Here is a 57,671-nt window from a genome sequence, read left to right on the forward strand (position 1 = left end):
GGCCAGGTCCTCGTCGACGGGCGCCCCCTGCGCCCCGGCAGCGTCCGCGCGGCGGTCCGCGCCGGCCTCGGCCTCGCCCCCGAGGAACGCAAGGCGCAGGCCCTGCTCATGCTGGAGTCCGTCACGCGCAACGTCTCCGTCTCCTCCCTGTCCCGCTTCTCGCGCGGCGGCTGGGTCGACCGGGGCGCCGAACGGGCGGCGGCGCGCGCGGCCACTCGGGAGCTGTCACTGCGGCCCGACGATCCCGCCGTCCCGGTGCGCACGCTCTCCGGCGGCAACCAGCAGAAGGCCGTCCTCGCGCGCTGGCTGCTGCGCGGCTGCCGGGTGCTGCTGCTGGACGAACCCACCCGCGGCGTCGACGTCGGCGCCCGCGCCGAGCTGTACGCGGTCGTCCGCCGGCTGGCGGACGAAGGCCTGGCGGTGCTCCTCGTCTCCAGCGAAGTGCCCGAGGTCCTCGGCCTCGCCGACCGCGTCCTGGTGCTCCGCGAGGGCCACGTCGTCCACACCGCGCCCGCCCACGCCCTCGACGAGCACCGCGTACTCGACCTCGTCATGGATGCACACCCCGTGGCCAGTGAAGGGAGCCCGGCGTCATGACACAGCACGTGTCCCCGCCCCGCGACGGCACCGGCAAGGCGGCGCCGCCCGTCCAAGTCCCCGCCTGGCGGGGATGGACGGTGCGCGCCGACATCCGCACCCTCTCCCTCCTCGGCGTGCTGGCCGCCCTGGTCGTCATCGGTGGCGTCACCAGGCCGGACGAGTTCCTCGACACCCGCAACCTCCAGCTCGTCCTCACCCAGGCCTCCGTGATCGGCGTCGTCACCGTCGGCATGACCTTCGTCATCACCTCCGGCGGCATCGACCTCTCCGTCGGCGCCATCGTCGCCCTCGCCTCGGTGTGGGCGACCACCCTCGCCACGCAGGACTACGGCTTCGGCGGCATCCTGCTCACCGCCCTCCTCGTCGGCCTCGGCTGCGGCCTGGTCAACGGACTGCTCGTCGCCTACGGCGGGATGGTCCCCTTCATCGCCACCCTCGCCATGCTGGCCTCCGCACGCGGGCTCGCCCTGCAGATCACCGACGGCAAGACCCAGATCGTCACCGTCGACGGCATCCTCGACCTCGGCGAACGCGACGCCTACCTGCTCGGGGTCCCGCCGCTGGTGCTGGTCTTCGCCCTCGTCACCGTCATCGGCTGGCTCGTGCTCAACCGGACCACCTTCGGCCGCCGCACCGTCGCCGTCGGCGGCAACGCGGAGGCCGCCCGCCTCGCCGGCATCGACGTCCGCCGCCAGCGGCTGTACCTGTACCTGCTGTCCGGACTGTGCTGCGGCATCGCCGCCTTCCTGCTGATCGTCCTGTCCGGCTCGGGCCAGAACACCAACGGCAACCTCTACGAACTGGACGCCATCGCCGCCGCGATCATCGGCGGCACCCTGCTCAGCGGCGGGCGCGGCACCATCACCGGCTCCGTGCTCGGCGTCCTGATCTTCACCACGATCACCAACATCTTCGCCCTGAACAACCTGCAGAGCGACGTCCAGGAGATCGCCAAGGGCGCGATCATCGTCGCCGCCGTCCTCGTCCAGCGCCGTACTGCACACACGACCTGAGGAAAGGGTTCACCGCCATGCCACAGCCGACACCTGTCACCAGTCGCAGAGGACTGATCTTCGGGACCGCGGCCGTCTCCGCCGGTGTCCTGCTCACGGGGTGCACGAGCAACGAGCCTAAGGACGCCGAGCCGGCCGCCGCCGACCGGCCCGCCGCCGACGACAAGCCCGGCAAGCACGTCACCATCGGCTTCGCCGGCCCGCGGGCCGACCACGGCTGGCTGAACGCGATCAACGACAACGCCAAGAGCCGCGCCGGGAAGTACTCCGACGTCACCCTGGAGATCACCGAGGGCTCCAACGACACCGCCGCGCAGATCGGCCAGATCGAGACCCTGATCAACAAGAAGGTCGACGTCCTCGTGGTCCTGCCCGCCGACGGCAAGGCCCTCACCCAGGTCGGCCTGAAGGCGATGCGCGCGGGCATCCCCGTCGTCAACCTCGACCGCATCTTCGACACCCCGCAGGCCTACCGCTGCTGGATCGGCGGCGACAACTACGGCATGGGCCTCAGCGCCGGCCACTACATCGGGGAGAAGCTCAAGGACAAGCCGAACGCCCGCGTCGTCGAACTCGCGGGCCTGGACAACCTGGAGCTGACCAAGCAGCGCACGCAAGGGTTCGACGACGCGCTCAAGAACTACCCCAACATCAAGAAGGTGGCCCGCCAGGCCGCCGAGTTCACCGTCGAGTCGGGCCAGGCCAAGATGGCCCAGCTCCTGCAGGCCCAGTCCGCCTTCGACGCCCTGTGGAACCATGACGACGACCAGGGCGTGGGCGCCCTGCGCGCCGTCCAGCAGGCCGGCCGGGACGACTTCCTCATGGTCGGCGGGGCCGGCGCCCTCTCCGCGTTCCAGGCCATCAAACGGGACGACGGCGTGCTCAAGGCGACCGTCCTGTACCCGCCCACCATGGCCGCCTCCGCGATCGACCTCGCCCGCGCCCTCGGCCAGGGCAAGGGCGTCGGCGGCCTCGCCGAGTACGAGATCCCGTCGTCGATCACCCTGTACTCGGCCGTCGTCGACAAGGACAACGTCGACCAGTACATGCCCACCGGCTTCCGGTGACACGCCGCCCGCACCCCCCGTACGGCTCACGCCGCCGACCCGGCACGACCAGGACGAGGAGGACATCCGCATGGGACAGCCCCAGCAGTCAGAGACAGCGGACGGCGGGACACGGCGGCACTCCGGGCGACCGGACACCCCCGGCGGCGACCGCACACCACCCCTGCGCGTCGGCATGGTCGGCTACGCCTTCATGGGCGCCGCCCACTCCCAGGGCTGGCGCACCGCGGGCCGCGTCTTCGACCTGCCCCGGCGTCCGGTGCTCACCGCGGTCTGCGGCCGGGACGCGGCGGCCGTGCGGGCGGCCGCCGACCGGCACGGCTGGGAGTCCACCGAGACGGACTGGCGCGCCCTGATCGCCCGGGACGACATCGACGTCGTCGACGTCTGCACTCCCGGAGACAGCCACGCCGAGATCTCGCTGGCCGCGCTCGCCGCCGGCAAGCACGTGCTGTGCGAGAAGCCGCTCGCCAACTCCGTCGCCGAGGCGGAGGCCATGACACGGGCCGCCGAAGAGGCCGCCGCACGCGGCCAGGTGGCGATGGTCGGCTTCAACTACCGCCGCGTACCCGCCACGGCGCTCGCCCGCCGGATGGTCGCCGAGGGCCGGATCGGCACCCTGCGCCACGTCCGCGTGACCTACCTCCAGGACTGGCTGGTGGACCCCTCCTTCCCGCTGACCTGGCGGCTGCGCCGCGAGTCCGCCGGGTCGGGCTCGCTCGGCGACCTCGGCGCGCACATCGTCGACCTCGCCCAGTACCTGGCGGGTGAACCGCTCGCCGGCGTCTCCGCGCTCACCGAGACCTTCGTACGGGAGCGGCCCCTGCCCAGCGGCGCGACCAGCGGACTGTCCGGCGTCGCCACCGCCGGCACCGGCCAGGTCACGGTCGACGACGCAGCCGTGTTCACCGGCCGCTTCGCCTCCGGCGCCCTCGCCTCCTTCGAGGCCACCCGCTACGCCACCGGCCGCAAGAACGCCCTGCGCATCGAACTCAACGGCGAGCGCGGCTCGCTGGCCTTCGACCTGGAGCGCCTGAACGAGCTGTCGTACCACGACGGCACCGAGGCGGGCGCCCACGCCGGCTTCCGCCGCATCCTCGTCACCGAACCCGACCACCCCTACCTCGACGCCTGGTGGCCGCCCGGCCACGGCCTCGGCTACGAGCACACCTTCGTGCACCAGGCCCGCGACCTCGTGCACGCGATCGCCGAGGGACGCGCGCCCGAACCCTCCTTCGCCGACGGGCTGCAGGTGCAGCGCGTGCTCGCGGCGGTGGAGGAGAGCGCCGAGAAGAACTCCGTCTACACCCCGATCGCGGTCTGAGGAGGCCCCGCCAGATGCCGCGCACCTTCACACTCTTCACCGGCCAGTGGGCCGACCTCCCGCTCGAGGAGGTCTGCCGCCTGGCCCGCGAGTTCGGCTACGACGGCCTCGAACTCGCCTGCTGGGGAGACCACTTCGAGGTCGACAAGGCCCTCGCCGACCCGTCCTACCTGACCTCCCGCCACCAGCTCCTCGACAAGTACGGCCTGAAGTGCTGGGCCATCTCCAACCACCTGGTCGGCCAGGCGGTGTGCGACGCCATCATCGACGAACGCCACCGCGCGATCCTGCCGGCCCGCATCTGGGGCGACGGCGACGCCGAGGGCGTCCGGCGGCGGGCGGCCGCCGAGATCGCCGACACCGCCCGCGCCGCGGCCGCCTTCGGCGTGGACACCGTCATCGGCTTCACCGGCTCCGCCATCTGGCACCTGGTCGCCATGTTCCCGCCCGCCCCCGAGTCGATGATCGAACGCGGCTACGAGGACTTCGCCGAGCGCTGGAACCCCGTCCTGGACGTCTTCGACGCCGAGGGCGTGCGGTTCGCGCACGAGGTCCACCCCAGCGAGATCGCCTACGACTACTGGACGACGCAGCGCGCACTGGACGCGGTGGGCCACCGGCCGGCCTTCGGCCTGAACTTCGACCCCTCGCACTTCGTGTGGCAGGACCTGGACCCGGTCGGCTTCCTGTGGGACTTCCGCGACCGGATCTACCACGTCGACTGCAAGGAGGCCCGCACCCGGCTCGACGGCCGCAACGGCCGGCTCGGCTCCCACCTGCCGTGGGGCGACCCGCGCCGCGGCTGGGACTTCGTGTCCGCCGGCCACGGTGACGTCCCCTGGGAGGACGTCTTCCGGATGCTGCGGTCCATCGACTACCAGGGCCCCGTCTCCGTGGAGTGGGAGGACGCCGGCATGGACCGGCTCCAGGGCGCCCCCGAGGCGCTGGCCCGGCTGAAGGCCTACGACTTCGAGCCGCCCAGCGCGTCCTTCGACGCCGCGTTCAACAGCTGAACCGCAGGTCCGACGGCAGGTCGGACCGGGGGCCGGAGCATCCGCCGGTCCCCGGTCCGGGCTGCCCGGACCCCGCTTTGTCCTGTGTGGGGGAAAAGTTCAACCAGTTTTGGCGCAAGGGGTGTTCGCCCCGGAAGAACGCGGTTACCGTCCCTGACGTGTCCAGGCCCCCCACGCCTCCGGGGTGACGGCGCACCCCGGCGCCCGCACGCACCACATGTCTTCGCACCTGTTCCGTACGGCCCCACCCCGTTCCCGGAGGGACTTCGTGCACAGAAGCAGACTCAAAACCACCAACGCCATGAGGCGTCGTCCCGGGCTCCGCACCGGTCTCGCCCTGTTCACCGGCCTGCTGCTGGCCGTGGGCACCCCGGCGACGGTCGCCGGCGCCCACCCCGGCCACCCGGAGCACGACGCACCGGCGGCCGCCCAGGGGCAGTTCCAGCAGGTGCCGCTCGCCAAGGGCGAACCCGAGATGGGCGAGCCGATGTCGCTCGCCGTGCTCCCCGACCGCAGCGTCCTGCACACCGCCCGCGACGGCACACTCCGCCTGACCGACCAGGGTGGCGTCACCAAGGTCGCCGGCAGGATCCCCGTCTACAACCACGACGAGGAGGGCCTGCAGGGCGTCGGCATCGACCCGGACTTCGCGCACAACCGGGCGGTCTACCTGTACTACGCCCCGCCGCTCGACACCCCCGCGGGCGACGCCCCGGAGAACGGCACCGCCGAGGACTTCAGGAAGTTCGACGGCGTCAACCGCCTCTCCCGCTTCGTCCTCAACCCCAACGGCACGCTGGACATGGCCAGCGAGAAGAAGGTCCTGGACGTCGCGGCCTCCCGCGGCATCTGCTGCCACGTCGGCGGCGACATCGCCTTCGACGCCGAGGGCAACCTCTACCTGTCGACCGGCGACGACACCAACCCCTTCGCCTCCGACGGCTACACGCCGATCGACGAGCGACCCGACCGCAACCCGGCCTTCGACGCCCGCCGCAGCGCCGCCAACACCAACGACCTGCGCGGCAAGATCCTGCGCATCAAGGTCGCCGAGGACGGCTCGTACACCATCCCGGAGGGCAACCTCTTCCCGCCCGGCACCGAGAAGACCCGCCCCGAGATCTACGCGATGGGCTTCCGCAACCCGTTCCGGATCAGCGTGGACAAGAAGACCGGCACGGTCTACGTCGGCGACTACGGCCCCGACGCCGGTGCCGCCGACCCGAAGCGGGGCCCGGCCGGGCAGGTCGAGTTCGCCAAGGTCACCAAGGCCGCCAACTTCGGCTGGCCCTTCTGCACCGGCGACAACGACCCGTACGTCGACTACGACTTCGCCACCGGCACCTCCGGCGAGACCTTCGACTGCGCCGCCCCGAAGAACACCTCCCGGCACAACACCGGCCTCGTCGACCTGCCGCCCGCCCAGGCCGCCTGGATCCCGTACGACGACGACTCCGTGCCCGAGTTCGGCAGCGGCTCCGAGTCCCCCATGGGCGGCCCGGTCTACCGCTACGACCCGGACCTCGACTCCAAGGTGAAGTTCCCCGCTGAGTACGACGGCGACTTCTTCGCCGGTGAGTTCGGCCGCCGCTGGATCAAGCGGATCGAGCAGAACGACGACGGCACGGTCGCGAAGATCAACGACTTCCCGTGGACCGGCACCCAGATCATGGACATGGAGTTCGGCCCCGACGGCGCGCTCTACGTCCTGGACTACGGTCTGTCCTGGTTCCAGGGCGACAAGGACTCCGCCCTGTACCGGATCGAGAACGCCGAGGACGGCTTCTCCCCGATCACCGAGGTCAGCGCGGACAGGACCTCCGGCGCGGCCGGCCTGAAGGTGAAGTTCACCGCCACCGCCAAGGACGCCGACTCCCCGGACCTCACCTACGGCTGGGACTTCGGCGACGGCACCAAGGGCGAGGGCCTCACCCCCACCCACACGTACAAGAAGGTCGGCACCTACACCGCGACCTTCACAGCGAAGGACCCCGAGGGCAACACCGGCAACGCCAGCGTCCGCATCGTGGTCGGCAACACCGAGCCCGAGGTGAGGATCGACGTTCCCGGCAACGGCACCCTGGCCGCGTTCGGCCGGCCCGTGCCCTTCAAAGTGACGGTCACCGACCCCGAAGAGACCGTCGACTGCTCCAGGGTCAAGGTCGTCTACAGCCTCGGCCACGACTCCCACGCCCACGAGCTGACCAGCGAGACGGGCTGTGAGGGCACCCTCGAGCCGCCCGCCGGGGACGGCGGACACGACCCCAACGCCAACATCTACGGCGTCGTGGGCGCCGACTACACCGACGGCGGGGCCAACGGCCAGGAGGCCCTGACCGGCACCGCGCGCACCGTGCTCCAGCCGCTGCACCGCCAGGCCGAGCACTTCGGCGCCCAGCAGGGCGTGTCGGTGATCGACAAGGCCGGCGCCAACGGCGGCAAGACCGTCGGCGACATCAACGACGGGGACTGGATCTCCTTCAGCCCCTACCGGTTCGACGGGCAGAAGAAGATGACCGTACGGGCCTCCTCCGGCGGCGCCGGCGGCTTCGTCGAGCTGCGCACCGGCTCGCCCACCGGCACGCTGCACGGCTCGGCGTACATCCCGCCGACCGGCAGCTGGGAGACGTTCCAGAACGTCGACGTGCCCCTGCGGTCGCTGCCGAAGAAGACCACCGACATCTACCTGGTCTTCAAGGGCGGCGCGGGCGCGCTGTTCGACGTGGACGACTTCGAGTTCTCCGACCAGCCCTTCAAGAGCGGCAAGAAGGTCCTGGTCTTCTCCAGGACCGCCGGCTTCCGCCACGACTCCATCCCGGCCGGCATCGCCGCGCTGAAGGAACTCGGCGGCCCGGCCGGCATCACGGTCGACGCCACCGAGGAGGCCGGGCAGTTCACCACGGCCAACCTCGCCAAGTACGACGCGGTGGTCTTCCTGTCCACCACCGGTGACGTCCTCGACGCGGACCAGCAGAAGGCGTTCGAGAACTACGTGAGGAACGGCGGCGGCTACATGGGTGTCCACGCCGCCGCCGACACCGAGTACGACTGGCCCTTCTACGGAGGCCTCGTCGGCGCCTGGTTCGACTCCCACCCGGCCATCCAGAAGGCCACCGTCCGCGTCGAGGACCACGACCACCCGGCCACCGCGCACCTGGGCGACGCCTGGGAGCGCACCGACGAGTGGTACAACTACCGCACCAACCCGCGCGAGCAGGCCAAGGTCCTCGCCACCCTCGACGAGACCACCTACCAGGGCGGCACCATGAAGGGCGACCACCCGATCGCCTGGTGCCAGAACTACGGCGGCGGCCGCTCCTTCTACACCGGCGGCGGCCACACCAAGGAGTCGTACGCCGACGAGGCCTTCCGCACCCATCTGCTCGGCGGCCTGCGGTACGCAACCGGCCAGGTGAAGGCGGACTGCAAGCCGGACAAGGGCTACCGGAAGATCTTCAACGGCCACACCCTGGACGGCTGGAAGCAGGCCGGCCCCGGAAAGTTCGACGTCAAGGACGGCACCCTGGAGTCCGAGGGCGGCATGGGGCTGCTCTGGTACCAGGCCAAGGAGCTGAAGTCGTACTCGCTCAAGCTCGACTGGAAGATGCGGGGCGACGACAACTCCGGTGTCTTCGTGGGCTTCCCGGCCTCCGACGACCCCTGGTCCGCGGTGAACAAGGGCTACGAGGTCCAGATCGACGCCACGGACGCCGTGGACCGCACCACGGGTGCGATCTACACGTTCAAGGCGGCGAACATCAAAGCCCGTGACCAGGTCCTGCGCCCGCCCGGCCAGTGGAACTCCTACGAGATCAAGGTCCAGGGCGAACGCCTTCAGGTGTTCCTCAACGGAGTCAAGATCAACGACTTCACCAACAAGGACCCCGAGCGGAGCCTGACCGACGGCTACATCGGCCTGCAGAACCACGGCGCCGGCGACCAGGTCTCCTTCCGCGACATCCAGCTGAAGGAACTGCCCTCCTGAGGCCTGTTCCGAGTTCCGCGTCATCCGCGCGGAGCACGGGCGCTGCGGCGTCCGGTGCGTGCGACCGGCGTGCGGTGCGGCAGATCATGCGGCGCAGCCACCGGCCCTGCGGCACCGTGCGGTGAGCGTGCGTGCCGGGCGTCGGGGCGCAGTCGCGGAACTCGAAACAGGCCGCACAGGCCGAACAGGCCGGCACAGGCCCTCAGGGCCACGGAACGGCGGCGGGCGGAGGACGCCGGACCTCCGCCCGCCGTCCCGCCGGGCCCGCGCCCGGCACCCCGCTCGTCCCCCCCGGCGCTCGCACCCGGTTCGCGTACGACAAGGAGGCTGCCCATGTCCGCCGAACCGTCCTTCCCCGCCCCTTCCCCGGCCCCCCGCTTCGGCGTCTGGCTGATCGGCGCGCGCGGATCCGTCGCCACGACCGCGATCGCGGGCTGCGCCGCCGTCGCCGCCGGGCTCCACCCGCCGACCGGCATGGTCACCGAGACCCTCGACTTCGCCTCCTGCGGTCTGCCCCCGCTGCCGTCCCTCGTCTTCGGCGGCCACGACACCCTCGACTGCCCGCTGCCCAAGCGCGCCGAGCACCTCGCCGCCGGCGGCGTCCTGCCGCACGGCCTGCCGTCCGCCGTGCACGCCGAACTCGTCGCCGCCGACCGGGAGATCAGGCCCGGCGGTCCGCCGCCCGGTGACACCGGGCGCACCCAGGACCAGTGGATCGACGTGTTCGCGGCCGACATCCGCGACTTCGTGCACCGCCAGGACCTCGCGGGCGCCGTCGTGATCAACGTGGCCTCCACCGAGCCGGCCCCCACCGACGGCACCCTGCCGCCCAGCTCCCTCTACGCGGCGGCCGCCCTGCGCGCCGGCTGCCCCTACGTCAACTTCACCCCGTCCACGGGCCTGCACCATCCCGCCCTGGCCCCGCTCGCCGCCTCCTCGGGCCTGCCGTACGCGGGCCGTGACGGCAAGACCGGGCAGACCCTGCTGCGCTCCGTGCTCGGCCCCATGTTCCTGCAGCGCGCCCTCACCGTACGGGCCTGGTCCGGCACCAACCTCCTGGGCGGCGGCGACGGCGCCGCCCTCGCCGACCCCGCGGCCGCCGCCGCCAAGAACGCCGGCAAGGAACGCGTCCTCGCCGACACCCTCGGCACCACCCCCGAGGGCCAGGTCCACATCGACGACGTGCCGGCCCTCGGCGACTGGAAGACGGCCTGGGACCACATCGCCTTCGACGGCTTCCTCGGCGCCCGCATGATCCTGCAGACCACCTGGCAGGGCTGCGACTCGGCCCTCGCCGCCCCCCTCGTCCTCGACCTGGCCCGGCTGACCGTCCGCGCCCGGGAGAAGGGCCTGACCGGCCCGCTGAGCGAACTGGGCTTCTACTTCAAGGACCCGGTCGGCGACGGCCCGTCGTCACTGGCCGAGCAGTACGCGGAGCTGAGGCGCCTGGCCGGGCGGCTGCGCGACGACGCCGAGGACCGCGGGACGCGGCGATGAGCCGCACGACCGTCACGGCGAAGGCCGGACCCGCTCCGACGGCGGCGGCAGCCGGCCCGGCCCGCGGGCACGGCGCGGCGCCCCGCGACCGCGGCCCGCGCCCGGACCGCGCTGGCGCCTGGGCCGAACTGCTGCGGCTGCCCGCGCTGCTCACCGTCCCCGGTGACGCCCTGGCCGGCGCGGCGGCCGCCGGCGCGCGTCCCGGGCCCCGGACCCTGCTCGCCATCGGCTCCTCCCTGTGCCTGTACCAGGCCGGCATGGCCCTGAACGACTGGGCGGACCGCGCCGAGGACGCCGTGGAACGTCCGCACCGCCCGCTGCCGTCCGGCCGTATCCGCCCGGCCGCCGCCCTCACCGCCGCCGCGGCCCTCACCGGCGCCGGGCTCGCGCTCGCCGCCGGCGCGGGGCGCCGCGCCCTCGCGGTGGCCGCGCCCCTGGCGGCCACCGTCTGGGCCTACGACCTCGCCCTGAAGCACACGCCCGCCGGTCCCGCGGCCATGGCGACCGCCCGAGCACTCGATCTGCTCCTGGGCGCCGCGGCCACCGGTGGCGGCACCCGGGCCGCACTGCCCTCCGCCGCGCTGCTCGGCAGCCACACCCTGGCGGTCACGGCCGTCTCCCGCCGGGAGACCACCGGCGGCTCGGCCCTGGCTCCGCTGGCGGCCCTCGCGACCACGGGGGCGCTGACCCACCTGGTCACCCACCGCCGCACCCGACCCCCGGCAGGCCGGCGGGCAGCAGCCGCCCCCGGCCTGCCGGGCTCCAGCCGGGCCGGGCGCCCGCCCGGGACCACCGGCGCCCTCGCCACCGTCCTGGCCACCGCCTACGCCGCCACGGCCGCCCGCCCCTACGCCCACGCCGCGCTGAACCCGTCACCCCCGCTCACCCAGCGCGCGGTCGCTGGTGGTATTCGCGCCACCGTCCCGCTCCAGGCCGCGCTGGCCGCCCGCTCCGGCGCGACCGTCACCTCCCTCCTGGTCGCGGCCCTCGCCCCGGCCGGCCGGATGTTCGCGAGGAGGGCCGACATGAGGAAGGTGAGCATCACGTGACCCCGACCCCGACCCCGAACCGGAGCGCGAGCCGGGACACCGTCGGAAACGGTCCTGCCCCGGCCCCGGCCCCGGCCCCGGAGGCGAGCCGGGACGCGGGCGGCCGCCCCGCCCGGGAGGTGCGCCGGGACGTGAACCGGTGCACACCCACCCCCCTCCGCTTCGGCTACGGCACCAACGGCCTCGCCGACCTCCGTCTCGACGACGCCCTCGCCCTCCTCGCCGACCTCGGCTACGACGGCGTCGGCCTGACCCTCGACCACATGCACCTCGACCCGCTCGCCCCGGACCTCGCCGCCCGCACCCGCCGGGTGGCGCACCGGCTGGAGGAGTTCGGGCTCGGCGTGACCGTGGAGACCGGTGCCCGCTACGTGCTCGACCCCCGCCGCAAGCACGGCCCCTCACTGCTGGACGCCGACCCGGAGGACCGCGCCCGCCGGGTCGACCTCCTCCTGCGGGCGGTCCGCGTCGCCGCCGACCTCGGCGCGCACGCCGTGCACTGCTTCAGCGGCATCGTGCCCGACGGCACCGACGAGGACACCGCCTGGAAGCGCCTCGCCGAGACCCTCACCCCGGTCCTGGACGCCGCCGCTGCCGCCGGCGTCCCGCTCGCCGTCGAACCGGAACCCGGCCACCTCCTCGCCACCCTCGCCGACTTCCACCACCTGCGCCGCACCCTCGGTGACCCCGAGCCCCTCGGCCTCACCCTGGACCTCGGCCACTGCCAGTGCCTCGAACCCCTCCCGCCCGCCGACTGCGTACGCGACGCCGCCCCCTGGCTGCGCCACGTCCAGATCGAGGACATGCGCCGGGGCGTCCACGAACACCTCCCCCTCGGAGACGGAGAGATCGACTTCCCGCCCGTCCTCGCCGCCCTCGCCGCCACCGGCTACGAGGGTCTGACCGTCGTCGAACTGCCCCGCCACTCCCACGCTGGCCCCCACTTCGCCGCCCACTCCCTGCCGTTCCTCCGCCGCGCCGCCCCTTCCGTCCCCGTCCCCCCGCACGGCGATCCCTCCGCCACCTTCGAAGGGAGCAGAACCCCATGACCCGCCCCCATGCCACATCGGCCACCCCGGAGGCAGACACCACCGGCGGACCGGCGGCCCCCGGTGACGGCACCACCCCCGCCGTCACCCCGCCCGCCGAACTGCGCCGCCGCCTCGACGAGCGGCTGGACGGAGCCGCCCGCGCCTGGCTCGACCAGGCCCTGGACGAGGCCGCCAACCACCCCGGCGCCCATGGGCCCATCTCCGTGTGGGAACTGCGCCTGGCCGAGGCCGGCCGCCGCTGCGGCCCCGCCCACGCCGACGCCGCCCGCGTCCTCGTCCTGCACGCGGCCCGCGCCGACGCCGACGCCCTGACCCGGGTCTACTCCCAGGGCACCGCCGACGAACGCCGCGCCGTCCTGCACGCCCTGCCGCACCTCGTGCCCGACGGCCCCGACGCCCTCCCGCTCGTCGAGGACGCCCTGCGCACCAACGACACCCGGCTGGTCGCCGCTGCCCTCGGCCCCTACGCCGCCCGGCACCTGGACGCCCACGCCTGGCGGCACGCCGTCCTGAAGTGCCTGTTCACCGGCGTCGCCCTCGACCACGTGGCGGACCTGGACCGGCGCGCCCGGGGCGACGGCGAACTCGCCCGCATGCTCGGCGACTACGCCGCGGAACGCACCGCCGCGGGGCGCCCCGTCCCCGCGGACCTGCACCGCGTCCTGGCCCTGACCGAGTCCGCGGCCCCGCCCGGCGGCCCGGTCGACCCCCACGGCAAGGAGTCCTGATGCGCATCTTCGACCCCCACATCCACATGACGTCGCGCACCACCGACGACTACGAGGCCATGTACGCCGCGGGCGTCCGCGCCGTCGTCGAACCCTCCTTCTGGCTGGGCCAGCCCCGCACCTCCCCGGCCTCCTTCCTCGACTACTTCGACTCGCTCCTCGGCTGGGAGCCCTTCCGCGCCGCCCAGTACGGCATCGCCCACCACTGCACCCTCGCCCTCAACCCCAAGGAGGCGGGCGACCCGCGCTGCACGCCCGTCCTCGACGCGCTGCCCCGGTACCTCGTGAAGGACCACGTGGTGGCCGTCGGCGAGATCGGCTACGACTCCATGACCCCCGCCGAGGACACCGCCCTCGCCGCCCAGCTCCAGCTCGCCGCCGACCACGGCCTGCCCGCCCTGGTCCACACCCCGCACCGCGACAAGCTCGCCGGGCTGCGCCGCACCCTGGACGTCGTCAGGGAGTCCGCGCTTCCCGTCGACCGGGTCCTGGTCGACCACCTCAACGAGACCACCGTCAAGGAGGCCAAGGACAGCGGCGCCTGGCTCGGCTTCTCCGTCTACCCGGACACCAAGATGGACGAGGAGCGGATGGTGGCGATCCTGCGCGCCTACGGCCCCGAGCAGGTCCTGGTGAACTCCGCCGCCGACTGGGGCAGGAGCGACCCCCTCAAGACCCGCAAGGTCGCCGACCTGATGCTCGCCGAGGGCTTCACCGAGGACGACGTCGACCGGGTGCTGTGGCGCAACCCCGTCGCCTTCTACGGGCTCAGCGGCCGCCTGAACCTCGACGTCGCCGCCCCCGGCGCCACCCACGAGGGCAACTCCGTCCTGCGCGGCGTACCCAAGGACGCCACCGGCCCGCGGGACGACGCCGCCTCTGAGGGCCCGCGCGGCGCACCCGAGGACGCCACCGGCCCGCAGGACGGCGCCGCCCCCGGGGACCCCGCCCGCCGCCACGACGGGCCCGGCTCCCCGGAGCCCGGCGCGGGCGCCCACCCCGCAGCCGCGGACGCCGGCGAGCCCGCGCGGAGGGCGTGACGCATGCGCTTCCGCCACCCCGACGGCTCCACCGTCCACCTCGCCTACTGCACCAACGTCCACCCCGCCGAGACCCTCGACGGCGTCCTCGCCCAGCTCCGCGACCACTGCGAGCCCGTCCGCCGCCGCCTCGGCCGCGACCGGCTGGGCATCGGCCTGTGGCTCGCCGCGGACGCCGCCCGCACCCTCGTCGGCGACCCCTCCGCGCTGCGCGGCCTGCGCACGGAACTCGACCGGCGCGGCCTGGAGGTCGTCACGCTCAACGGCTTCCCCTATCAGGGATTCGGCGCCGAGGAGGTCAAGTACCGCGTCTACACACCGGACTGGGCCGACCCCGAGCGCCTGGAACACACCACCTCCCTGGCCCGTGTCCTCGCCGGACTGCTCCCCGACGACGTCACCGACGGCAGCATCTCCACCCTGCCCCTCGCCTGGCGCACCGCCTACGACGAGCAGCGGGCGAAGACGGCCCGCACCGCCCTGCGCACCCTCGCCCTGCGCCTCGACGCCCTCCAGGAACTGACCGGCCGCTCCGTCCGCGTCGGCCTGGAACCGGAACCCGGCTGCGTCGTCGAGACCACTCGTGACGCCATCGCCCCGCTCACCGCGATCGCCCACGACCGCGTCGGCATCTGCGTCGACACCTGCCACCTCGCCACCTCCTTCGAAGACCCGCACACCGCCCTGGACGACCTCACCCGGGCCGGTGTGCCCATGGTCAAGGCCCAGCTCTCCGCCGCCCTGCACGCCGGACAACCCCACCTCCCCGAGGTCCGTGAGGCCCTGGCCGCCTTCGCCGAACCCCGCTTCCTGCACCAGACCCGCACCGCCACCCGCGCCGGCCTGCGCGGCACGGACGACCTGACCGAGGCCCTGACCGGTGACGCCCTGCCCGACGCGGCCCCCTGGCGCGCCCACTTCCACGTCCCCCTGCACGCGGCCCCCGCCGCGCCCCTCACCTCCACCCTCCCGGTCCTCAACGACGCCCTGGCCCGGCTCGTCGGCGGCCCGCACCCGCTGACCCGCCACCTCGAGATCGAGACCTACACCTGGCAGGCCCTGCCGCCCGAGCTGCGCCCGGCCACCCGGGGCCGGCTCGCCGACGGGATCGCCGCCGAACTCGCCCTCGCCCGCGACCTGCTCACCGACCTCGGACTGAAGGAGCTGCCGTGACCCAGCCACCGGCACCCGCGCCGTCCGCCGAACGCCCCACCCCGCTCCTGGTCCTGGACGTCGTCGGCCTCACCCCCCGCCTCCTCGCCCACATGCCCCGCCTGACGGCCCTCGCCCGCACCGGCAGCAGCGCGCCGCTCGGCACCGTCCTGCCCGCCGTCACCTGCGCCGCCCAGTCCACCTTCCTGACCGGCGCCACGCCGTCCGAGCACGGCATCGTCGGCAACGGCTGGTACTTCCGCGAACTCGGCGAGGTGCTGCTGTGGCGGCAGCACAACGGCCTCGTCGCCGGCGACAAGCTCTGGGACGCCGCCCGCCGCGCCCACCCCGGCTACACGGTCGCCAACATCTGCTGGTGGTACGCCATGGGCGCCGACACCGACATCACCGTCACCCCCCGCCCGGTCTACTACGCCGACGGCCGCAAGGAACCCGACTGCTACACCCGCCCGGCGGCCCTCCACGACGAACTCACCGACGCACTCGGCACGTTCCCCCTCTTCCACTTCTGGGGCCCCGGCGCCGACCTCGTCTCCAGCCGGTGGATCATCGACGCCACCCGCCACATCCTGCGCACCCGCCACCCCGATCTCGCCCTGTGCTACCTCCCTCACCTCGACTACGACCTGCAGCGCTTCGGCCCCGACGACCCGCGCTCCCTGAAGGCGGCCGCCGACCTCGACGCAGCCCTCACCCCGCTGCTGGACGACGCCCGCGCCGAGGGCCGCACCGTCGTCGCCCTGTCCGAGTACGGCATCACCCGCGCCGACCGGCCCGTGGACATCAACCGCGCCCTGCGCCGCGCCGGGCTGCTCGAGGTGCACACCCAGGACGGCATGGAGTACCTCGACCCGATGACCTCCCGCGCCTTCGCCGTCGCCGATCACCAGATCGCCCACGTCTACGTGCGCCGGCCCGAGGACCTCGCCGCCACCCGGGCCGCCCTCGACGGCCTGCCCGGCATCGAACGGCTCCTCGACGACGAGGGCAAGAAGGCCCACCACCTCGACCACCCGCGCTCCGGCGAACTCGTCGCCGTCGCCGAACCCGACGCCTGGTTCACGTACTACTACTGGCTCGACGACGCCCGCGCGCCCGACTTCGCGCAGCTCGTCGAGATCCACCGCAAACCCGGCTACGACCCGGTCGAGCTGTTCATGGACCCGCTCGACCCCTACGTCAGGGTCAAGGCGGCCACCGCCCTGGCCCGCAAGAAACTCGGCCTGCGCTACCGCATGGCGGTCGTGCCTCTGGACCCCTCACCCATCCGCGGCAGCCACGGCCGCCTCCCCGCGAGCGACGACGACGGTCCGCTCCTCATCTGCTCCACCCCCCACGTCGTCGGCGACCGCGTCGCGGCCACCGATGTCAAACAACTCCTGCTCCACCTGGCCGGACTCGGCTGACGCACCCCCGGTACGCCACCCGAGATCCGACTACTGAGAGTGAAACACACGACACTGACAACGGCCGGTCCCGGCGGACCGGAGCCGGCCACGACCGAGAAGGCAGGCCACTCGTGACCCCGCATTCCGACCGCTCCCGCACCGAGGCCGCCACCGCGTCCGCCGCCGACGCCCCGGACGAGGCACTGCGCCGCACCCTCGGTGTGGACCGGCGCCGCTTCCTCAGCACCTGCACCGCCGTGGCGGCCGGAGCCGTCGCCGCCCCCGTCTTCGGCGCCGCCCCCGCACTGGCCCACGACCGGGGTAGAGACCGCGAGCACGACCACGGACACGGACGCGGGCAGGTGCTCGTCCCGCCCCACAAGCGCGGCATCATCCTCTACACCGTCCGTGACGCCACCGCCCGCGACCCCCTCGCGAGCGACCTCCCCTCCGGCTTCCGCGAGGTGTTCGGGCAACTGGCCCGCCACGGCTACCGCCAGGTGGAGTTCGCCGGCTACAACCAGCACGCCAACGCCCCCGGCGGGGCCGGCCTGGAATCCGCGGCGGGCGCCAGGCTGCTGCGCTCCTGGCTCGACGAGTACGGGCTGCGCGCCCAGGGCAACCACGGCTTCATCCCGTCCTCCTGGCCGCTCACCACGGCCGACCTGGACACCTTCAAGAAGCACCTGGAGATCGCCAACATCCTCGGCATGGACCACATGGGCACCGGCGGCGACCCCACCGGCAGCTCCTACCGCGCCGACTGGGACGTGGCCGCCGACAAGTGGAACGTACTCGGAGAGATCGCCCACCGCGAGGGCATCAAGCTCTACACCCACAACCACGACAGCGCGTACGACTTCCTGCTCGACGGCGGCCCGCTCGACGCCCAGGGCCGGCCGACCCGCAGCTCCGGCATCCGGAAGCTGGAGTACTTCCTGAAGATCACCGACCCCCGGCTCGTCTGGCTGGAGATGGACGTCTTCTGGGCGCACGTCGCCCAGTACAAGTTCCACACGTACACCGCCCACGACGGCTCCACCCGGAGGAACGTCTTCGACCCGGCCGGCCTGGTCGTCCGCCACAACAAGCGCTACCCGCTGTTCCACGCCAAGGACGGCGTCGTCAGCACGACCAACGGCATGGGCTACGAGATGGTGCCCTTCGGAACGGGCGTCATCGACTACACGACGTTCTTCTCCCGCGTCGGTCAGCGGAACTACCACAACCCCATGGTCGAGGACGACAACTCCCCGAGCGCCACCGACGCGGCGCAGTCGCTGCGCGAGGCCAAGATCAGCTACGACAACATGGCGGCCCTGCGCGAGCGGCGCCGCTGACCGCCCCGCCCGGCCGAACGGCGGGGGCCCTTGCCGCACCACCCGCGGGAAGGGCCCCACTGCCCTGCCGCACCTTCGAGGCGGGCCACGGCGTCCCGAGCTCCCGCGGTGACCCCGACGAACCGTTCGGCGGCTCCGGCGCGTCCTGGCACCGCGCGTTCGCCGGTGGCAGCCCCCTGGTCCTCGCGGTGACCCGCGGACCGACAGGGGGAGAGACCGCCCGGCGACTTCCCGGAGGACCGGCTCATGCCCCGACGCACGTGACCGACCGGACACCCATCGTGCACCCCGCCCACCACCGCCCGGAAGCACGGAAAACGCAGGTGAAAGGCAGTGCGAAACCTTGGTATGGTTGTCCGTGTCGCCACGGGGGAACATCCCGCCGAGGCGACAGGCACCTTGTCCGGGTGGCGGAATGGCAGACGCGCTAGCTTGAGGTGCTAGTGCCCTTTATCGGGCGTGGGGGTTCAAGTCCCCCCTCGGACACTCTCTATAGCGATACGGAATCGAGGGCCCTGACCTAACGGTCGCGGTCCTCGTTGCGTTTTCGTAGCTGATGGTGATGCCCAGGGCTTCGTAGAGGGGCTCCTTCTTCTCGGCGCCGGCGGCTTGGATACGTTGTGTGATGTCTCCAGGCCTGTCAGTGATCTCCCGGATCTGGTCTGCCGTGAGGGGTGGTTCCTTCTTCTAGGGCGTGCATCGGAAGTGGGTCTTGGAGTGGCTCGGTATCTGGGCATACACGCCTGTCTCGCACGATCGGCAGCGGTCGATGGGCAGGTACTGGTAGTAGTCGGCCGTGGCAGGTGACCTGTGGACCCCGGTGATTTCGATGGTCGGTGTGGCTGTAGGTGGTGCGTTGACGTATCTGACCCAGCGCACGACGCAACGGGCAGCTGACCGGGCTGAAGAACAAAGGCGGGCTGCGGCGCAGGCGGAGGAGCGACGTGCTGAGCAGATCAGGACCGTGCTGGAGTTCATCCGATGCGCGCTGGAGGCGGAGGGCGTAGCGCATGCGCGGCCGCCGCAATGGGAGGTCGGTGACGACTGGTATGTGACGGCCAGGCCGGCGATGGACGGTCTTCGAATAGGCGAGAAGAGCATCGAGTTGCTCTGTGCCCCTGGCCTTCACTCGCCGACGACCGCCTACGCCCGCGCCCTTAATCAAGCGGTCTGGCAGGAGCGTGACGAGGGGAGCCTGGCCGAGCGCCTGGAGCCGTTCAAGGCGGAATTTCTCGCTGTAGCACGCCGGAGCCTGACCTGACGTCGCAGGTCACAGCCACTCGTTGATCGCAGCGACCAGTACGGTCGCCTCATAGCGCACAGCCAGCTTGTCGTACCTCGTGGCCACGGCCCGGTGCCTCTTGAGGCGGTTGATGCCGCATTCGACCGCATGGCGCTCACGGTAGTCGACCGGGTCGAACTTCGGTGGCCGGCCGCCGCGGGAGCCGCGCTTCTTGCGGTTGCGGGCCTGGTCGGCCTTGTCTGGGATGGTGCCAGGACGGGCTCGAACTGCGGAGAGTCGCCGCGCTGCCCCGCCGTGATGACGATCGACATCGGCTTTTGCCGCTGCTCAACAGCCGGATGCAGCTTGGTGGTCAGGCCACCGCGCGAGCATCCGAGTCCGTGGTCGGCCGGTTCGACGGTGGTGCCGCCAGGCGGCTCCTTCTGGAGATCCCCCCTTTCGGATGAAGATCCACTTTCGATGCTGGTAGGCGCGGGCGCGTTGCCTGCGGGCCCGCTGGGCGGCCTCGAAGAGTGCCTTGGTGATGAGCGGCTCGTGTGCGGGTCCGTCCCCCGGCGGGCTCGATCAGGGCTCGAGCACGGGTGACCTGCCAGTTCCTAGAGGCCTCGGGATCTTGAAGGTCCTCGGTGGAACAGCGTCCGGCAAAGGCGAAACGGATCACGTGTAGTCAGACCCCCGGTGTGTATGGCGTGGAGCCCGTTGCGGGTGTTATGCGGCGGTCTGTCGTACCTCGAATAGGCGAGAAGAGCCAGCGGGGTCTGCCCTTGCTAGTGCTGTGACCGCTTAGGTTCGCCGGGTTGGCGGTCGTGACGGTTGGATGTGCGGTGACGTCCGATCCGACCGCTGGAGGCGCGGTGGCCGAGCCCGTCCGTGTGCGCAGACTGACCGACCAGGAAGGGCAGAAGCTGCAGCAGATCGTGCGTCGGGGCAGCACCAGTTCGGTGCGCTATCGGAGCGCGATGATGCTGCTGGCCTCGGCCGGCGGGAACCGGGTTCCGGTGATCGCCCAGCTGGTGCAGGCCGATGAGGACACCGTGCGCGATGTGATTCATCGGTTCAACGAGATCGGCCTGGCCTGCCTGGACCCTCAGTGGGCGGGAGGCCGTCCCCGCCTGCTCACCCCTGACGACGAGGACTTCGTCATCCAGACGGCCACCACCCGCCCCACCAAGCACGGTCAGCCCTTCACTCGATGGTCCCTGCGCAAACTCGTCGCCTACCTGCGCAAAGTCCACGGCCGGATGATCCTCATCGGCCGCGAGGCGTTACGCTGCCTGCTCGCCCGCCACGGCGTCACCTTCCAGCGCACCAAGACTTGGAAGGAATCCCCGGACCCCGAACGCGAGGCGAAGCTGGACCGGATCGAGGAAGTCCTCGACCGCTTCCCGGACCGGGTCTTCGCCTTCGACGAGTTCGGCTCGCTCGGCATCCGCCCCACCGCCGGCTCGGGCTGGGCCGCGCGCAAACGCCCCGACCGGCTGCCCGCCACCTACCACCGCACCCACGGCGTGCGGTACTTCCACGGCTGCTACTCGGTCGGCGACGACCGGCTATGGGGCGTCAACAGGCGCAAGAAGGGCGCCGCCAACACGCTGGCCGCGCTGAAGTCCATCCGCGCCGCCCGGCCCGACGGCGCGCCGATCTGCGTGCTCCTGGACAACCTCTCCGCCCACAAGGGCACCGACATCCGCCGCTGGGCGAAGAAGAAACAAGGTCGAGTTGTGTTTTACCCCGACCTACGCCTCGTGGGCGAACCCCATCGAGGCCCACTTCGGACCGCTGCGGCAGTTCACCATCGCCAACACCAACCATCCCAGCCACACCGTGCAGACCCGGGCACTCCACGCGTATCTGCGCTGGCGCAACGGCAACGCCCGTCACCGCGACGTCCTGGCCGCCGAACGCAAGGAACGCGCCCGCATCCGAAGCGAAAAGGGCATCCGCTGGGGCGGACGCCCCCTCGCCACCGCAGCCTGAGAACCCGGCGAACCTACGCGGTCACCAGCACACTAGTGAGCCCAGGGCGGTGTGATGGTGTTGCCGTCAGCCAGTTTGGCGATGAGCCCGACACGTGTGGTGACCCACATGTGGGCGGGCTGGTCGGTGCTGTTGGCGACCGCCAGTTCGGAGCCTGCAGGTGCCACTGCCGCGTCACCTGCGCGGAGTTCGGCGTTCTCACCGTCGATGGTGAGTCGGAGGCGACCGGAGAGAACGTAGAAGGTCTCCTCGTCGCTGATCGTGTGGGTCGGCCCCACCATTGCGGCCGGGATCTCGACGCGCCAGGCAGCGAGGTCCCGGCTGCCGGTGTCCGGACGGACGTAGGAAACGAAACGGCCACCGTGAATCTCGTGTACGACGGCCTCGTCGCTGCGGATGAACGGCATGTTCCAGCCTTCCTCTAGACAAGTGACTTGTCTAGATAGACAAGCGGCTTGACGAGTTATAGTCAAGCCCATGGACGACGCCCTGGCCTTCTCCGCACTCGTGCTGGCACTCTCCGGACAGCTGGTGCAGGAAATCCACACCAGCGTTTCCCAGCAGGGATTCGAGGACCTACGACCCGCACACGGCTTCGCCTTCGCCCGCATCTCTGTAGGCGGCGCCACCACGGCCGACCTGGCCGAGCACCTGGGGGTGACCAAGCAGGCCGCCGCCCAGCTGGTCGAGGAGCTGGTCCGAAAGGGGTACGTGGAGCGGCATCCACACCCGCACGATGCCCGCGCCCGCCTCCTGGGACTGACCGAGACCGGCTGGACCGCTACGCGCGCCGCCGAGACGGCAGCCCGGGCTGCCGTCGCACCGTGGCGAGAAGCACTGGGCCAGGCGCGCTTCAGCGAACTCGTCGCCGATTTGACACTCCTTGCACCGCCGGGACCGATCCGCCCTGCCTGGTGAGCCGAGGCCCACCGCCCTGGAGACCGCCGGCCGTGAACGAACCGCCCGCCAGGGCAACCGGCCAAGTGGAAGACGACACGCGAGTTGCCGTGCCGAGCCCGCCGCGGACCGGTGAACCTTCCCGGTCAGAGCACTAGGTGGCTCCGGCCTCGGGGCGCGCCTGGTTGGGATCGGCGACCATGGCGTGAAGGAGGTGCAGGAGGGCGGTGGCAACGGACTCAGCCACGTCGGGTGGCTTCTCGGGGAGGTCCACGTGGATGTTTTGGGGGTTGTCCGGGCCCGAGTGCTGGTCGGACGGGTGAAGCCGATCGTTATCTCGGCGCCGGGCTGGAGCTCAGCGCGCCGTTACGTAGCGGTGGGACTCCTGTCCATCCGGATACACGGGCCGACTACCACGCTCCTGAGCGACGTCGTCTACCCACGGATCTTCACCGTCACGCTGTATCGGCCCTCATCGCCGACGCAGCGGCGGGCCTCGCCGCAACTGGTGCGGCGGGCCGTGATGTCTGCTGAGCCGGGCCGAACGGCGCGCAGGGCGAGTTCGACAGTGCCGCAGCCTCTGCCCGGGGCACAGGTGTGGGCCGATGTGACCCGCGAGGCGCCGGCGGCGGCCAGGACATCGGGTGTTCTGCTGGTGAGGTCGGACCAGTATGTGCTGTGCAGCGTGACCACCACCGAGGTGCCCACCGTGGCCGAGACGGTGGTGTGGTTCGTGCGCTCATCCAGCCGGAGGGGTGCGGGCGTGGTCGGCGCGGCAGACTGCGCGGCGTCGGCGCCGCAGGCCGAGATGGCGGCGAGAGCCAGGCATGCGGCGAAGCAAGGTGCGAAGTGGGCGCGAGGGAGCGCCATGAACGAGACTCCTTCCCGGCCATGTGTGCCGGTGAGACGGTTCCGCCCCAGCAGTGGTTCCCTGCTGGGGCGGAACGTGTCCTGCTGGGCCGGGGGCCTGGTGGGGTCAGGAGGCGTTGAGGGCGGTGTCGTCGACCACGAAGCTGGTCTGCAGGCTTGAGTCCTCGGTGCCGGTGAACTTCAGCGTGACCGTCTGACCGGCGTAGCTGGAGAGGTTGAAGGACTTGAGTACGTAACCGCCGGCCGCGTTCAGGTTGGAATAGGTGGCCAGGGTGGTGGTGCCGACCTGGACGGTCAGCTTGTCGTAGGCCGTGCTGGTGGTTTCGGCGGTGTCGATGTGCAGGTAGAAGGAGAAGGTGGCGCTGCACCCGGCGGGGATGGTCACCGACTGGGACAGGGTGTCGGTGTGGGTGGTGCCGTAGCCGTCCAGCCAGGCCTTCCAGTTGCCGGAGTGGGCGGGCTCACTGCCGGAGTTGTCGATCAGGCCGCTGCTGGCTGTCCACGGGGAAGCGGTGCCCGTCTCGAAGCCGGGGTTGCCGAGCTTCTGGCCGGGGCCGGCGCAGCCGCCGCCCGTGCTGCTGACGGTCCAGGTGAATGAGGTGCTGCCGGAGGCGCCCGTGGTGTCGTGGGCGGTGACCGTGACGGAGGAGGTGCCGGCCGTGGTGGGGGTGCCGCTGATCAGGCCGCTGGAAGAGATGCTCAGTCCGGCCGGCAGCCCGGTCGCGGTGTATGTGAGGGTCTGGCCGGAGGCGGAGTCGGAGCCCGTCATCTGCAGGGACACGGCCGTGCCTACGGTGCTGCTCCGGTTCCCGGGGTTGTTGACGGTGACCGTGTTCCCGGTGCTGCCGCCGACGATCGCGTGGCTGATGGCGCACGAGTTGGTGTCGTTGGACCAGCTGGCCTGCTCGGCGAAGGTGCCGGTACCCATCGTGACGTTCGCCGCTCCACCCGTGCTGCCCGGCGATATCCAGGCGCACTCGTCGGAGTTCTCCTGGCCGTTGTAGGAGCTGCCGGTGTGGTTGGTCCAGCCGCCGGCCGGGTTCTGGTCCGACATCATCTCCTGCCACTCGTGGCCGAGCGTCATGGTCCAGCCGTCGAGTGTGCCGGGGGAGTTGACGAACCCGACGCCGCAGCCCGCGCCGGAGTCGATGTTGTACGGCTGGTTGCTGAAGGCGATGTCGCCGTAGCTCGAGGAGACCGCGCCGCCGGTCAGCGTGGTGTCACCGTTCCAGTCGTGCCAGGCGCAGTACTGGCCCTGGTAGCTGTCCGGGTTGGTGCCGTGGGGCGACAGGACGACGTAGTACGCGTCGCGGTTGGCGGCGGCCGTGGTGTTGCCGAAGTGGCCGGCCGCCTTCACGGCCTCGGCGCCGAGCTGGTGCCCGGTGGCGGCACTCGGCGAGGCGGCCGAGTTGTCGTACCACGTGCCGGCGAGCACGCCGCCGCTCTGGTAGGGGATGAAGTTGGCATTGGCCGGGCAACTGGTGGCGCCCGCCGCCACGTTGGGGCCATCGCACCACTGGGTCAGGTCGGCCGACCACAGCTCGTTGCCGGTGCCGATGTCCTTGAACATCTCCTGGGCGACGGGGGCGGCGCCCGCCGAGTCGCCGGAGAAGGTCATGTCTCCGTTGCTGTTGGTGCTCTGAGTGCCCCACTGTGTGCCGTAGAACACCAGGTAGACCTTCGAGTGGCCGCTTTGGACACCGATGCCGTCGACGCCGCCGCCGTAGGACAGCGTCTGCGGCCCGGTCGCTGCGGTGGCGGCCGGATGAGCGGCTGCCCAGGACTCCATCTTGGCGTGCTGCTGGAGGGTCGGCAGCACGCCGTGCCGGTAGAGGTGCTGGTAGGCGGGGCTGTAGGGGTTGGCGATGGAGCTGCCCGACGTGTGTGATGCCGTCGGTGCGGCAACCGCCTGGGGCGCGGCGGCCAGCATGCCGCCGGTGATCAGGGTCGCGGCCGACAGCAGGGCGGTGGCCCCGCGGCGAGTGAGCCGTCGGAGCCGGTTGGGTCTCGCGTGGTCGGTGTTCAGCGATCGCAAGAGACTGCCCTCCATGGGGGATCGATGCCCTACCCGCATGTCAGGAGCATGTCAAATCACATGATTCGAGACGGCGCGTAACCACTGGTACCTGTGGGCTGCGAGTAGCACGTGCTTTGCTGCGAGCTGCCACCCCTGGCAGTGGTGGCTTCGGCGAAAGGTAGTGAGCGCCCGCTCCAAGGCACTACCCGCCGATGGCAAAGGCTTGTCCTTGAAGCATGAACTTTTGCCGGATCAACGACCTGGAACGGGGCAGGGAGTTGGTATACGGGTGCTTCAGGGCGAGTCCGCAGCCGATCAGCTCCAACGTGTGGAGCCATGGATGCGGACGACGGACCGGTCAATGACCTCACGGCACTGGGCCTGGCACGTTGGCGCGGGGGCGGCGCTGCCACGAGTGCACTCCGGCCGCGGTGCACGGGGTTTTGTCGCAGGGCTCTCCACCCTGGCCGGTAGGGGTCCTGGGCGGGTGATCCGGAGCATGAGACGGGCAGTGCTTGGTCCAAAGCGGGCAGCTGGTGATCGAGCAGCTTCCCGGCCAAATCGGTAGATCGTCGGGCGCGGCTGAAGGAACTCGAGCGACACAACCGCGAGCTGGAGTTGGAAGTTACCTTCGTAAAAAGGCCGCGGCGGATTCGACTGATCGTCGCAACACCTCACCGAGGCGGAGGAAGTTGTGGCGAGGGGACAGGCGAGGGCGCTGCTGCCCCCGCCGGGCCAGGGTGCGCGGGCCCTGGCCCGGCGATCAGGGCGGTCAGCCGTTCGTGAGCGCGGTCGAGTGGTCGGTCGCGACCGGGGCCTCGCCCGAGCCCTCGGCTGCGCTCTCGGACCTGTCCTGCTCCGTGATCTGCTCCTTGGGCCGGAAGACCAACAGGTAGACCACGCCGAGGGCCGCCACGACGCCCACCGAGATGGGCACCAGCCAGCGGTCGAAGAAGCTGGTGCCGTTCGGCGGCGTCTTGATCGAGAGCACCACGATCGCGGTCACGCCATAGGCCAGCGCCGCGACGTTCACGGCCCAGCCCCAGCGGCCCAGGGTGAACACACCGGCCGGCTTCCAGCCGCGTGAACGGCCGATGATCGAGGCCAGCACCACCGACTGGAAGCCGATGTAGATGCCTACGACGGAGAAGGTGATGATGCGCGTGACCGTCGCCGACGGCAGGAAGGCGAAGGCCGAGGGGATCACGGCGGTGACGGCGGTGGCGGCCGGGGGCATGTGGAAGGTCGGGTGCAGCTTGGAGAGCCACTTCGCGCCGACGATCACGCCGTCGCGGGCGTAGGAGTAGACGAGGCGGGTGGCCGCTGCCTGGATCGCCAGCGTGCAGGAGACGAAGCCGACCACGATCAGCGCGAGTGCGAACTTGCTGCCGGCGGTGCCCAGCGAGGCGGCAAGCACGTCGCCCAGCGGGTCTGCGGACTTGCCGCTGATCACCGCGCCGAAGTCCGGCACTGCCAGGATCAGACCCAGTGTCAGGACGACGGTCGCGACCGCGCCGACGCCGAGCGTCATGCCCATCGCACGTGGGACCTTGCGGGAGGGGTCCTTGACCTCCTCGGCGATGTCGCCGCAGGCCTCGAAGCCGTAGAAGATCCACACCGCGAAGAGGCAGGAGCCGAGGAAGGCGCCCAGGTAGCCGCCGCTGCCACCCGCGTCGAAGGTGTGCATGACGACGCTGACGGGCTGCTTGTGGTGGAAGAAGAGCAGGTACCCGCCGAGCACCAGGGTGCCGACGACCTCCGCGAAGACTCCGATGTTGGCGACGAAGGCGAGCCGCCGCACGCCGAGCAGGTTGATCACGGCGGAGAACAGGATGACGACCACGCAGGTGATCACCGTGCTCCAGTGGTTGACCTGGTAACCCAGCAGCGGACCCGCGTACGTGGCGATCGGGTAGGCGACGGAAGCGATGGTCACCAGCAGCGCCCAGGTGTACATCCAGCCGGACAGCCAGGCGTACTTCGGCCCGATCAGGCGCTTGGCCCACTGGTAGATGCCGCCGGCCAGCGGGTACTGCGAGGCCACCTCGGCGAAGGTGAGCAGCACCAGGCCCTGTCCGAGCAGCACCACCGGGATGGTCCAGAAGAAGGCCGGACCGCCGGTGGCCAGGCCGTAGTCGAAGACCGAGTAGACGCCGACCAGTGGGGAAAGATAGGTGAAGCCGACGGCGAAGTTGGACCAGAGACCGAGCGCCCGGGTGAGTCGGGGCTTGTAGCCGAGCGCCGCGAGCTGCGCGGCGTCCGCGGCATCCTGGTCCGGTGACGCGATGTCACTCATGGACGGGAACCTTTCAGGGAACGATAAGGCTCCGAAACATATGAACCCATAGGTCATATGGCAATGGCTGACCAAACATGAGTCCTATTCGTGATTGCCTGTGATGGGATGGCTCCGTGAACCCCCAGCCGCTGTCGAGTGCCGCCCGCCGCGCGGTCTTCGCCCCCCTCGCGGCCGAACCCCGTGTCGACGCGGTGGTCCGGCGCCTCGGAGATGCCATCGCCCTCGGCCTGCTCAGTGACGGCGAGCAACTGCCGGGGGAAAGCGAACTCTCCGCGCAGCTCGGCGTCGCCACTGTGACGCTGCGCGACGCGCTGGCCGTGCTCCGGCACCAGGGACTGGTGGGGACCCGTCGTGGCCGGGGCGGCGGCACCTTCGTGCATGCGCCCGCCGACCCGCTCGGCGAGCGCATGCGGGCGCGACTGCGCGCACGACTGCTCGCGCACACAACGGAGGAGCTGCGCGACCTCGCCGACCACTGGGCCGCGCTCGCGGGCGCCGCCGCCCGCCTCGCCGCGGAGCGCGCCGACGCGCCGGACCTGGAGGCCCCGCGCCGTTCACTGCTCGACTTCGCTGCGGCAGAGGATCCGGCTGCCATGAGCCGGAACGACGGACGGTTCCATGTCGAGATCGCGGCGGCCGCGCAGTCCGTGCGACTGACGCGGGAGGAGATCCGTCTTCAGACAGAGATCGGCCCGCTACTCTGTCTCGCGTTCAACCAACCCGAGGCCCGCCGTGAGGCGGACGCCCAGCACCGCGCGCTTCTGGGCGCCCTGGCGGCCGGGCGCGCGGAGCAGGCGCGCACCCTCGCCGAGCAGCACGTGCACTTCGCGCTGCGCCGCCTCATCGAACTGCGAGTGGACGGCACACGGCAGCAGCAGGTGTGAGCAATGGCGCCCGCACGGACAGCGTCGCCCAGGTCGCCGACGCGATCGGCGGGCTGCTGGAGACCGTATACGCGGCGGTCGAACGCACGCGCCGGTCGGTGCACACGCTGCTGGCCGGGGTTCCGGTGCCGACCCCCCGCACGCATGCAGCCGGGGCTCCGCGGCGAGTCGGGCGGGTTGGTGGTCGGCGGGTGGGATTCGTGGCGGAGCCGGACGTGCTCGCGGACGTGCCCGCGTGGCTGGAGTGGTGACAGCTGCGGGCTGACGCGCGGATGCAGCGCCGGGTTCGGCGTCTTCCCAAGGAGCGGCGGTTGCGGAGGGGAACGCATGCCGTGTCGCCACTGACATGATCCGGCTTGGTCCGGGGCCGTCCGCCCAGCGGCCGGGAACCCGGAGCCGGTACGGACTCCCGGTCAACCGGGGGTGTCGCCCCACTGGATCGACGTGACCGGAAGGGCCGTGGGACGGCGGCCTCCCCCGTCGGCGAGGTGACTCATGAGGCCGTTCCCTCCAGCACCGTGATGCCGGTGATAAGCGGCCGACCGTACAGGGCGAGGATCTCGTTGGCGAGGGCGATGGTCTGCAACGGGTTGTCCCGTTGCAGGTGGGCCTCGATGCCTGCGGCGAGGAGCCTGGTGGGCACAGCCCCCGCATCGAGGAGGACGCGCCACTCCGCGGGCGGGAGTTCCAGATACTCCAGGTGGGTGAGCCGGGCGATCTCACAGGGATCGGCGAGAGTACCGGGATAGGCGCGGAGGGTCCGCAGGCGCGGCAGGCCGAAGACGGGGGCGAGGCTGAGGGGCTCCTTCTCCCACACCCCGATGCTGAGGACCTCCAGGCCGGCATGGGCTGCGGCCTCGATGCTGGGGAGGGAGGCGCGATTGACGTGGGCGACGAGTGGCGGCCGTTCGGCCCTTCGGACGGGCCGCCCGCCGAAGTGACGGTGGACGACCAAGTCGGTGAGGGAATCGGCGACCAGCCCGGCGCCGGTGTTCTCCTCGTGGCTGATGATGATCACCTGCCCGACGTGCCCCTGCGGACCCGGCGTGAGGTCGACGGCGATACGGTCCCCGCCGCCGTTGTCACCGAAGACGATCCAGCCCGGCGATCCGACGAGCCCCTGCACGGCGTCCTCCGGCCCCGTCTCGACCGCCTCCATGGCGCCGAACTGCCACAGCACGTGCCGGGAAGCCGCGTCGGCAACGTAGACCTCGTCGAGAGGGAGGAGCTCGCAGCCGATGGCGTCGTACGGCTCCTGGTAGTCGTCCCAGTCCTCGTACCGGCCCCGGACAATGTGGTACAGCGCCCTCAGCTCGGCAGGCAGCGGCACGCCCAGGCGCGCCTCGGCCGCTGCGATCTCCTCCTCTGAGGCGCCCACTGCGTCCGGGAGCCGTTCGCGAAGAGTGCGCCGCAGCAGTCCCACATCCGCGGACGGAGCCGGTACCGCGTCCGGCACCGGATCGGGCAGGCGGCGCACCGGCTCGGGCAGTGCCCCGTCCGCGAGGAGCAGCGTGCCGGGGTGCGCGGTCGCGACACCCGGCTCCGTGGAAGAGCCCGGACTGATCAGATACAGCCGGACACCGCCAGGAGCGGAAGACGCCTCCACGACGAAGGAGACACCGTTGTTCCCGGTCTCCTTGAGCGCGTCGACGATCCGGCCCACGGCGTCGAACTGATCCTGGTTGTCGGAGACCTGTGAGGCGCGGCCCGGCTGCGGCGGCCGGTACGGCAGCGGAACACTCCATGCCCCGGGACTGATCTGCCCCGCCACGTGCCCGCCGGGCGCGGAGAGCGTCTCCGCGTGGGCGACGTGCAGGAGACGCAGCAAAGGCTGCCAGGTAGTGAAGTCATTGAGCGAGGGCACGGGAAGACCTCCTGAAGGTGTGCTCGCCGATTTTGGATCATGGGTCGGGCGCCGACAACACGGGGCGCCCTCCGGGCGGAAGCGGCCCGGGGCGAAGGGGACCCGCTCTCGGTCTGCGGTTCGGCGCCGTCACCGACGGGTCCTGACCCGGACCCCGGACCGGCCGTTCGTCGATGGGCGGACGGCCCGGAGGCTTCATCAACAGCGACAACGCACGGCGCATGACTGTGCGACGACGACCCGTGCGGGACCATCCCTTCGCCGGAGCCGCCCGGCGTACGCGGCGGTCGGGGTGTCGGCGCCGGCCGCGCCGCGGCTCGGCCGTCGGACCGGCTACAGCAGGACGAGCAGCTTGGTCCCCGGGACCAGCTTCCGGTTGACCGAGGTCGACTGGACGAACACGGTGTAGGCCTCGTTGCTCCCCGGCGTCACCGTGACCTCCGTCGACGGCAGACCCAGGAGCTGCCGGGCGGCGGGACCTGTGAACACCTTCCCGGTCGTCCGGCCGGTGGTCGGGTCCTTCTCCGCCACGGCGATCTGCTTGGTGGCCTGGATCTTCTCGCGCTTGGACAGCTCGTAGAAGGCGCAGCCGGTCCTGTACGGATGCCCGGCGCCGGTGACGAAGTCGCGGATGGACGTCCGCCCGTCCACCGGGATCAGGACGTACTTGCCGGCGTCCAGGGCCCGGAGGCTGGACTTCACGTCCGCCGCGCTGAGGTCCTGGCCCATCGCGAAGAGGTTCCTGGTGCCGCGCACGCCCTGCTCGCGGTCCCGCAGGAACTTCGTGGCGGCCGTCTTGACGGCGCCGATCGCCTCCTCGACGCCCTGGTCCGAGTCCGCGTCCCAGATCGAGATGTTGCCCGTCGGGAAGCCGTACTGCTGGGCGGTGCGCTTGGCCAGGGAGTTCGGCACCATGATGGCCGAGGTCCAGTGGTCCGGCAGGTTGTCCATCTTGTCGGCGATCCTGCTCCGCCACTCGTCCAGGACGGCACGGCCGTCGGGAAGGAGGTCGTGGCGCGCGCCCGTCGTGTCGGCGCCGGAGGCGTTCTCCTCGCCGTCGGTGACGACGACCTGGAGGAAGCTGTGCTCGCCGTACTCCTCCCATATGTGGCCGAGGTCGTCGAGCGCCTTCACCGACGCCTGGATCAGCGCCGTCGCGCCGTTCTCGACGGTGTACAGGCCCCGCATGGACGGCAGGTGCTTGACGTCCATGTCCCACACCAGGTTCTCGACCAGGTGGTCGAAGGCATAGAGGCTGATCCGGGTCTCGTGGCCGAGCCGGTCGGACTCCTCCTTCAGCCCCTTCACGAACTCATCCACCACGCGGACGAGTTGCCCCGAGTGGCCTCGCATCGAGCCGGACTTGTCGATGACGAGAGCGACGTGGTTCACGAAGTGCTTCTTGAGCCGGTCCTTCACCGTAACGCTCATCGTGTCCATCCCCTTCCCATGGTGCCCCCCCGCACCGCAACGGCGCCTTGCGGAGACACGGCCTCCCGGCGCGGACCTGTCCGTCGCCGTTCGGCCCGTCCGTGTCCTCGAGCGTCACGGGACCCGACCGTGAAAAGCCGTCAGGGGACTCCCCAACGCCCTTTTCCGCAGGCAGACGTCCCCTACCGAGGGTGAACCCCGGCAGGACCCTGGTCCGTCCAGATGATGGCTTCACCTTATGGAGGGGCACTGACAACGCATGCTGAGCTGCGGTTCAGCGCGAGGGACCCCGCTGGGAGAACACCGACGGTGGGGAACATGGTCGCCGTCGGACGAGGAGACGGAGCCGGGCTCGCCAGTACCCGGTGATCCCCAGCGTGTCCCTGGGCTTCACCCGGCAGACGTCCCAGGAGGTCGAGCGGGACGCCGACGGCCTTCCGAGGTACGCCACATCGGTGCTGGTGGGCGGTAGGGACTAGGACAACCGCCAGTAGGAAGGCCGCGGCTGACCACGGCTCGGCCTTCAGGACGGCGCGGGCCGTTCGACGTGGTGCCGCTGCGAGGAACGGTTGAGGATGCGGCCGGCGTGACGGCCGGCTCGGGCCCGCCACCACGAGCGACGCCTGTACGGCAGTGCGCTGTACACGAGGCGGCGGGCCGCTGTGGGCAGCGGTACCGGCCTGCGTCACTCGCGTGCCGGAGGCTCCACCCGCTCGGTCGGAAGCGGGCGCACCCGCGGTGGATCAGAGGACGCACTGAGGGACGGCGGGAGGGCGGCCGGGCCGGGTTCCGTGCTCAGGGTGTGAAGAAAAGGACAACGGTTCGATCTCTGTGCGTGCCAGAGGGTGACACCGGGGTCCCGGTGCGCGGTAACGTGCCCGCTCGGCCTGATCATCGCACTGTCCAGGGACTGTTATGCCCGATCCTTTCACGCCGCCGGACGACCGGCCGGCCGCGCCCGTGACCGCCCGTGTGACGGCCGAGTCGCGAGCCGGGTCCGCGAGGCGGCGTCCGATGCTGTGGTCCGTGCTGCCACCGGGCGTGGTCGCCGTGGCCGGTGCGGTGGCCACCGCGCTGGCCGGTGATGGCCACCTGGACCGGACGGACCAGATGGCGATGTCCGGCAGTGTGGCCCTCATCGGCGCCGTGGCGGCGGGAATCGCGGGTGTGAGGGCTTCGGCGGAGGCACGCGCAGTCACCAAGCACTGGACGGAGCTGTCCCGTGCGGCCGACCGGGACCGTGCCGAGCTGGCCGAGCTGATCCGTACCACAGCCGAGGGCAGAGCCGAACTGGAGTCGCTCTTCCGTCGGCTGAGGGCCGGGGAGCCCCCTGTGCGGCGCCGGCCGGAACTGCCCCCGCAGACCGGCCCGGACCAGCTCTCCCGGCTCGGATTCGAGATCGCTGCGGCCCGGCACGAGGCGGAGACAGCCCTGCTGGAGACCGCCGCCGGTGCGCTCGGCGCGGAACACAGTGCCAAGCTGGAGCAGTTCGAGGTGTTCGCCAACCTGGCGCGTCGACTCGAGTCACTGGTGCACCGTGAGATAGGGCTGCTGGACAGCCTGGAGAACGAGGTCGAGGACCCCGACCTGCTCAAGGGTCTGTTCCGGGTGGACCATCTGTCCACCCGGATCCGCCGCTACGCCGAGAACCTGGCCGTGCTCGGCGGTGCGAACACCCACCGCCAGTGGACCCGTCCCGTCAGCCTGACCGACGTGCTGCGTTCCGCCGTCGCCGAGATCGACCAGTATGCCCGGGTCAAGCTGGTCCCGCCCATTGACGGAACGGTCAGCGGCCACGCCGTGGTCGACGTCGTCCACTTGCTGGCCGAGCTGCTGGAGAACGCGACGGTCTTCTCACCGCCCCAGACCACCGTGCACGTGCGGGTCGAGTCCGTCGCTGCCGGGGTGGCGATCGAGGTCGAAGACCGAGGCCTGGGCATGTCGGCGGCCGAGCGCAACCAAATGAACACGGTGTTGGGCGCACCCGGCAAGGTCGCCCTCGGCGAGCTGCTGCAGGACGGCCGGATCGGCCTGTACGTGGTCTCGGTCCTGGCCCAGCGGCATGACATCGCCGTGCGGTTGCAGAACAACGTGTACGGCGGCACTCAGGCCGTCATGGTGTTGCCCACGGCACTGCTCGGCCCGCAGCCGGCAGCTCCCGCGCCCGAGCACTCCGCTGTCGCGACCCCTGACGCGGTGCCGCACGACCCGGTGCAGCCCGAGGCGACGGACCCCTCGGCGACAGTGATGACCGTCGTCGCGGATCCGCTCGTGTCCGATTCCGAACCGCAGCCCGCCCGGATGCCCTCCGACGGCGAGGACGACCGTCCGCGGCTGCCTCAGCGACGCCGGGACCACGCCGTCGGACAGCCGCACCCGGTCCCCAGCGCCGGCAGTTCCGGGGACGTCGCACACGACCCCGGCCTCATGGCCGCGTTCCAGACCGGACTGCGCAGGGCCGAGGAAGCGGAGACGCTCTGACACCCGAGGGCCGGGCTGAAGGCCCGGGGCCCCGTCCAGCAAGCCATTTCCTTCTGCCGAAAGAGGAGTACACGATCGTGGCGAGCGAAGACCTTTCCTGGCTGTTGACAGGTCTGGTGAACCGGGTGCCGCACACCCGAAGCGCCTTGTTGCTGTCCTCGGACGGACTGGTGAAGGCAGCGGAGGGGCTTGACGCGGACGCCGCCGACCAGTTGGCCGCGCTGGCCAGTGGGCTGTACTCATTGGCGCGCAGCGCGGGCCGGCACTTCGACGACGGCGGCGACGTGCGACAGATAGTGACGGAGCTCAGCACCTCGTTGCTGTTCGTCTCGACCGCCGGGCGCGGCGCGGTGCTGGCGGTGCTTGCCGGACGCGAGGCGGACGCGGCGGTGCTGGGCTACGAGATGGGCATGATGGTGAAGAGCGTGCGCCCGCACCTGGCCACGCCGCCGCGGCACGTGGTGGGGTAACCGATGAAGCCGGTCCTCCCCGACGGACCGCTGACCAACCAAGCGGTCGGGCGGCTGGTCCGTCCCTACACCGTGAGCGACGGCCGTACCAGGGCCACGTCCCACTTCACGCTCGTGACCGTGGTGCGGGCCACGGGTGCCCAGACGGAAGGTACCTTCGGCCTGGAGCATGCGCAGGTGCTGGCGCTGTGCGAGAACCCTGTGAGCGTCGCCGAGGTCGCGGCCCGGATGCAGGTGCCGGCCGCCGTGGTCAAGGTGCTGCTGTCCGATCTGGCTGAGGGTGGCGCGGTGGTCGCAGGCCACGCGCCCCCGCCCTCTGCGGACCACTACGCACGACCTGATCGAGACCTCCTGGAAGCGGTACGCGATGCCCTCCTCAAACAACTGTGACCCGCTGCCCGCCGAAGCCCTGCCGACGGGAATCAAGGTGCTCGTCGCCGGCGGGTTCGGCGTGGGAAAGACCACCTTCGTCAACACGCTCAGCGAGATCGAGCCGCTGAGCACTGAGGAGATGCTGACCGCCGTCAGCGCGGCCACGGACCGACTGGACGGAGTGGAGAACAAGGCCACCACCACCGTGGCCCTGGACTTCGGCCGCATCACCCTCAGTCCGTCCCATGTCCTGTACCTGTTCGGCGCACCCGGACAGGAGCGCTTCTGGTTCATGTGGGACGAACTCTCCGAGGGGGCGCTCGGGGCGGTGGTCCTCGCCGACACCCGCAGGCTGGAGCACTCCTTCGCGGCGGTGGACTTCTTCGAGCGACGCGGCATCCCCTTCGTCGTCGCCGTCAACGAGTTCGACGGCGCGCACCGCTACCACGCGGAGGAGGTGCGGACCGCGCTCGACCTCCGGCAGGAAGTGCCGGTGGCGCTGTGCGACGCTCGCGTCCAGAACTCGGGCATCCGCGTGCTGCTCGAACTGATCCAGCACCTGATCACGACAAGGAGTTCCCATGGCAGCGACACCGCCCCACCCCTCCTCCGGGCCTGAGTCCGGGATCGCCGTGCGCCATCTGCTCCTCCCCCCGGAGGACCCACAGGTGCGTACCCGATCCGAGCGGCTGCGCGCGCTGGGCATCGAAGCCCGTCCGGATACGGAACTCGACGCCTTCGCACGGGAGCTGGCACAGCGCACCGGTGGCTGCTATGCCGGGGTCAACTTCTTCCTCGACGCCGACCGCCAGTACTTCGCAGGGCTGTACAGCGCCGCACAGGACACCCCGGTGCACGTGGGACCGCCGTTGCTGGAGGAGCCGGTTCCCGGCCGTGTCATGCCCCGCGACATCGACATGGGCATCTGCCCGCACGTGGTCAAGCGCCGCCGGGCGCTGGTGCTGGAGGACATCCGGGATTTCCCGCGGTTCGCCGGAAACCGGGTGGTCGACGCGATCGGCATCCACTCCTACCTGGGCGCACCGCTGATAGACAGCACCGGCGTGGTGCTCGGCACCATCTGCGTGGTCGACCATGACCCGCAACCGTGGGGGCGCAAGGGGCTGGAAACCATCAAGGCGATGGCTGCGGAACTGGTCGAACGGCTCGAGGAGTCGGCGCGCCGTCCCACCTGACCGGCGCCACCGGACTCGCACGACCCAGCCATGGTCTGTGAGCCGCAAGTTCTGACGAGCGGCCGTCGACAAGCGGGCGGGCGGGTAGGACACCTATGTCGTTCGATGGCGAACGGCGTGGGAGTGCATGGTGTGACCGGGCGGCCGCTCCGTCGTGGAAGGTGAGATCGAGCGAGTGCTGGGCGGCGAAACCAGGTCGACGCGGGTCAGTGCGGTACCTGATCATGGGTTCGTGCCCCTGAGAGAGACCCTTGCCCGAGTCGATGCAGACCTGGCCGCCGGCCGGATTCCCGTCGCGCGTCAGCGCCTGCGGGGTCTCATCTCGTCCTTCCCGCACGACCTGACGCTCCGTCGTCGTCTGGCCGAGGTGTACCGGCTCTACGGCGACGCCGCCGAGGCCGGCCGCTGGATGTACCTCGAAGAGGACCGGAACGCCGACGAGACCGCCGCCTTCGAGGCGCGGTACGGGTCTTGCGGGTGGCGGATGAAGGCCTTGGCCTGGCACGGCCCCGAGGCGAAGGCCGCCACCGCCTTCGCGCGGGGCCGGCTGGCCGCGGTGCGGACCGCCTGCGCCGAGGAGCTGGGGCACCCCGTCGACTGGGACGACCCCGCCTCCTACCGGGACGCCCTGGAGGAGGAGTGCGAGGCGCCGTCCGAGCCGTGGACGGTCGGTGGCGTGCTGACAGGCGTCGGCTGCTTGATCGCGGCGCTTGTGTTCCTCGCGATCTGGGTGAATGGACTCGTTGCCCTCTTCGACTGACTCACGCCGCCGCGGCTCTCCCGGGCCCGGCCGCGCCGGTCACCCGCCGTCCAGTTCGCGGCGGAGCATGGCCAGGACCTCCGCCGCCTCGGCGGCCACGTCGTGGCGCGGGCCGTGGACGAGCACGACGTCCTCGTACAGGGCCTCCAGACAAGCCCGCGCCTCCTCCGGGTCGCCCTGGCTCAGCAGCATGCCGATGTCGCGGCGCAGCTCCACGGCCGTGTCGTTGACGTCGCTCTCGACGGCCCGTTCCACCTCCAGGCCCGCCGCAGCTCCGCCAGCGCCTCGGTCACCTGGCCGAGTCCGCCGCGGCAGTGGGCGGCGTGGGCGAGGCGCGGACGTGTTGTCGAGGACCGCGTCGTCCACCTGCGTCACGCCCGGGTGCTGGATGCGGGCGGTGATCCGGGCCTCGCGGCGGAAGCGCCGCTCCAGCTCCTCGGCCAGCTGTGGCGGCGACGACCTGCGGCCGGATCCGCTTCACGGCGACGGGCCGGTCGAGCACCGCCTCGTAGCCCCGCAACACGTCGCCCATACCGCCGTTGCCGAGCCGCTCCAGCAGCTCGTAGCGGCCCGCGATCGGTCTGTCCGGCACCTGCCCCGCCCCGCGTCCTGCGCTCGCGCCCGCTCGCCCCCGAGCCCCGTTGGTACGCGGCCAGTTTCCCCGGAGAGGGATCACCGCGTCCAGCGTCGTCAGCCGAGGGCGTCGAGCAACTCGCGCTCGCGCTGCGCGCTGAGGCCGGCGCGCCGTGTCCGGTCCAGCCCCTGCTCGCGTTCCCAGCGCAGCGTGTCGGCCAGCATCTCCGCCCGGGGCCGGTGACGCAGCCCCGCGGCACGCGCCGAGGACCCGTCCCGGGCCGACCACCCTTCCGAGCCCGGCTCGACCAGCCACATCGCCAGCGATTCGGGCCCCATGTACTGGGCCACGCCGTTGGCGAGCAGCCACGCCGACTCGGCGGTCACCACGGGACCGGTGTGCCCGCCGACGGCGCGGGAGAGCTCGATCCACTCCCCGAACGGAACGACCGGGCCGACGGCGTCGTATGTGCCGGTTGTTCCCGTCTCCGCGGAGTCGAGCAGCCAGGAAGCGAGGTCCCGCACGTCGACCACCTGGGTGGGCATGGCCGGTGTGTCGGGGACCAGCATCGGCCCTCGCGGATCGCGTGCGGATCGGGCGACCCAGTAGCCGGAGCGCCCGCTGTGATCGCCCGGACCGCCGATGAGCCCGGCTCGTGCGATGAGGAGGCGGTCGCCCACAGCGGCCGTCGACGCCTGCTCGCACGCGACCTTCGCCTCGCCGTACAACTCCCTGTCGACCGCGCTCCGGTCGGTCGGGGCGAGCAGGGCCGCGGACTCGTCCGCCCCAGGCGTAGCGTGGGAGGCGTAGACGTTGCCGGACGAGACGTACACCCAGTGCCCGGCCTTGCCGCTCAGCACATCGAGTGCTCCACGGACGAAGCCCGGCTGCCATGACACCTCGACGACCGCGTCCCACACGCGGTCGAGCAGGGGCTCGTACGCCGACGGATCGCGCCGGTCGGCGGCGACCAGTGTCGCTCCGTCCGCGACCTCTCCGCTCTCGCCGCGCGCGAGGCAGGTCACCCGATGGCCGCGTTCGACCGCCTGCCGCGACAGCTCCCGACCCACCCATGCCGTTCCGCCCAGAACCAGGATCTCCATGCCGACACACAAGCACCGGGATCACCGCCCGGCCAGGCAAATTCGCTGACAGCAGATGGTCACTCCCGGCCTGGCAGGAGGAACCCGATGTGAGTCGCTGGCCTTCGCCGAGGGACTCCTGGGAGAGAGATGACCCACCGAGTGAGCGAGCTGACCGTTCCGGAGTCAGCGTGGTTCAAGAGCAGCTACAGCAGCGGCGAGGGCGGGGAGTGCGTTGAGGTCGCTGCGGCCTCCGAAGCAGTCCTCGTCCGGGACTCCAAGCAACCCACAGCGGCCAGAATCGCGTTCGCCCCAGGGCATGGGGCAGCTTCGTCCGGATGGCCGTCGAGCGCTGAGGCAGCGGACGGACGAGGAAATGGGGCCCGGCGGGCGCGCCGCACCGGGCCCACTCGCGATCGACCGCCACCCAGGGGGAAGCCATGCGCCCGACCGTGCCCAGCGGCATCCCGGCAGGAATCCCGCACGCCGTCACGCCGGTCCGGCCGGACGCGGTCATCGGCACCACCGAATCCGATGGCACGGTCACCTCTTACCTCAACGACCGCCGACGGTAACCGGCTCAGCCGCCGCGACAACACGGGTTTCACCGTCAGGTGCCCGGTCGACGGTGCGCCGGGGGCACGCGCTCGGTCAGCCGCAGTCCTTGGATTCCTCGACCGCTTCGGTGAACGCGGTGATCAGTTTCTGCATGGCGGCCGGATCCTCCCGGTCGGGCGCCAGTACCTGGATCACTGCGTAGAGGTTCTGCCGCGGGTGGTCGTCGGATGCGCAGGAGGATGTTTTGCCGACTGCTCCGGTGCCCGAGTGGACGAAGCGGGCATCGGCGGAGACCTTGGCGCCCTCCATCCCCGAGTAGCCGGTCGCCACCGACGAGGCGGACTCCCCGCGAGCCCACCAGGTACGGGTCAGGCGCAGAGCGAGGTCGCCGTCGACAAGCACGTCGCACCGCTTCGCCCCGCCGCTCGGTGCCGACTCCTTCGTGCTCAGGGTCTTGCCACCGGGCAGGAAGGGCTCCACGAACCCGGGGTCGAGCGGTATCCCGCACAGAACACCCGGAACGTCGTACGCCCGCTCCTCACCACCACCGTCCCCACCGGAGCAGGCCGTGAGGGCGAGGGCGCCGAGAAGGACGGTCACTGCGGACAGAGCGGGGGAGCGGTACACAGTCGTCGTCGTAGTCGCCCGTGCGCAGCAGGGCAACTGGTTGTGGAGGGTGTGGGCGTGACTGCCGATCTTGGCCAGGTCCTGCTGCGTGATCTTCAGGTCACCCGTCTGGCTGGGCAACGGGGGCGCTCCGGTCGGCCCCTCACCGGCCGGATACTGGTTGAGCTGCATCCGGGTGTCGCCCTGTCGGTGCTCCAGCGCCTCGGTCTTGAGCTGCTCCCACTCATCCCACGCCACCGTCCCGCTTCCTTCCCCCGGGCCACATCCACTACCGACCGCGCCGATGGTAGCCACTCGAACCGATGTACAGGGGGCTACAAGGTGGCGCCCCCAGGCAGGAGTTTGCCGACGTCGGCCCGTCCGCGCCGTCGCGGGCGCAGCGCTCGGGCCTGGCCCTGCCGCTGGGCCCCTCCGGCCTGGTCGAGACCCGCACCACCGGACTCCGCAACCCGGCGTCACCCTGACCCGCATCGTGCGCGGTGCCGAGGACCCCGCTCTGTGCTGGACGGTCGAGGTGTCGATCCCCGGCGGTGACACCTCGCCGGACCCGGACGCGCCGCCGACCGCGCTGAAGGACGAGGCGAGCGCCGGTGAACTGGCCGCCCGCCTGAAGTGGGATGGGTTCGCCGCCCGGGTGGAGAAGGTGTCGACGCCGAGGACGGCGGACTACGCCGGGGGCCCTCGGCTGGCGGGTCCGGGTCGGATCGTCCGCCATGTCTCGGCGGCTGAATCAGCCAACGCCCGCCCCGCACCGATCGACATGTCCGTGCGGGTGGTGGAGGCCGATCCGGCCGTAACGGTGAACGGCGAACCGCAGGGCGTGGTGAGGAGGGGACTTTGACCGGAGCATTCGCCGGCTTCGGGGAGCCGGGAGGTGGACGGCGGTCGCCGGTGCCGTCCATCAGCGCTCGGCAGAGCCGGATGCCACGTCGTTGCGCGTGGGGATCAGCGGCTCAGCGGTGGGCGCTTGATCCGTGCCGGGGGCGTCAGCCTGCCGCAGCCGTTCTCCCCACCACGCTCCTTGCGGACAGGGCCCGGCAGGCTACCGACGGCTGAGGCGATCTGCGGGGCCGGGGCCGACTGAGGCCGGCCACTGCCCGACGGTGCTGCCGGATCGGCCGGCGGGCCGGAAGGTTCACCGGCGTGCCGGTGAACCGCCGCGGATCCGGTGTTGCGTACTCGGCGCACCAACTCGACGGCGGCCCGCGGCCACTGGGGGTACTGGAAGTCGAAGTCAGCCTGGGTCAGCCGGCCCGGGACGACGAAGCGGCTCTTCAGCAGCAGTTCGGTGTCGGAACGCAGAGCGAACGCGCCGACCTCGGCCATCCACTTGGTCGCCGGGAGACCCACCGGCACACCCCACGCGGAGCGCAGTGCGCGCATGAACGCGCGCTGTGGCAGGGGTTCGGGGGCCGCCAGGTTCACCGGCCCGGTGATGTCCTCCCGCTCCATCAGGAACTCCACCGCGCGCACGAAGTCGTGTTCGTGGATCCACGACACGTACTGCGCTCCGCCGGCGACCGGCCCGCCGAGACCCAGGCGGGCCAGTCCCAGCAGGACGGCGAACACGCCGCCGGGGTCCGGGCTCATCACCATGGCCGAGCGCAGGGCGACCTTGCGGGTGGCAGGCGTTTCGGTCTGCTGCTGAGCCTGCTCCCAGGCCTTGGCGATCTCGACGCTGTAGGCCCAGTAGTCCGGCACGTTCGTTTCGGTGCCGCCGATCACACCGCTGACCTCGTCGTTGGGGGCGTCGAAGCGGTGCGCGTACACCGTGGCGGTGCTCATCTGCAGCCACACCCTGGGCGGTCGGGCGGCGCCCGCGATCGCGGTACCTACGACCCGGGTGGAGTCGACCCGGGAGTCCATCATGTCCTGCAGATTGGCCGCCGTGTACCGGCAACTCACGCCGCGCCCGGCCAGATTGATCACGGCATCGCTGCCGTCGACCGCCGCCGTCCACGGGCCCAGGGTCTTGCCGTCCCACGGAATCTCACCCTCGCGCCGGGGTCGTCTGGTGAGAATCACGACCTCGTGGCCGGCGCTGCCGAGTGCGCGCTTCAGCACTGCGCCGACCTGTCCGGTCCCACCGGGAATCACGATCTTCATCGGCCACCCCTCTGTCGTCTGGAAGGGAGCTTAGACCAAAGAGTTGAACGCGTTCAAAACTGTTGCACGGTTCGGCGCACGCCCTCGGTGGCGAGCAGGTCGCCCGACGTGGCGCGTACCCATCACGGCCGACGGGTAGGGGAGGCGCGTGGCGAATACGGGGGAGCTGGGACTCCAGGCTGCGCGAGTCGCCGAGGTGCTGGTGGAGCGTCCCGGCCGGCTGCCCGGCCGGCGCGGCTCCGGGTACCGGGTGGGCCCGTGCGGTGTGTTGACGGCAGCGCACGTCGTGCAGGAGCCGGTGGCCGCGGTCAGGGTGCGCTTCGAGGCGGACCTGCCGGGGGAGTGGAGCGCCGAGGCCCACGTCATGGTGCGGTCCGAGGCCGCCGACGTCGCTCTCCTGCAGTTCGCGGGTGCGCCGCCCGGGGCACTACCGGCCGCCGACCCGCCGCCCTACGCCGCGGTGCCCGAGGGCGACGTGCTGCTGCCCTTCACCGCCATGGGCTTTCCTCGCTTCAAACTGCGTGAGGACCGCGACCGACGTTTCGACGACGGTTCTCCCAGCCAGTACCGGGACTCCTGCCATGTCTCGGGCACCGTCTCCGTGCTGTCCAACCGGCGCGAGGGCACACTGGAACTGGTCGTTGCCTCGCCGCCCGGCGACGTGGAGCCGGATCGCTCCCCGTGGGAGGGCATGTCCGGAGCTGCCGTGTGGTGCGGTGGGGCGGTGATCGGTGTGGTGCGGGCCCACCACCGCGCCGAGGGCCTGGGCAGGCTCGCATCCGGCCGGGTGGAGCGGTGGTACGACGCGCTCGGCCCAGCCGAACTGGAGCGATTCCAGGAACACGCCGGCCTGCCGTCGCGCTCCGCACTCGCCCCCGCAGGCGGTACGCAGGGTCCTCTCCCGGTCCCCGTCCTGGCCGGGCTGCCCCCGGACGTGCCGCTGCGTGAACTGGCCCCGCTGGTCGACGCGCTGACCGCTCTGCCGGCGCTGCGCGGCGGAAGCGGCATGGGGCTCGTCCTCGACAGCATCAGCGACCGGGTCGCGGCCAACGCTCCCCGGGACCCGCGACTGCGCATGGACCTCTACGGGATCGTGCGTACCTGCCTGCGCTACCCGGGCACACTCGACCAACTGCTGGAAGCGGTGCGCCTGCTGGAGGGGCCTTCGCCGGAGACGGACCGCGTGGACGAGGCGGCGTCCCGACTGGCCCGGCGGCATACGTGACTTGATCTCGCGGCGCGGCACGGATACGGGGTTTCGACTTGTGCCGCGCTGGGTCATCATGGTTGAGGCACCGGCAGCGGTGATTTCGTGGGTACAGGAGGGGACTTGGCAGACATGGAGCAGACGATGCCTGCCGTCGAGTCCGATCTCGTCGATCTCTCGGGAATCCCTCTGGAAGCACTGCGCTCCATGGACGGTACGGCCTTCACCGAGTCGCTGGAGCAGTTGCTGCACCACATCGACGGCCCGCAGGCCATCACGCTGTCGTACAACCCGTCCCGCTTCGACTGACCAGACGAGGTGACCGGAAACGGTGCAGTGGGGGATCCGTGGCCGCTAGAGCCACCACACGGGGGGATCGCCTGCCCTTCCACGGGCTCTCTTCCGCCGACGTCCTGGCCCTCGCGCGCGGCGACGGCGACAGCGCGGTGGTGGAGCAGCTGCTGAACGCGGAGCGCAGCCGCCGCCTCCTGCTGCTGCGGGCGCTGGACGACGAGCTCCGGAGCGAGGACCCCTCACGCGGCGGCGGCCCCGTCCGGTACGGCGAGGCGTGGGCCCTGCTGACGCGCGCCCAGCGACGGGCGCCCGAGGCCTTCGAAGACGTCCTGATGTCCCCGAACACCGGCATGTGGGTGTCTCTCGCGGTGCGCCGTGCCAGGGGCCGGGCCTACGAGGACGCTCCGCAGTGGGTGGTCTGCGGCCACCTCGCGGCACTGGCCGCCGCCGCGGCGGCGCGGGCCGGACTGGACTTCGCGATCACCGTCCCCGTCCGCCGCGGGTTCGTTCCGCTGCCGACCCTGGGCTGCGCGGTCCTGCCGGCCGCGGACCCGTGGACCACCGCGCGTGTTACCGGGACCGACGGGCGCCTGCGCATCACCGGCACGCACGGCGAGGTGGAGGCCGGTCCCGACCTGGCCCGGCGCGGCCCGGGCTGGCTCCCACTGCGCCGGGTGGCCCTGGGGTCGCGCGAAGCGGCGAAGCCTCTGGTGCTGGAGGAGCTGGATCCCTACCGGACCTTCCCCCACCCGAGTGAACCGCGCCCGATGGCGGAGGCGGAGGCGGCGTCGTGGGAGTCACTCCTCGCCGACGCCTGGCAGGTGCTGCGGCGCGACGATCCGGAAGGCGCCGAGGCCATGCACCGGGGGCTGATGTCGCTCGCTCCCACCCCGACGAGGGAAAGGTTCCGGCCGCACAGCAGCACCGCCGGTGACGCGTTCGGCGCCGTCACCGCCTCCCGGCCCGACGACGCCGCCCAGCTCGCGGCCACCCTGGTGCACGAGTTCCAGCACACCAAGCTGGGCGGTCTGATGCATCTGCAGCCGCTGACCTCCCCCGCACCGCATCCCCCGGCCCCGGAGGACCTGTTGTACGCCCCCTGGCGCGACGATCCCCGACCGCTCGGCGGGCTGCTCCAGGGCATCTACGCCTTCTTCGGGGTCACCCGGTTCTGGCGCGCCCACCGGCACGCCGCCGCCCCGGCGTACGCCCCGCTGGCCCACTTCGAGTTCGCGCTGTGGCGCGCCCAGGTGTGGTCCACACTCGAACAGGTCCGGGGGCACGAGCGGCTGACCCCGCTGGGCCGCCGTGTCGTGGAGTGCCTGCACGCCCGGTGCGCGGAGTGGATGGGCGACGACGTGCCTCAGACGCCGCTGCGACGGGCCCTCGACGCCGCCCAGGACCACCGGGCGCGCTGGCGGGCGCACCACCTGCGGCCGCCGGCCGCCGCCGTCGAGGAGGCGGTGCGTGCCTGGCGGCGTGGCGACCCCCGGCCGCCGGCCTCCCTTGCCGCCGAGCCCTCGACGGCCCCAGACCCCGAGGCACGCTCCCTGGACACGGCGGCCGTCCTCGCCAGGTACCGCCTCAGCGATCCCGGTGGCACCTGGCGGCACACGGCAGCCCCCTTCGACGGCGACGCCGGCGGCGTCGACGGCGCCCACGAGGCCGACGTGCTGCTCGTCTGCGACGACCATGCCGCGGCCCGTGCCGCGTTCGCCGGCCGGCTGGCCCGGAAGCAGGCCTCCGCGGCCGGCTGGCCGGGGCTGGGACGGGCCCTGGCGGACGACCCCGCCCACACGGCCGCGTCCCGGCTGCTGCTGTGGCATCCGGAACGGGCCCGGGCCGTGCAGGACGCCCTCGAGGCGGCGACGGGCACGCGCGCGGACCCCGTCCGTCTGTCGGACTGGCTGGGACGCGGCGCCACGCAGAGCGGTTAGCGGGCCGCCGTCCGTTTCCCCGGCCGGGAGCCTGCTCCACCCGGCAGACCGGACGGCCGGGCGGCGGCGACCACCCGGCCGCGCCGGCTCACAGGGGCAGCGGGTCGATGTCGCAGTTGGCCCGCTGACCGTCCCTGAACTGCACCGTGGCCGCGTGGCGTGTGCCCGACTCCGCCCGCAGACGCGGTGCGTCGAGCACCCGCTCCATGCGTTCCAGGGTGTCCTCCCGCAGCGCGGTGCCCTGTGCCCGGGCACCGAGGGAGACGAGGTCCATCGACAGATTGCCGGCACACGCCAGCGTGGTCGGATGGTCCTCACCGAAGGTCACCCGGCACAGGGCCAGGGAGTCCTCGCTCCGCCGCCGCGCCTCCTCGTGCTGCCCGAGCGCGGCCAGGTCGCTGCCCAGGTTGATGGCACAGACGAGCGCGAGGGGGTGTCCCGCACCGAGCCGGTCGGTGAGCGAGCCGAGTGCCGCCTCGTCGAGACGGCGCGCCTCGTCGGCCTGTCCGAGCAGACGCAGGGTGACGGCGAGGTCCACGTCCGCGGACAGGACGTGCGGGTGGTGCGGGTCGTAGATCTTCCGGTACCCCTCGCTCACCTTGACGCCCCGGTTCCGGGCCGCCTCGAGGTCGCCGTTCTGGCGCAGCGCGACGGACAGCGTCAGCGCGGCCGCCAGCGACTGGGGGTGGGTCTCGCCGTAGCGGCGGGTGAACTGGGCGTGTGCCTCGGTGGCCAGCTCCAGCGCGCGCACGTGATCGCCCTCCTTGCGGCAGGCCTCACTGAGCTGGCGCATCGCCTCGATCGTCGCCGGGTTGCCCCGGCCGAACACGTCGCGGTAGGCGCTCAGCACCGATTCCTGCAGGGCGCGCGCACCGATGTAGTCCCCGGTCTCCCGGACGTCGATGGCGACGTTGTTCTCACTGTGGAGCGTCCGCCGGTCCTCCCGGCCGAACAGGCGCAGCTTCAGGCCGAGTGTGCGGCGGTCGAGTTCGAGCGCCTGCTGGAAGTCGCCGACCAGGCGCAGGCTCACGCCCAGGTTGTGGGCGATGTTGAGCGTGGTCGGGTCGTCCTCGCCGAAGGCCCGGTGCGCCCGTTCGTAGGCGATCCTGTCCAGCTCGGCGCCGGTGGCGAACCTGCCCTCCACCCGGCGTACGGCGGCTTCCAGCTGGAGGGCGTCGAGCGCGTCCTCGCGGGTGTCCTCCTGCCCGGCGGGTGCCGTGCGCTCGTAGACCTCTCTGAGGTGGCTCACCAGCCGGGCCGCGTCGTCGAACCGGCCGACCACCCAGTACATGAAGCAAAGCCACTGCCCCATCAGCAGTGTCTGCTGGTCCTCCTCGCCGAAGATGCCCAGCCAGGACTCCCAGGCCCGCTCGGAGAAGTCGAGCGACACGTCGTGGTCGCCCCACCAGTAGAGGTAATGGGCGACGTTCCTCACCAGCTGCCGCACCCAGGGCTGGTCCGAGGTGATGGCGTCGGAGGCGATGACGTGGCTGTACAGCTCCGCGTACCGGGTCCAGCTGGCCGGGTCGGACGGCGTCTTGGGATCGGCTGCGGCCAGCAGGGTGTGGGCGCCGTGACGCATACGCACCTGTTCCTCGGAAGACATCCGGTTGTTCAGCACGAGCTGCACCAGCCGGTGCATCTCGATGGAGTTCGTACGGTGGTCGATGCGGGCGAGCGAGTAGCGGTTCACCTCCCTTATCGCGCGGGCCAACCGGATCGGGTCGTTCAGCGCCGCGTCCAGCTCGGGGAAGATGCTGCTGTTGCCGAGACCGGAGAAGATGGACCGGGAGATCGGATCCGGGGCGAAGTAGGAGCACAGCTGCAGCAGCCGCAGCGCGGCCGGACTGCGGGTCTCCAGATGGTCCAGGGAGACGTTCCAGGCCGCGGCGACGGGGAGCTGGTAGTCCGGCGGCGGGGCCACCTCCAGCAGCTCCATGCGCTTGCTCTCGAACAGCCGCAGGTACTCCGAAGCGGGCATCCCGGTCTCCGCCCGCCACGCCGCGGCCTGCTCCAGGGCCAGCGGCAGGTCGCCCAGCGCGTCGGCGAGCGCGTCGGCCTCCTCGTCGCTCAGCGGCGGTCCGGAGCGACGCAGCAGTTCCTTGCTCTCCTCGCGGGTGAACACGTCCACCTCGAGGGATCCGCCCACCTGCCCCCAGCGGCGGTTGCGGGAGGTGACGAGAATGGTGCCGTTGCCTCCCTGGGGGAAGTAGTGGCGAACCTGCTCCGGGTTGTCGGCGTTGTCGAAGATCAGCAGCCACCTGGAGTACGGACGGCCTTCGCGCAGTGCCTCCCGGACGGCGGGACCGGCGATGTTGGCCTCGGTGGTGGTCACCAGACCCAGCCGCTGGGCCAGTTCGACCAGCGCCTGCCCGATCTGCCCCGGCCGCTCCGAGGGGATCCACCAGACGATGTCGTAGTCGGACTGGTGCCGGTAGGCGTACTCGATCGCGAGCTGGGTCTTCCCGACGCCGCCCATGCCGTGGATCGCTTCCGGGAGCACCGTGGTCGTGCCCTCCCCGAGGCGCTGGGCGAGCAGCTCCAGCAAAGCGGTGCGGCCGGTGAAGTTCGGATTGCGGGGTGGCAGATTCCCCCAGACGCGCGGCTGTGTCGTGCGGTCCCCCTCCACTGTCCGCTGGGGTGGTGTCGACATCTGCGAGGCTCCTTCGGAAGCGTTACGGGGTCCAGTCGCAGCACCGTGTTCGACGGCCGCCGGGGCCGAACCGGACGCCACGTGTGCCGCCGAATTGCGTGGTGGTTTCTCCAGGCTCACTGCGTATCGCCGATCGTGCCAGCTCAGCACCTTCGCCAACATCGCGGCACGCTGGTGGTAGCGCCCCGACAAGGCCCGCAGAGCGGTCAGCTCCACGCGGAGGAAGGCGATGTTGCGGCGGTCGACCCGCGGCATCGCCAGGGTTTCCAGGGGTTCGCCGGGCGGGGGCAGCAGGGAGCGGGCCTGGTCGTCCTCGGCCATCAGGACCCGCACGTCGTGCAGAACCCTCGCGGTGACGCTGCGGCGCCCTTGGGCCAGCAGCTCCTCGCGGACGTCGGGGGCGAAGGTGAACGCCACGTCCGCCGGTCCCTCTCCCTGCGCGGTCGTGGGCCGGACCAGGCCGCTCATCAGCAGTTCGGAGACGTGGACCGGGCCCGCGCCCGGGGTGGTCAGGACGATTCTTCGGATGACGGGAAGGCTCAGCGGCGCCGCGGCCAGCCTGGTGGCGAGCGTGAACGCCGTCGGGCTGGCCGCGGCCCTGAAGTCGGAGACCCGCACCGCGGCCGGTACGGTGCTGTGGGGGTCGGGCAGCTCCTCCGCCCACGGCAGGGCTCGTGCCGCGTCGGGCCGGCTCTTCCACGCGCGGGCCTGAACGGCGGACAGATCCAGCCATTCTGGTACGGGCCCGACCACCAGACGGGTCAGCGCGGCGGCCCACCGGTCGGTCAGGGCCAGCACGGGCACGACGACGGAGGCGGCCGCCTCGGCGTCCGGCTCCTCAACGTCCCCCGGCCCTGCCGGGACCTCGCGCTCCTCCCAGTCCCACGCACAGTTGGCCGCCCACGTCCGCGGCGCACGGATACGGACGCGGCTCACGTTCAGACCCGTGCGGAACCACAGGTGGGGCGGCAGCAGGTGCACCACGGCGACCGGGCCCCTTTGCCCCCAGTCACGCAGTAACGGCTGCACCGCGCCGAGCCGCCAACCCGCCGCCAGACCGTCGGTGAGCACCAGCACCACCCGGCGGGCGTCCGCGGACGGCGGGCCGAGCGGCTGCTCGGAGCGCACCCGCGCCGGAGCCGTCTCGTCGGTGCCGAGCAGGCGCACCAGCCGCACCCGCGAGAAGTCACCCGCCCGCTCCAGCTCGTCGACCAGATCGCCCTCGACCGCCCGGTCCCACACCCGCATCGTCGGGTGGGCGTCGACGACGAGCACCGCTTCGGGCGATTCCGGCCCGTCCGGCCGCCCGAGCCGGCTCAGGACATGGGCGGCTTCACGACGTGTCCGAGCCGTCTGCGCCGGTCGCCGCCCGTCGTCATCGTGCATGGGACCTCTCAAGGCGTCGAAGTGACGATGAGAGTGTCGTGGAGTCGCGCAGACTCCCGGCATGCGTGACAGCCACGCACAAACCTTTGCAGCGCCTCCCCGCTCGGAGCAAGTGCGCACGAGGGTCGTCACCGGGTGCATGCGAAAGCGTGTGCGATGTAGGGAAGTCGGCGGGGGAGCAAGGCCGGCCGGCCGGAGCGTGCTGGTTCACGTCGGGCACCCCCGGGCGCGGCAGGCGGACGGTCCGTGCGTCCGCGACCCGGCCGTGCGCGGTCACGGCTGCACCGGCGCATGGCGGGGTCCCGGGGGGCTGGGCCTGCGCTCCGGGTCGTCGAGCAGGATCGCGAGATGCCGCCCCACGTGGTTGTCCCACCCCTCCGGACCCATGGCCAGTGCTTCCTTGCGCCATCTTCCGGCCCGTTCCAGCAGCCCGCCGAGTCCCCGGTCCTGGACGATGTCGGCCACCGCTTCCTTGAAGGCCGGATCGGCGCAGTCGCCGCGGTGCCAGATCATGGCGGGTACCCCGGCCCGCAGTCCGGCGAGGTACTCCTGACGCCCGGTGGGGGAGTCCGCGCCCGGCGGCTCGCTCAGCACCAGACAGACGGCTTGCTCGTCCTCCTTCAGCTCCCGCTCCAGGTGGAAGTGGGAGCGGCCGGGACGGTTCCAGTACGAGTGGGTGTCCGCCGGCCTCTCCTTGAACTGCCGCCACTTGTTGTGCCACGGGCGGTGCCAGGCGGCTTTCCGCAGACGCTCGAAACTGCGCACGAGCACCGTGTAGTCCATCACCAAGGGGGTCGGCGAGGGCGAGTCGGACTCCTTGTGCCACCACTCGACCGGCTCGCCCAGTAATTCCCACGGCAGGATGAACTCCAGTACCACCGGTTGCCGCAGATCCGACCAGCGTTCCTCGGTCTGCTCGATGAGCGACTCGACCTCCGACGGCAACTGGTCGCGGTGCAGATGCAGCGTCTCCCCGGGGACCGGGTGCCAGCCCTCGGAATCGGACTGGCGCCAGTGGGACAGGTAGTACCGGTCGGGGTCCACGCCGTCGGGCTCGAACTGGATCATCAGGTAGGCGGGCATCAGGGAAACCGCCGGCTCCATGACGCTGCTGCGCTGCCACTCCGTCAGCTTGTCCTCCAGGCCCCAGACCCGGGCCTGGGACCTGTTCCACCGGCGCAGCCGCTCGGCCGCCTCCACCTGCCCGTCCTCGATGAACTGGTCGGCGGCCAGGGACAGGAACGCCATCCCGGCCGACAGTTCCTTCGCCGCGGAGTTGTCCCCGGCCAGGCGCAGGAACACGGCCCAGCCCGTGTCGCACCAGGGGGGCAGCTCCTGAGTCCTCGACCGGCTGGCCCGGCGGGCCATGGCCGCCAGCGCCGACGACGAGCGCAGTTCCATGAGGACAGGACGCAGCGGGTGCAGATCGGCTCCCTCGAAGAAGTCGACCGCCTCCCACTCGTCCACCAGACGCCACAGCGCCGTCACGGCGACCGACCTCTGCTCCACGTACTCCAGGCAACGTGCCAGGCAGGCCAGTCCGTCGGGTACCTGCACGCACGTCTCGACGAGGTGCAGCAGCCAGGGCCGCAGTGCCTCTGTCCGGAAGGGCTGCACCGGGGCACCAAGTTCCTGGCCGAGCATGGTCACCAGGAGGTCGGCACTGGTGGCGTGCCGCATCGTGGACGACTCCTGCAGTACGTCGACGACGCCGGCCACCAACTCGTTGCGAACCCGCGCAGGGCTGCGCACTTCCACCCCCGTGACCTCCCCTGCTCCCCGTCCAGCCCGTGCGAGGCCGGGCCGGTGTCGCACTCCGCCGCTGTCCGGGAGGAGCGCCCCGCCACCGGCCGTCATCGTGTCACCACTGCCAGTGCCGACCAGCGTACGGCCACAGCCGGGTACACGTCAGTGAACTGAGGAGCTGAAACAGGCGCCTCCGCGTCCGTGGCAGGTCAACGTTCCCCGTCGGCCTCGTCCCCCGTGACGAGCACAGTGCGGTGCGCTCCGTCCGGCGCCACCAGCTTGGGCTGCAGGGTGAGGGTGATCCGATGGGTCCGCGACGCCTCGACCTGCCCGTCGGCGTTCGCCTCGACGACCCAGAACCGCACCTTGCCGCCCGCCCCGCCCTTGCGCCCCACGGCGACGGTGGCCTCGATCTCGACCGGTCCGAGCTCGAACCGCAGGGGCCCGGACGGGCCGCCCGTCAGCGCCTCGGTCAGCTCCTGACGCAAGTCCCTTATGAGTTCGGCTAGTTCGACCACGAGGCAATCGTAGCGCCGGCGGGCTCCCGGCTCCGACTGCGAGCACGCGTCGGGCGGAACAGATGGCCGCCCCGACTTCCTCCGACCTGGCTCCGACGAGGGCGTACACGTGCATCGCGGCGTGCGGGCGGGCACCCGTCGGCCACGAGCCGTACGCGGACGCATGGCCGAGTGGCCCGTCCAAGGATCTTGACGGGGGTGGATCAAGCCGATAGTGATGCAGCGTGCGGTGAACAACTGTCTGCAGTCGTGTCAGCGCGAGGTGGGGAAATGACGGATGCGCATCCGTTCCTCGATCCGCCGGCAGCAGCGAGTACGGCCGACGCGTATGCGTGGCTGACGCGGGCTGCCCACCGGTCAGGCCTTGTCATGTCCCTCTCTGGCGCTCGTTGTGGCGCCCGTCGTCGCAAGAAGCCCTCGGCGCGGTCCCGCCGGCCGATGCCCACACCGGGGCGCTGTGGCGTGGAAGGGGGACCCTTGTCCGCACGGCGGCCCCGGGAACGTTCCGATCCTTCCAGGTGGTGCAGATGAAGAAGAGACTGTGCGCTGCGGCTGCCGTCCTCGGCGTGCTCGCCACGGTGGGCGCGATGCCGGCGCAGGCGTCCCCGCACCTGCCACCGGGCCGGCACGCCGTCCCGTCGCACGCCCTGCCGCTGGGCCCCTCCGACCTGACCGAGACCCGCACCACCACAACCCTGCAGCCCGGCGTCACCCTGACGCGCATCGTCCGCGGCGCCGACGACCCCGCTCTCCGCTGGACGGTCGAGGTGTCCATTCCCGGCGGTGACACCTCACCGGACCCGGACGCGCCGCCGACCGCGCTGAAGGACATGGCGAGCGCCGACGCACTGGCCGCCCGCCTGGAGCGGGACGGCTTCCACGCCCGGGTCGAGCACGTCGAGACGCCGAGGACGGCGGACTACGCCGGAGGCACACTCGGGTGGCGGGTCCGGGTCGGATCGTTCGGCTCGCAGTCCGCCGCGACATCCGAACGTGCGCGGCTGACGGCAGCCGGGTACGCGGGCTCCGCCGTCTACACCGGCTGGGACGGTGACTTGGCCGACCGGGGCCCGTGGCGCGTCGACGTGCTCACCGTCGACCCACGCCGGTTCCGCGGGAGTCTGCAGGCCTCGTACGGCCCCGACCTGGAGAACCGTGAGACGACCAGCGAGCTGTCGAACGCGGCCGGTGCCACCGCGGCGGTTAACGGCGGATTCTTCGTCCTCGACCCCCGGGCGGGCGCCCCCGGGGACCCGGCCGGCGTCGGCGTCTACGACGGAGAGCTGCTGAGCGAACCGGTCAACGGGCGCCCCGGCCTGGTGCTGCACGGCAACGGCCGGCAGACGGAGGTCGCCCGGTTCACCTGGCAGGGCCGGCTCCTCGGCCGGGACGGCTCCCTGAACCTCAACGGCGTCAACCGCGTACCCGGCCTGATCAGGAACTGCGGCGGCGAGCACGACATCCCGACTTCGCTGCCCCTGCACGACGTCACCTGCACCAAGCCCGACGAACTCGTCGCCTTCACACCCGACTTCGGCCACCGGACACCGCAGGGCCCGGGAGCCGAAGCCGTGCTGGACGCACACGGCCGCGTCGCCCAGCTGCGCTCGCCGCGCGGCGGACCGCTTCCGGCAGGCGGCAGCTCCGTGCAGGCGATCGGGCGGCGCGTCGGCGAGTTGACCCGCCTGGCCCAGCCCGGCCGGCGTCTGGACATCAGAACGACACTGCTGGACGGGCGCGGGCACCCCGTCCCGCCCGCGCCCACGACCGGCGTCCTCAACGGCGGCCCCGAACTGGTCCGCGACGGGCGGCTGCACGTCACCCCGGCCACCGACGGCATGGTGCACCCGGGCGACCCGAGCTGGTACTACGGCTGGGTGCACAAGCGCAACCCGCGCACCCTCGCCGGAGTGGACGCCGCCGGCCGCACCGTGCTCGTCACCGCCGACGGACGCAGCACCGGCGCACTCGGACTCAGCATCACCGAGAGCGCCGGGGTCGCCCGGGCACTCGGACTGCGCGACGCGATCAACCTCGACGGCGGCGGCTCGACCACCATGGTCGTCGACCGGAACGTGCTCAACCACCCTTCCGACGCCGCCGGCGAACGCCCCGTCGGTGACGCGGTGCTGATCCTCCCCGGCAGGAACTGACCGACCCGGCCGAACCGTCCACGCAGCCCCGAGACCCAGGGAGCCGCCGTGCTCGCGACCACGACCGCCGTCCCGACCCTTCGAACCCGCGTCCTGCTCACCCTCACCGCCCTGCTCCTCACCCTTCCGCCGACCGCACCGGCGCTCGCCGCCGGGCCCGCGGCGCCGCCGCCCTCCACCGTCGTCACCGGGGACACCGGAAGTCCCCTTCCCCCGGCCTCGCGGGGCCCCTCCCCGACATCGCGGGGCGCCGAGGTCGTCGCGGTCACGCAGGTCGCGGACCGGCAGGTCGACCTGTCGGTCCGCTCGTCCGCCCTCGGCGGCCGCACGGTCAAGGTCCGCCTGCTCACACCCGACGGCTGGAACCCGTACGACCGGAGCCGTCACTGGCCGACCCTGTGGCTGCTGCACGGCTGCTGCGGGGACTACACGTCGTGGACCGCCATGACCGACGTCGCAGGGACCGACAGCCTGCGCAACGTGCTCGTGGTGATGCCCGAGGCCGGCTGGAACGGCTGGTACAGCGACTGGTGGAACCACGGCCAGGGCGGCGACCCCGCGTGGGAGACCTTCCACACCGTGGAGCTGCGGCGGCTCCTGGAGCACGACTGGGGCGCCGGCAGCCGCCGCGTCGTGGCCGGACTGTCGATGGGAGGCCAGGGCGCCCTGCTGTACGCCGCCCGGCATCCCGGGATGTTCAGGGCGACCGCCGCGTACTCCGGCTCGGTGCACCCGCTGCTGGACGACCAGTCGGCCGACCGCATCCTGGGCTACTTCGCCGGCCAGGGCAACGACCCGCTGCGCGTCTGGGGCGACCCGGTCGCACAGCGCCGCATCTGGCAGGCCCACGACCCGTTCCACCTGGCGAAGCGGCTCAGGTCGATCCCCGTGTACCTGTCGTGCGGCGACGGCACCGCCGGGCCCCTGGACCCGGCAGGCGCCACCAGCGCGGTCGAAACCGACTTCGACCGGCAGAACCACGCCCTCGCCGCCGAGCTCGAACGGGTGGGCGCGAAGAATCTGACCACGCACTTCTACGGACCCGGCACCCACAGCTGGGCGTACTGGCAGCGCGAACTGCACGCCTCACTGCCGATGCTGCTCAGCGCCCTGCGGGCGGGCGGCTGACCTCTCCCGCAGGAAGCCCCGGCGCCGGGGCGCCCGAGTATGGACGCGCCGGCGCCGGGGCCGCCGTACCGCTTCGCCTACTCCGGCGGCGTGGGTGTGCCGGGCGTGCGGTACATCGCCTGCACGTCCAGCTCCAGTTGGACGGTCGTCCCGACGACGGCGATGCCGCGGGCCAGCATCGAGCGCCAGTTGAGGGTGAAGTCCTCGCGGTGCAGTTCCGCCTTCGCCAGCGCGGCACAGCGGAGTTCCTGCTCGTAGCCGCCGTTCACCGTGCCCAGGTACGTCGTGTCCAGGCCGATGGAACGGCTGGTGCCGTGCATGGTCAGCGTGCCGTGCAGCGTCCACTTGGAGCCGCCGCGGTAGACGAACCGGTCGCTGACGAAGTCGATGAACGGGTACCGGTCGACGTCGAGGAAGTCCGCGGAACGCAGGTGGTTGTCACGGGTCCTGTTCCCGGTGGTGATGCTGGCGGCGTCGATGCGCACCGACACCTGCGAGTCGGCCATGTTCTGCGCGACGCGGATGCCGCCGTCGAAGCGGGTGAAACGGCCGTGGACGTGCGCCATGCCCACGTGCTTGGCGATGAACCGGATCGCGGTGTGAGGCGGATCGAACAGCCAGGTGCCGGGCGGCGGAAGCTCCAGCTGACGCGCGGGCTGGAGCGCGACGTGCGTCGGGGGCAGGGCCACACCGGCGGCTATGTCCACCCTCTCGCGGGCGGGGGACAGGCCCTCGGCCGCGATCATGACGCTGTAGGAGCCCGGCGGCAGCGTCACCATGAACAGGCCGTACGGGTCGGTGGTGCCGCGCGTCACGACGCGGTGGCTGTCCAGCGCGGTCACCGTGACCTCGGCGCCGCCCATGGGCTGCCCGATCGGATCGATGACCTCGCAGCCGAACGCCCCCGCACCGTGCGGCAGGGGCACCGCAAGGCCCGGCGCGGCACCAGAGGCGCCGTGGGAACGCCGACGCCGGAGCAGTCCTAGGGGCATGGTGTCCACCTTTCTTCGCACGTGTCGCCGTCGCACGGGCCCGCACCACCGGCTTCGTTCGCGGTCGCCAAGAGCTCCCCGAGAACGGGATGCGGGCGTGCGGGCGTCAGCTCGTTAGCGATCATAGACAGACGGCGTGAAGTGGTCCTTCACCGGCACCACAGCAGGTCAGGGGGTATTCCCTCGGAGATTCGTTGCATTTACACGCATCTGCGGGGGCCTGCAGCAGCCCCTTGACCGTGGCGCTTTGCATCAGTGCTGTGGTGAACAACACCTGAGGTACCGCTACCTGCACACGCAGCTCACAGTTCCACCCCCCGCCCGACACATCCGGCGCCGGCCGCAGCCGGCCGGCCGGGACGGGCATCGTCGATCGGGCGGTACGGCAGGCTGGGGTGCGGCTCCCACAGGGGCGGGGTGGGCGTGTCCGGTTCCGCCCGTCGGGGAGGCGATCACCCGCGCGTCGGTCAGGGCGATCCGCGGCAGGTCGGGCGCCGGGTCGAAGTGGAGCGCCAACCGGAAATCGCGGCCTTGGGCACGGCTGGCCGGCATCGGGCGGAAAGTGCAGACCGCTACGCACCGTCCGGCCTCGGGGGAGAGCCTCGACAGCATACTCGACGGCGGGTGGGATTCGCCACAATGTGCCCATTTGCAGCCGATGAGTGCGTATAAGTGATGCAAAAGGTGGTTGCGCTCCTCAGGCAACCAGCGACCGGAAACGCAGGGACCAAGGACAGGGAGAAGGTTTGATCACGGCGCGCAAACGACGCACCAGGCTGGTGGCAGCGACCGGCGTACTCGGCGGCGTGCTCGCAGTTACGGCCCTCGGTGGCACGAGCAATGCCGCCACCGGCGGCAATGACGCCGGGAACCCCCCAAAAACGCCGGCTTCAGTGGGTCCGGCGGCCGCCCAGGACGCTTCCGACGCCCGAATAAAGATCACGCCCGGGCAGGGCGCCCACGACGTCGCCATCAACGCCCCCGTCCAGGTCACTGTCAGTAACGGAAAACTCACCAAGGTGACCATGACCGCCGTCGCGACCGGCGCCGAGATTCGGGGCACCCTGTCCGCGGACGGCACGTCCTGGAAGCCGGACGGCCCGCTGCATCGGGCCACCAAGTACCAGGTCGCCGCAGAGGCCGAGGACGCCCAGGGGCGCTCCACCACCGCAAACGCCACGATCGCCACGGTCTCCCCGGCCGGCGACTTCATCGGGCACCTCTCACCCGAGGACGGCTCGACCGTCGGCGTGGGTATGCCGGTGACGGTCAACTTCGACAAGGCGATCGGCGACAAGGCCGCCGTGCAGTCGCAGATCCAGGTCAGCTCCAGCAGTGGCCAGCGGGTCGTCGGTCACTGGCTCAACGACGGCCGCCTGGACTTCCGCCCCGAGCACTACTGGAAGCCCGGCTCCACCGTCACCGTCAAGCTCCACCTCCACGGCGTGCAGAAGACGGTCACATTCAAGATCGGCCGGAGCCAGATCAGCACGGTCGACGCCAAGACGAAGCAGATGACCGTCGTACAGGACGGCAAGACGATCAGGACCATCCCGATCTCGTCCGGCAGCCCCGAGCACCCGACGTACAACGGTCAGATGGTCATCTCCGAGAAGTTCCAACACATCCGTATGAACGCTTCGAGCGTCGGCCTCACGGAGAAGGACGGCAAGCCCTCGT

At 71.5% G+C, this 57,671-nt stretch carries 42 protein-coding genes, 1 tRNA gene and 7 pseudogenes (2 of these 50 running past the window's edge); 34 read left to right on the top strand and 16 right to left on the bottom strand.

The window, feature by feature from the left end:
* From ACWDNY_RS01360 to ACWDNY_RS01435, 16 genes and pseudogenes are all read left to right on the top strand, one after another.
* Positions 1-597: the 3' end of a sugar ABC transporter ATP-binding protein gene (locus ACWDNY_RS01360; protein WP_451643630.1), read on the top strand. The gene continues 942 nt to the left of window position 1, outside the view; 597 of the gene's 1,539 nt are visible here — the last part of the coding sequence; its start codon lies off the left edge, out of view; it ends in the stop codon at positions 595-597.
* On the top strand, positions 594-1,613 hold the full coding sequence (locus ACWDNY_RS01365; RefSeq protein WP_451643631.1) for an ABC transporter permease: 1,020 nt from the start codon (positions 594-596) through the stop codon (positions 1,611-1,613). The genes ACWDNY_RS01360 and ACWDNY_RS01365 overlap by 4 nt, the downstream gene beginning before the upstream one ends.
* Before the next feature lie 17 nt (positions 1,614-1,630).
* The gene (locus ACWDNY_RS01370; protein WP_451643632.1) at positions 1,631-2,680 is read left to right on the top strand and encodes a substrate-binding domain-containing protein; all 1,050 of its coding nucleotides are present in this window, start codon (positions 1,631-1,633) and stop codon (positions 2,678-2,680) included.
* A gap of 70 nt (positions 2,681-2,750) precedes the next feature.
* A complete protein-coding gene (locus ACWDNY_RS01375; protein WP_451643633.1) occupies positions 2,751-4,004 on the top strand; it encodes a Gfo/Idh/MocA family protein in 1,254 nt (417 codons plus the stop codon).
* Positions 4,005-4,018: 14 nt separating this feature from the next.
* Entirely contained in the window at positions 4,019-5,017 is a 999-nt protein-coding gene (locus ACWDNY_RS01380; protein WP_451643634.1) for a sugar phosphate isomerase/epimerase family protein, read from the top strand.
* 301 nt (positions 5,018-5,318) lie between these two features.
* Entirely contained in the window at positions 5,319-9,002 is a 3,684-nt protein-coding gene (locus ACWDNY_RS01385; RefSeq protein WP_451643635.1) for a ThuA domain-containing protein, read from the top strand.
* A gap of 333 nt (positions 9,003-9,335) precedes the next feature.
* Positions 9,336-10,499, top strand: a complete 1,164-nt coding sequence (locus ACWDNY_RS01390; protein ID WP_451643636.1) for an inositol-3-phosphate synthase — start codon at positions 9,336-9,338, stop codon at positions 10,497-10,499.
* On the top strand, positions 10,496-11,548 hold the full coding sequence (locus ACWDNY_RS01395) for an SCO3242 family prenyltransferase (RefSeq protein ID WP_451643637.1): 1,053 nt from the start codon (positions 10,496-10,498) through the stop codon (positions 11,546-11,548). The genes ACWDNY_RS01390 and ACWDNY_RS01395 overlap by 4 nt, the downstream gene beginning before the upstream one ends.
* 131 nt (positions 11,549-11,679) lie before the next feature.
* A complete protein-coding gene (locus ACWDNY_RS01400; RefSeq protein ID WP_451643638.1) occupies positions 11,680-12,597 on the top strand; it encodes a sugar phosphate isomerase/epimerase family protein in 918 nt (305 codons plus the stop codon).
* Positions 12,594-13,328, top strand: coding sequence for an EboA domain-containing protein (locus ACWDNY_RS01405; protein ID WP_451643639.1), 735 nt, complete (start codon positions 12,594-12,596; stop codon positions 13,326-13,328). The genes ACWDNY_RS01400 and ACWDNY_RS01405 overlap by 4 nt, the downstream gene beginning before the upstream one ends.
* Positions 13,328-14,212 (top strand): annotated as a pseudogene (locus ACWDNY_RS01410) (TatD family hydrolase); the annotation flags it as partial. The gene ACWDNY_RS01405 and the pseudogene ACWDNY_RS01410, both read left to right, overlap by 1 nt.
* A 159-nt stretch (positions 14,213-14,371) precedes the next feature.
* Positions 14,372-15,541, top strand: a complete 1,170-nt coding sequence (eboE, locus tag ACWDNY_RS01415; protein WP_451643640.1) for a metabolite traffic protein EboE — start codon at positions 14,372-14,374, stop codon at positions 15,539-15,541.
* The gene (locus ACWDNY_RS01420; protein ID WP_451643641.1) at positions 15,538-16,947 is read left to right on the top strand and encodes an alkaline phosphatase family protein; all 1,410 of its coding nucleotides are present in this window, start codon (positions 15,538-15,540) and stop codon (positions 16,945-16,947) included. The genes eboE and ACWDNY_RS01420 overlap by 4 nt, the downstream gene beginning before the upstream one ends.
* A 113-nt stretch (positions 16,948-17,060) precedes the next feature.
* Positions 17,061-18,269 carry a sugar phosphate isomerase/epimerase family protein gene (locus ACWDNY_RS01425; RefSeq protein WP_451643642.1) on the top strand — a complete coding sequence of 403 codons (1,209 nt, stop codon included), beginning with the start codon at positions 17,061-17,063 and terminating at the stop codon, positions 18,267-18,269.
* Between the two features lie 401 nt (positions 18,270-18,670).
* Positions 18,671-18,755 (top strand) — tRNA-Leu (locus tag ACWDNY_RS01430).
* Between the two features lie 310 nt (positions 18,756-19,065).
* On the top strand, positions 19,066-19,530 hold the full coding sequence (locus ACWDNY_RS01435; RefSeq protein WP_451643643.1) for a hypothetical protein: 465 nt from the start codon (positions 19,066-19,068) through the stop codon (positions 19,528-19,530).
* 9 nt (positions 19,531-19,539) lie between these two features.
* On the opposite strand, the pseudogene ACWDNY_RS01440 reads toward ACWDNY_RS01435, so the two are convergent.
* Positions 19,540-19,967, bottom strand: a pseudogene (locus ACWDNY_RS01440) (IS5 family transposase); the annotation flags it as partial.
* Between the two features lie 399 nt (positions 19,968-20,366).
* On the opposite strand from ACWDNY_RS01440, the pseudogene ACWDNY_RS01445 reads away from it, so the two are divergent.
* A pseudogene (locus ACWDNY_RS01445) lies at positions 20,367-21,489 on the top strand (IS630 family transposase).
* A 32-nt stretch (positions 21,490-21,521) separates the two neighbouring features.
* Here ACWDNY_RS01445 and ACWDNY_RS01450 read toward each other — a convergent pair.
* Positions 21,522-21,896, bottom strand: coding sequence for a cupin domain-containing protein (locus ACWDNY_RS01450; protein ID WP_385950230.1), 375 nt, complete (start codon positions 21,894-21,896; stop codon positions 21,522-21,524).
* A gap of 70 nt (positions 21,897-21,966) precedes the next feature.
* Between ACWDNY_RS01450 and ACWDNY_RS01455 the strand changes: the two genes are divergently transcribed.
* On the top strand, positions 21,967-22,407 hold the full coding sequence (locus tag ACWDNY_RS01455; RefSeq protein WP_451643644.1) for a MarR family winged helix-turn-helix transcriptional regulator: 441 nt from the start codon (positions 21,967-21,969) through the stop codon (positions 22,405-22,407).
* Positions 22,408-22,821: 414 nt separating this feature from the next.
* On the opposite strand, the gene ACWDNY_RS01460 is transcribed toward ACWDNY_RS01455, so the two are convergent.
* From ACWDNY_RS01460 to ACWDNY_RS01470, 3 genes are all read right to left on the bottom strand, one after another.
* Positions 22,822-23,256 (bottom strand): hypothetical protein, encoded by a 435-nt coding sequence (locus tag ACWDNY_RS01460; protein ID WP_451643645.1) that lies wholly within the window; start codon positions 23,254-23,256, stop codon positions 22,822-22,824.
* A gap of 106 nt (positions 23,257-23,362) precedes the next feature.
* A complete protein-coding gene (locus tag ACWDNY_RS01465) occupies positions 23,363-25,291 on the bottom strand; it encodes a putative Ig domain-containing protein (protein WP_451643646.1) in 1,929 nt (642 codons plus the stop codon).
* Between the two features lie 754 nt (positions 25,292-26,045).
* Complete coding sequence (locus ACWDNY_RS01470; protein ID WP_451643647.1) at positions 26,046-27,569, bottom strand: amino acid permease; 1,524 nt, start codon at positions 27,567-27,569, stop codon at positions 26,046-26,048.
* Between the two features lie 116 nt (positions 27,570-27,685).
* On the opposite strand from ACWDNY_RS01470, the gene ACWDNY_RS01475 reads away from it, so the two are divergent.
* Together ACWDNY_RS01475 and ACWDNY_RS01480 are read left to right on the top strand one after the other, a co-directional pair.
* Complete coding sequence (locus ACWDNY_RS01475; RefSeq protein WP_451643648.1) at positions 27,686-28,456, top strand: FadR/GntR family transcriptional regulator; 771 nt, start codon at positions 27,686-27,688, stop codon at positions 28,454-28,456.
* Positions 28,453-28,707 carry a hypothetical protein gene (locus ACWDNY_RS01480; protein WP_451643649.1) on the top strand — a complete coding sequence of 85 codons (255 nt, stop codon included), beginning with the start codon at positions 28,453-28,455 and terminating at the stop codon, positions 28,705-28,707. Before ACWDNY_RS01475 ends, ACWDNY_RS01480 begins: the two co-directional genes overlap by 4 nt.
* Before the next feature lie 242 nt (positions 28,708-28,949).
* Here ACWDNY_RS01480 and ACWDNY_RS01485 read toward each other — a convergent pair whose 3' ends face one another.
* Both ACWDNY_RS01485 and ACWDNY_RS01490 read right to left on the bottom strand, forming a co-directional pair.
* On the bottom strand, positions 28,950-30,320 hold the full coding sequence (locus tag ACWDNY_RS01485) for an SMI1/KNR4 family protein (protein WP_451643650.1): 1,371 nt from the start codon (positions 30,318-30,320) through the stop codon (positions 28,950-28,952).
* A gap of 333 nt (positions 30,321-30,653) precedes the next feature.
* Positions 30,654-31,760, bottom strand: a complete 1,107-nt coding sequence (locus ACWDNY_RS01490; protein WP_451643651.1) for a VWA domain-containing protein — start codon at positions 31,758-31,760, stop codon at positions 30,654-30,656.
* Positions 31,761-32,765: 1,005 nt separating this feature from the next.
* Between ACWDNY_RS01490 and ACWDNY_RS01495 the strand changes: the two genes are divergently transcribed.
* The 6 genes from ACWDNY_RS01495 (at position 32,766) to ACWDNY_RS01520 (ending at position 37,030) form a co-directional block, all read left to right on the top strand.
* A complete protein-coding gene (locus ACWDNY_RS01495; RefSeq protein WP_451643652.1) occupies positions 32,766-34,232 on the top strand; it encodes a sensor histidine kinase in 1,467 nt (488 codons plus the stop codon).
* A 77-nt stretch (positions 34,233-34,309) separates the two neighbouring features.
* Positions 34,310-34,702, top strand: a complete 393-nt coding sequence (locus tag ACWDNY_RS01500) for a roadblock/LC7 domain-containing protein (RefSeq protein ID WP_451643653.1) — start codon at positions 34,310-34,312, stop codon at positions 34,700-34,702.
* Positions 34,703-34,705: 3 nt separating this feature from the next.
* On the top strand, positions 34,706-35,092 hold the full coding sequence (locus ACWDNY_RS01505; protein WP_451643654.1) for a DUF742 domain-containing protein: 387 nt from the start codon (positions 34,706-34,708) through the stop codon (positions 35,090-35,092).
* Positions 35,070-35,693, top strand: coding sequence for a GTP-binding protein (locus tag ACWDNY_RS01510; RefSeq protein WP_451643655.1), 624 nt, complete (start codon positions 35,070-35,072; stop codon positions 35,691-35,693). The genes ACWDNY_RS01505 and ACWDNY_RS01510 overlap by 23 nt, the downstream gene beginning before the upstream one ends.
* A complete protein-coding gene (locus ACWDNY_RS01515; protein ID WP_451643656.1) occupies positions 35,656-36,270 on the top strand; it encodes a GAF domain-containing protein in 615 nt (204 codons plus the stop codon). Before ACWDNY_RS01510 ends, ACWDNY_RS01515 begins: the two co-directional genes overlap by 38 nt.
* A 232-nt stretch (positions 36,271-36,502) precedes the next feature.
* Entirely contained in the window at positions 36,503-37,030 is a 528-nt protein-coding gene (locus ACWDNY_RS01520) for a DUF6584 family protein (RefSeq protein ID WP_451643657.1), read from the top strand.
* Positions 37,031-37,069: 39 nt separating this feature from the next.
* On the opposite strand, the gene ACWDNY_RS01525 is transcribed toward ACWDNY_RS01520, so the two are convergent.
* The 3 genes and pseudogenes from ACWDNY_RS01525 to ACWDNY_RS01535 form a co-directional block, all read right to left on the bottom strand.
* Positions 37,070-37,285 (bottom strand): hypothetical protein, encoded by a 216-nt coding sequence (locus tag ACWDNY_RS01525; RefSeq protein ID WP_451643672.1) that lies wholly within the window; start codon positions 37,283-37,285, stop codon positions 37,070-37,072.
* An 84-nt stretch (positions 37,286-37,369) separates the two neighbouring features.
* A pseudogene (locus tag ACWDNY_RS01530) lies at positions 37,370-37,622 on the bottom strand (serine/threonine protein kinase); the annotation flags it as partial.
* 98 nt (positions 37,623-37,720) lie between these two features.
* Positions 37,721-38,707, bottom strand: coding sequence for an NAD-dependent epimerase/dehydratase family protein (locus tag ACWDNY_RS01535; protein ID WP_451643658.1), 987 nt, complete (start codon positions 38,705-38,707; stop codon positions 37,721-37,723).
* A 129-nt stretch (positions 38,708-38,836) separates the two neighbouring features.
* Here ACWDNY_RS01535 and ACWDNY_RS01540 point away from each other — a divergent pair.
* Positions 38,837-38,947: pseudogene (locus ACWDNY_RS01540) on the top strand (DUF397 domain-containing protein); the annotation flags it as partial.
* A gap of 390 nt (positions 38,948-39,337) precedes the next feature.
* Here ACWDNY_RS01540 and ACWDNY_RS01545 read toward each other — a convergent pair.
* Positions 39,338-40,108 (bottom strand): hypothetical protein, encoded by a 771-nt coding sequence (locus ACWDNY_RS01545; RefSeq protein ID WP_451643659.1) that lies wholly within the window; start codon positions 40,106-40,108, stop codon positions 39,338-39,340.
* 65 nt (positions 40,109-40,173) lie between these two features.
* Between ACWDNY_RS01545 and ACWDNY_RS01550 the strand changes: the two are divergent.
* Positions 40,174-40,578 (top strand): annotated as a pseudogene (locus ACWDNY_RS01550) (phosphodiester glycosidase family protein); the annotation flags it as partial.
* A gap of 448 nt (positions 40,579-41,026) precedes the next feature.
* Here the strand turns inward: ACWDNY_RS01550 and ACWDNY_RS01555 are convergent.
* Positions 41,027-41,977 (bottom strand): annotated as a pseudogene (locus ACWDNY_RS01555) (TIGR01777 family oxidoreductase); the annotation flags it as partial.
* A 148-nt stretch (positions 41,978-42,125) separates the two neighbouring features.
* Between ACWDNY_RS01555 and ACWDNY_RS01560 the strand changes: the two are divergent.
* From ACWDNY_RS01560 to ACWDNY_RS01570, 3 genes are all read left to right on the top strand, one after another.
* Positions 42,126-43,202 carry an effector-associated domain 2-containing protein gene (locus tag ACWDNY_RS01560; protein WP_451643660.1) on the top strand — a complete coding sequence of 359 codons (1,077 nt, stop codon included), beginning with the start codon at positions 42,126-42,128 and terminating at the stop codon, positions 43,200-43,202.
* Between the two features lie 105 nt (positions 43,203-43,307).
* A complete protein-coding gene (locus ACWDNY_RS01565) occupies positions 43,308-43,493 on the top strand; it encodes a hypothetical protein (protein WP_451643661.1) in 186 nt (61 codons plus the stop codon).
* Positions 43,494-43,531: 38 nt separating this feature from the next.
* A complete protein-coding gene (locus ACWDNY_RS01570; RefSeq protein WP_451643662.1) occupies positions 43,532-45,415 on the top strand; it encodes an HEXXH motif domain-containing protein in 1,884 nt (627 codons plus the stop codon).
* Between the two features lie 88 nt (positions 45,416-45,503).
* On the opposite strand, the gene fxsT is transcribed toward ACWDNY_RS01570, so the two are convergent.
* The 3 genes from fxsT to ACWDNY_RS01585 form a co-directional block, all read right to left on the bottom strand.
* Positions 45,504-49,454 carry an FxSxx-COOH system tetratricopeptide repeat protein gene (gene fxsT, locus ACWDNY_RS01575; protein ID WP_451643663.1) on the bottom strand — a complete coding sequence of 1,317 codons (3,951 nt, stop codon included), beginning with the start codon at positions 49,452-49,454 and terminating at the stop codon, positions 45,504-45,506.
* A 273-nt stretch (positions 49,455-49,727) separates the two neighbouring features.
* Complete coding sequence (locus ACWDNY_RS01580; protein WP_451643664.1) at positions 49,728-51,212, bottom strand: VMAP-C domain-containing protein; 1,485 nt, start codon at positions 51,210-51,212, stop codon at positions 49,728-49,730.
* 197 nt (positions 51,213-51,409) lie between these two features.
* Positions 51,410-51,718: a trypco2 family protein gene (locus ACWDNY_RS01585; protein WP_451643665.1), complete on the bottom strand. Its 309-nt coding sequence runs from the start codon at positions 51,716-51,718 to the stop codon at positions 51,410-51,412.
* 527 nt (positions 51,719-52,245) lie between these two features.
* On the opposite strand from ACWDNY_RS01585, the gene ACWDNY_RS01590 reads away from it, so the two are divergent.
* Both ACWDNY_RS01590 and ACWDNY_RS01595 read left to right on the top strand, forming a co-directional pair.
* Complete coding sequence (locus tag ACWDNY_RS01590) at positions 52,246-53,871, top strand: phosphodiester glycosidase family protein (RefSeq protein ID WP_451643666.1); 1,626 nt, start codon at positions 52,246-52,248, stop codon at positions 53,869-53,871.
* Positions 53,872-53,919: 48 nt separating this feature from the next.
* Entirely contained in the window at positions 53,920-54,999 is a 1,080-nt protein-coding gene (locus tag ACWDNY_RS01595) for an alpha/beta hydrolase (protein WP_451643667.1), read from the top strand.
* A gap of 77 nt (positions 55,000-55,076) precedes the next feature.
* Here ACWDNY_RS01595 and ACWDNY_RS01600 read toward each other — a convergent pair whose 3' ends face one another.
* Complete coding sequence (locus ACWDNY_RS01600) at positions 55,077-55,991, bottom strand: YceI family protein (protein WP_451643668.1); 915 nt, start codon at positions 55,989-55,991, stop codon at positions 55,077-55,079.
* Positions 55,992-56,737: 746 nt separating this feature from the next.
* On the opposite strand from ACWDNY_RS01600, the gene ACWDNY_RS01605 reads away from it, so the two are divergent.
* On the top strand, positions 56,738-57,671 hold the 5' portion of the coding sequence (locus ACWDNY_RS01605) for an Ig-like domain-containing protein (RefSeq protein ID WP_451643669.1). The gene runs 308 nt beyond the window's last position; only the first 934 of its 1,242 coding nucleotides appear in the window; its start codon is at positions 56,738-56,740; the stop codon falls past the right edge of the window.

It is taken from the genome of Streptomyces sp. NPDC003697 (genome assembly GCF_053587115.1).

What these genes read in the sequence shown, in the direction of transcription:
- ACWDNY_RS01385 (WP_451643635.1), top strand. Translation starts at nt 5,319, where the DNA reads ATGAGGCGTCGTCCCGGGCTCCGCACCGGTCTCGCCCTGTTCACCGGC.
- ACWDNY_RS01600 (WP_451643668.1), bottom strand. Translation starts at nt 55,991, where the DNA reads ATGCCCCTAGGACTGCTCCGGCGTCGGCGTTCCCACGGCGCCTCTGGT.
- ACWDNY_RS01455 (WP_451643644.1), top strand. Translation starts at nt 21,967, where the DNA reads ATGGACGACGCCCTGGCCTTCTCCGCACTCGTGCTGGCACTCTCCGGA.
- ACWDNY_RS01365 (WP_451643631.1), top strand. Translation starts at nt 594, where the DNA reads ATGACACAGCACGTGTCCCCGCCCCGCGACGGCACCGGCAAGGCGGCG.
- ACWDNY_RS01370 (WP_451643632.1), top strand. Translation starts at nt 1,631, where the DNA reads ATGCCACAGCCGACACCTGTCACCAGTCGCAGAGGACTGATCTTCGGG.
- ACWDNY_RS01515 (WP_451643656.1), top strand. Translation starts at nt 35,656, where the DNA reads ATGGCAGCGACACCGCCCCACCCCTCCTCCGGGCCTGAGTCCGGGATC.
- ACWDNY_RS01375 (WP_451643633.1), top strand. Translation starts at nt 2,751, where the DNA reads ATGGGACAGCCCCAGCAGTCAGAGACAGCGGACGGCGGGACACGGCGG.
- eboE (WP_451643640.1), top strand. Translation starts at nt 14,372, where the DNA reads ATGCGCTTCCGCCACCCCGACGGCTCCACCGTCCACCTCGCCTACTGC.
- fxsT (WP_451643663.1), bottom strand. Translation starts at nt 49,454, where the DNA reads ATGCACGATGACGACGGGCGGCGACCGGCGCAGACGGCTCGGACACGT.
- ACWDNY_RS01470 (WP_451643647.1), bottom strand. Translation starts at nt 27,569, where the DNA reads ATGAGTGACATCGCGTCACCGGACCAGGATGCCGCGGACGCCGCGCAG.
- ACWDNY_RS01505 (WP_451643654.1), top strand. Translation starts at nt 34,706, where the DNA reads ATGAAGCCGGTCCTCCCCGACGGACCGCTGACCAACCAAGCGGTCGGG.
- ACWDNY_RS01390 (WP_451643636.1), top strand. Translation starts at nt 9,336, where the DNA reads ATGTCCGCCGAACCGTCCTTCCCCGCCCCTTCCCCGGCCCCCCGCTTC.
- ACWDNY_RS01450 (WP_385950230.1), bottom strand. Translation starts at nt 21,896, where the DNA reads ATGCCGTTCATCCGCAGCGACGAGGCCGTCGTACACGAGATTCACGGT.
- ACWDNY_RS01510 (WP_451643655.1), top strand. Translation starts at nt 35,070, where the DNA reads ATGCCCTCCTCAAACAACTGTGACCCGCTGCCCGCCGAAGCCCTGCCG.
- ACWDNY_RS01380 (WP_451643634.1), top strand. Translation starts at nt 4,019, where the DNA reads ATGCCGCGCACCTTCACACTCTTCACCGGCCAGTGGGCCGACCTCCCG.
- ACWDNY_RS01395 (WP_451643637.1), top strand. Translation starts at nt 10,496, where the DNA reads ATGAGCCGCACGACCGTCACGGCGAAGGCCGGACCCGCTCCGACGGCG.
- ACWDNY_RS01535 (WP_451643658.1), bottom strand. Translation starts at nt 38,707, where the DNA reads ATGGAGATCCTGGTTCTGGGCGGAACGGCATGGGTGGGTCGGGAGCTG.
- ACWDNY_RS01460 (WP_451643645.1), bottom strand. Translation starts at nt 23,256, where the DNA reads ATGGCGCTCCCTCGCGCCCACTTCGCACCTTGCTTCGCCGCATGCCTG.
- ACWDNY_RS01495 (WP_451643652.1), top strand. Translation starts at nt 32,766, where the DNA reads ATGCTGTGGTCCGTGCTGCCACCGGGCGTGGTCGCCGTGGCCGGTGCG.
- ACWDNY_RS01405 (WP_451643639.1), top strand. Translation starts at nt 12,594, where the DNA reads ATGACCCGCCCCCATGCCACATCGGCCACCCCGGAGGCAGACACCACC.
- ACWDNY_RS01490 (WP_451643651.1), bottom strand. Translation starts at nt 31,760, where the DNA reads ATGGACACGATGAGCGTTACGGTGAAGGACCGGCTCAAGAAGCACTTC.
- ACWDNY_RS01590 (WP_451643666.1), top strand. Translation starts at nt 52,246, where the DNA reads ATGAAGAAGAGACTGTGCGCTGCGGCTGCCGTCCTCGGCGTGCTCGCC.